The organism is Pseudomonas sp. B20 (assembly GCF_020515755.1).
Lineage (GTDB): Bacteria > Pseudomonadota > Gammaproteobacteria > Pseudomonadales > Pseudomonadaceae > Aquipseudomonas > Aquipseudomonas syringae.
Map to the genome: position 1 here is coordinate 1 of NZ_JAHPJG010000029.1, position 57,273 is coordinate 57,273.

Consider the following 57,273-nt stretch of genomic DNA (forward strand, 5'->3'; position numbering starts at 1 on the left):
CCAGCGTGGGAATGCCTTGCGTGACGCTCTGCGTCACAGGTCTGAGTCGCGCCGCCGGTTCAGGATCGGACGCAGGGCGTGGAGCTATGAATGGCTCCCCCTCAATTCCCGCCGACGGCGAAGTTGGGCAGGCTCTGCACCGGCGTGGCGAATTCATAGGGGATCGAGATCAGTTCATTGCCCGAGTTGCGCTGTACGACGAAGTGCAGATGCGGGCCGGTGCTGTTGCCGGTGTTGCCCGACCGCGCCAGCGCTGTTCCGACACTCACCCGCTGACCTTCCCTGACACTCACCGAGCCGCGCATCAGATGCAGGTAGACGCCCATGGTGCCGTCGTCATGCAGGATGCGCACAAAGTTGCCTGACGCATTCGAGCCCCGCCCTGACTGGCTGTTTTCGATCTTCACCACCGTACCGCCGCGCGCGGCAATGATCGGCGTTCCCTCGGGCATGGCGATGTCCATTGCATAGCGCCCCTTGACGCCGTAATGGCTGTATCTGCCATTCGGGCCCTGAGTCAGGCGAAACGGTCCACCAATCCACGGCAGCGGGTATTTGTAGGCCTGCACCGAGCCTCTGGGATCACCCAGGGTTGAACTCAGCACCGAGGCGTAGTTCATCGGCTTGCTGCCCACCTTGGGGCTCAAGACCACCACGCGCTGGTTGCTGCGCGCAGGGATCGTACGGCGCAGCGTCGCTGACGAGCCAGATACCCCCAGCACGTTGGTCACACTGGAAAGCTTGAGTTCGACTTCAACCGGAGCGTACAGATCGTTGCGCACATACAGGCTGTGTACGCCCTTTTCCCGCCTGACACTCAAATGCACCTGGCCGTCGATACGCTCGACCATGCGGTCGCGAAACACCATGACCGATGCGCCGGGCGTCGGCCGGTCCGAGAAGGACACCACGCCATCGGCATCGGTGAACTTATAAATCGTGACAGCCCCGGCCGACTGCACAGTCAACGTCAGGGCAAACAGGATAAGCAGGCGTTCAAGCATCGGAGAGGGTCGGGTTCAAGGGCACTGGGTGCCAAGCCTAGCAGCCTTGCAGGCAGAAGAGGACGCAAGGGTATCAATCGGACATGAATGAAGCGTCAAGGAAGGCACGCCAGAGGCCCGGTACGCGGTGTCGTATGACACCGCGCAAGGCTGACTCGGTCAGGAGGCCTGATAAGGCTTGAGGTACGTCACGGAAAAATGCGCCTCGGGAAAGTCGAGTTTCAAGCGGGGCAAAACGAATCCGCCACAAGAGCGGCAGGTTTCCATCACGGTGAACACCTTGATATGCGTCAGTCTGGTAGACGCCATATCTTCCTTGAAGATCGTCGCAATCAGCCTTTCAGAATCGAGGTGACGCCCGAATTTCCTGACCACCAGATGATCGACGTCCCTGATGACCGGCAAACTGGTAAACCCCGGATCAGGCTGACGCCCGGCCATGCGGGCCCTTGCATCACGGTAGATCACCCCGTCGATGACCCGCTCGGTTTGCTCGGCGACATCCGGCTGCAGCTTCAGGTCCCGGGCTTTTTTGCCTCCGGAAAGCGCGTAGTAGACGATCCGCTCGCCCGACTCGGTGTAAGCCTGCAGGAAAGACAGATTGGCGCCCCTGACCTGCTTCATTATTCGTTTGGGTGCATTGGGCATCACGATAGTTTCCAGGTTCAACCTCTCCCATTTGATCGGAGAACCCTGTGTCGGCAGCAGGTGATTGAGCACTTCGACAATATGCTGCTGTTCCGGCAGGCTTCGCTGGGTGATTTTTTTGAAATCCGGAATGCTGTTCCTGGCCAGCTCAACGAATTTCTTCTGAATATCCTCGCCAGACATGATATTCGCGGCAAATCGCAGGAGATCATTCGGCTTCTGATTAGCCATGCACCACTGCACATAGTCGTCGTAGTTCTTGACGGGTTCTGCCCAGGACACAAGCCATTCGTCGCGCGTGGAATCGTCCAGCAGGTCAAACAGCAGACGTGCAATATTTTCCTGGTCCTGCTCGGCATCGGGAAGCTCACGAACCAGTCGATACTGTTCGGAAACTCTGATGTACTCGTTGATCTGCGCCACATCGGTCACACGGGAAAACTTCAACTCGAGCCCACTCCCGGTGATGGCAGCCTTGTAGAAAACGCCCGTATCCGGCTCGATATAAATCCAGGGCACGCTCTCCGTATCCAGCCGGATACCGCGCAGGGTTCGGGCATCTGCGATGCCCGATGCGATAGGCCCGAGCTCGATGACAGGTATATGCACATATATCCAGAAGGCGTCTTGCAACGGGAAATTTTCCGGCAGCCCCAAAAGTCCTTTCTCCGTCAGCGCACCAGAAAACTCTGACAAGTAAACTGGCGTCTCGGGCAACGCAAAGAGCGCTCGCTCGGCTTCGGAAAGCGCTACGACCCCTTTTCCCGCAGGTGCTTGCGTCGAGGTGGAGGCGGAGGGTTCAGCGGGATCAGCCCATTTGCAGAACTTGCCTTCGTTGACGAAGACATCGATGTCCGGAATCGTGGAGTCGGCACCCAGCGACAGTCGGGCCAGGCCGAATTCGCGGGCGTCCATCGCATTACTCGGATATTTGCCAGTGCGTGTGGGGGACGTAGAGCCTTCGCTTATCGGCTCTGGCGCAGGCGTTATCAGCTTCACACCGTGGCTGCAGGGAGCCTGTATCAGGTTACGTCGAACCCGACAGACCGCTTCGGTTTCCTGCAACGAAGCGGAACGTCGAGAAAGCCTCTCGACCGCCAACGTGCGCAGCGCCGCATCGTGGGCGTGGGTGTCGAGGTGGTAGATCCGCTCATCCACGAGGATATCGAATACCCCCTCCTCCCTCTCGATGGTCTGCACCTTACAGCCTTCGACGATTCGTATCTCACAGGCCCCCTCACCGACCGGGATAACCGGCGCGATGGCCGGGTAATGCTCGGGGCCTATACGCTCCTGCGCTGAAAAAACTGAAAACTCCGTTAGATTGTTCTGCGACAGGGGCGTCAGTCTTTTCCCGAATACTGCGTCGGATCGCGGATCGCAAAGCCTGAAGTCCGGCTGTTGTGCGGTACCGACATCGCGTACAGCCACATCGCGTCTGCCATCGACCATCACGACCCTGTCCACAGACTCCACATTCACTGGCAGTGGCGTTGCCACGCTGTCGGCGAGTCGATACATGCCTTTGTCCAGACCGAAGACGGTATCGAGCAGTGACTGAGATGAAAACACGGTGCGTAGCGACGGCACCTCCTCCAGCAGTGCAGACCAGCCACGCACGCCCAGTTTCAATCCACACCGCCCCAGGTCTCGCACGGCGAACACGGCACTCTGCTCTGCCAGGCCGCCGATCAATGTGCTGACTGCCTTACCGGTGAGTCTGGCGACTGACGCGACACTCATTTCGCCAGCCCGCAGGATGATTCGAGCCGTCGAGCCGGCGAACTGTCCAAGCGGAATCAGCGCGAAAGCCAGATCCGTCACGCAGTCGAGGATCACGCTGCCAGACCGATCACCGCTGGCCAGGTCCTTGATGCAGCCATAAAAAGGAATGATCAGCCGCGCAGCCATGTCAGCGAACTCGCGCTCCCTGGCCCAGATTTTTTCCCATTCCGTCTCATGCAGATGCAGCGCCTTGCTTTGCTCGAGAAACCGTTCAAGCAAATGTGCTGCGGCCTTGTTCGCCAGATGTTCCAAAGCGCTTTGCTGATCGGCATTGGCCTGGAAGATCAAGTCGCCGGAGGGCACCAGCGTTCCTGGCTGCGGTCGGTGATAAGCGATCGCGGAGCGTGAAACGGTGCCGTTGAGGTAAGCGTCGCTGTCCATTGGCCATAAGGGCGTAACGCTGGCTTTTTCGATACGCCGCTGGTGAGCCTGTTTGCGGCTGAGCGCTTCGGTAATCGGAATAGTGCCCGACCACGTGACACCCTCGACCTCATAGGTGAAGGCTTGATGCACCTCACCGGCTACACCGGCTGCCGGTATCAGCTCGAAAAAACGCTCGTTCACCGAATGACCGTGAAAGTCGCTGCGGTGGTCGCCTTGCTGGCATCGAATGAAGAGCCCCTGCGTGCCCTCTTGTGCGCCGAATCGCACCCGACTGACCTCGCAGGTCGAGTTCAACAGGGTATTTCGATGCTGCGCCTGCATTTCGGACAACAGTCGCCTGATGATGCTGGCTTGTGCACTGACCAGCGATTGCTGAAACCGATCAAAAGCACTGGCGTAGGCATCGGGAATCGTAGGCTGCCCCTCGATATACACCTCGCCCATCATCAGCAGCTCGACAACCGTCGCTTGCGGCTTGCCAGCGGCTATCACACGATCCAGGGAGTAGGATGCTGCCACCGTAAACCCGTGCGCCTGCAATATTGGCCAGTGATCGATCTTGATGCCCTGATCCCACAGCCGCTGATCGACGCCTGCTTTCTCCAGCATCTGGTGCGCCAGCTTCTTTCGGTCCGCAGGCTTTATTCCCAGCAGGCTGTTCAACTCCTCCGCATGCAACGCCTGCTGAGTATTCAGAAACGCCAGCGCCTGACTGATCTGCCCGGCGGTTGCCTGATGCACATCGTCAGTGCCGGACCCTTGAATAACGCCCTGCGCAGTGGCGTAGCGCAAGGCCGGGACCACCAGCGTGCGCGCCCACAAGGAATGAATCCGGGCATCGCTCGACTGAGCCAGACCCGCACTGACCCTGACCAGCTCATCATAAGGTGCGATTTGCGACAGACCTGGCGTCAGCGCCTCGACCAGCGCAACGCTGTGAATCAGCGCCACACTTTGCAACGAGCGCCCGTATTGAAGATGATCGGGGACACTCGCCACCAGAAGCTCAGGCATCACCTCGCGTAAAAACAGGTAACACAGCATGTCGAGGGTGCTGGAACGCGCCTGCGGATAGTGCGCACGAATCAACTGACGAACCCTGTCGTAAAGCTGGACATGGCTGTATTCACACACCCAGCCGCGGTGCAGGGCAACGTCCAGCGGCTCGCCATCGAGCTGCACAGTCGCCGCAACCCGATCAGCGATCACTCGCCCGGCGAGCGCCTGCGTAATGCGCGGCGACGCCTGTTCTCCAGGCCGCCCTCCGTACCAGTCCATGTAACCCAGCAGCGGTGCGAAGAGCGATTTGAACTGTGCGGTCTGGCTCAAGGCAGACCAGGTGTCGTGGGGGCTGAACCGCAGATAGCTTTCCGTGGCATCAAGCTCGCACAGCAGCTCGATACCTGATTGTTGAAACAGGTAATCGAGATGCCGCACCGTGCTCCAGACCTCAAGCGCCGGGACATCCACATCAAGGCTATGAGCGCTGGGCAGCGACTTGTCCGGCTCGCTGCTTGAATGCAACGCCGGCATCAGCATCAGGGCAGCAAGCGCTATCAGCGACTCGAATGATAATCCTGAATGCTCGGACCTGAGGCTGATCGCCAGAGAAAGCGTGCGCATGCCCGGTACCAGGGTGGCGTCGCGGATAGCGGCGTCCAGCCAGCGTGCGTTACCGGGATTGACCACATGGGCCGCGAGCCGGCGCAGATACTCGCCACGGGTAGCCAACGACATCGCCGTCGAAGGATCGACCTGCAGGTCACTGTCGGGCCATTCATTGGCGGGTATCGCCGCGAGTCTGAGCGCTACCGAGGCCTGTATGTCGGGCTTGGCCAGCCGCTCATCGAGCGAACTGAGCAGTGCGTTATCGCGGTATTCGCCATCCGGTGTCAGCCCGACAAGGGCCTCGCAGAACAGACGCAAGGCAGAGCGCCTGGTCACGACAGATGCGGGGTGGGCAGTTGCAGTGCCTGGGGTTGATTGCAGCGGGTTGAGCGTCATTGGGGGTTTTTCCAGTAGGTATTTGCATTTTCATGCGACTGGAAAAACTAAATAGAACCCTGCGCTACCGCGAAAGAAGCACATCTGTATCGAACAGGCAGGAAACAACGTCGCTGACTGTAAGCTGCACGCCAACGCAGCGTCGGCATGCCATTCAGATCAGCGGCAGGTGGAGGTCAGGCACCCGGGATGAAGTGCTTCTGCGCCGTACCACGAGCGATCAGACGCGACAGGTAATCGAGCTTCTGCGCGTCGTGATCGACAAAACGGAAGGTCACTTGCAGCCATTCGCTGTCGGGCTTCTGCTCGAACGCGGCGACGGAGTGCAGATAGCCGTTCAGGCGTGCAACTTCGTTGTCCTCGCCCTGCTCAAGGTCCAGCACCGCGCTGTCGAGTACCTGGGGCAGGTTTTCGCTGACGCGAATCACCAGTGTGGCGTCTTTCAGGGTAAGGGCCTTGATCACACACGACTGAGTGCCGTTGGGCAGGCGCAACTGGCCCTGGCCGCGACCGGTCGGCTCTGCCGATCTGACGGGTGCAGGGGCTGGCCTTGGGGCTGCGGCAGCGGCTGCAACAGGCCCGGCACGAACCACTTCGGCCTTGCCACCGGTCAATGCACTCAGTGAGTCATTGAGCGGCGAGTTCATGCGCGCCGGAGCTGTGGACATGACGGCGTCGAGCTTGCCGACTTTTGCCAGCGCTTTCTTGACCTTGGTCAGCAGCTGTTCATTGGTGAACGGCTTGCCGACAAAATCGGTCACACCGGCCTGAATGGCCTGCACGACGTTCTCCTTGTCGCCACGGCTGGTCACCATGATGAACGGAACGGTTCTCAGGTAATTGTCCTGCTCACGGCACCATGTCAACAGCTCAAGGCCGGACATTTCTGGCATTTCCCAGTCGCACAGAATCAGGTCGAAGACCTCTTTGCCCAGCAACGTCTGAGCCTTGCGACCATTGACCGCGTCCTCGGTATGAATCCCGGGGAAATAATTGCGCAGCCCTTTCTTGACCAAGTCGCGAATGAAAGTCGCGTCATCCACCACCAATACACTGACCTTACTCATCGACGCTCCTGCGGGCGTGTTCACCTGGAGGCGAACTGCGGTATGCCAACACGCCCTTTGTTTCGGCAAGCATAGCGTTGACTGGTAGCCAACTGCCATATTGATTGACTGCGCCGCGACATTTAATCCGCAGGCGACGGAAAATACTGATCTGCGCAACGAAAAACGCCCAGCGCGTGCTGGGCGTTTTTCTCGCAGGCAATCTTACTTATCGTCAGCGTTGCCCGGAACATTAGCGGTTTCGCTCGATATACCCTGCACTTCTTCCTTCATGCGCTTGAGGCCCATGTGCCGCACGTCGGTCCCGCGCACCAGATAGATCACCAGCTCGGAAATGTTGCGTGCATGGTCGCCGATTCGCTCCAGAGAGCGCAGCACCCAGATGACGTCCAGTACCCGGGAGATCGAGCGTGGATCTTCCATCATGTAGGTCGCCAGCTCGCGCAGGGCCGTCTTGTACTCGCGGTCGATGGTCTTGTCGTACTGCGCAACCGACAGGGCCAGCTCGGCGTCGAAACGGGCGAACGAGTCCAGCGCATCGCGTACCATGTTGCGCACCTGATCGCCGATATGACGCACTTCGACGTAGCCGCGCGGTGCCTCGCCCTCTTCGCAGAGCTTGATGGCACGGCGCGCGATCTTGGTCGCTTCATCACCAATGCGTTCCAGGTCGATCACCGACTTGGAAATGCTGATGATCAGGCGCAGGTCGGACGCTGCAGGCTGGCGACGCGCCAGAATGCGCAGGCACTCTTCGTCGATGCTGCGCTCCATCTGATTGATCCGGTCGTCGACCTCGCGAACACGCTGGGCAAGACCGGAGTCGGCCTCGATCAGCGCCGTGACCGAATCGTTCACCTGCTTCTCGACCAGGCCACCCATTTCGAGCAAATGGCTGCGAACGTCTTCGAGTTCAGCGTTGAACTGTTGGGAAATGTGATGCGTATGGCTGTCTTTGTGGATCATGCTGGGTGTCCTTGGAACGTCCGGTTAATTGCGAAAACGCAGCGGTGGTTCAGGGCTGACGAAGCACGTACTACCCGTAACGACCGGTGATGTAGTCTTCTGTCTGTTTTTTTGCCGGGTTGGTGAACAGGGTATCCGTATCACCGAACTCGACAAGTTTGCCCATGTACATAAACGCGGTGTAGTCCGACACCCGAGCCGCCTGCTGCATGTTGTGGGTAACGATCACAATGGTGTATTTCGATTTCAGTTCGTAGATCAGTTCTTCGACTTTGAGGGTCGAAATCGGATCGAGTGCCGAACAGGGTTCGTCGAGCAGCAGGACTTCCGGCTCCACGGCGATCGTTCGGGCAATGACCAGACGCTGCTGCTGCCCCCCGGATAAACCCAATGCCGACTCATGCAGTCGATCCTTGACTTCATCCCAGAGCGCAGCGGCTTTCAGCGCCCACTCGACAGCTTCATCGAGCACGCGCTTCTTGTTGATCCCCTGAATGCGCAGCCCGTAGACCACGTTTTCATAAATTGTCTTGGGGAACGGATTGGGCTTCTGAAACACCATGCCGACGCGGCGACGCAACTCGGCGACTTCCTCGCCCTTGGTGTAGATGTTGTGCCCGTACAGGTTGATCGCGCCCTCGACCCGGCAACCATCGACCAGGTCGTTCATGCGGTTGAAGCAGCGCAACAACGTCGATTTGCCACACCCGGACGGACCGATGAACGAGGTCACCTTCTGCTTCGGGATATTCAGGGCAATGTCGAACAGCGCCTGCTTGTCGCCATAGAACAGATTCAGGCCCGGCACTTCGATGGCCACGCTCTCGTCGGCCAGATCCAGGCGTTGCTTGTGACGCCTCAGGGCCGACATGTTCATGCCACTCGTCGGGCTTTCATGCTGCATGGATTGCTCCTGTGCGAACGGTTCGCTTCATCGAACGGCCGCGTTTGCCAAAGGGCGAATTCGGGATCAATTGTCGAGCGCCTTGTACTTTTCCCGCAAATGATTACGGATGCTCACCGCTGACAGATTGAGCAAGGCGATGACCAGTACCAGCAGCAGCGCGGTGGCATACACCAGCGGGCGTGCGGCCTCGACGTTGGGGCTCTGGAAGCCGACGTCATAAATGTGGAAACCCAGGTGCATGATCTTCTGATCGAGATGCAGATAAGGATAGTTGCCGTCCAGCGGCAGCGACGGCGCCAGCTTGACGACGCCCACCAGCATCAAAGGCGCAACCTCGCCGGCGGCACGCGCCACCGCGAGGATCAGCCCGGTCATCATCGCCGGGCTGGCCATTGGCAGTACGATTTTCCACAGCGTCTCGGCCTTGGTTGCACCCAGTGCCAGCGAACCTTCACGCAGGGTCAGCGGAATGCGCGCCAGGCCTTCTTCCGTCGCCACAATCACCACCGGCACGGCGAGCAGTGCCAGCGTCAGCGAAGCCCATAACAGGCCCGGCGTACCGAACGTCGGAGCCGGCAGCGCTTCAGGAAAGAACAGCCGATCCACCGAGCCGCCCAGCACATAGACGAAGAACCCCAGACCGAACACGCCGTAGACAATCGCAGGCACACCGGCGAGGTTGTTCACCGCGATGCGAATCAACCGGGTAACCGGACCCTGGCGCGCGTACTCACGCAGGTAGACTGCCGCCAGCACGCCAAACGGCGTGACGATCACGGCCATGATCAGGGTCATCATCACCGTGCCGAAGATCGCCGGAAAGATACCGCCTTCGGTATTGGCTTCGCGTGGGTCGGCGCTGAGAAATTCCCACAGCTTCTCGAAGTAGAAGCCAAGCTTGGTCACCGTGCCCATCGCATTGGGCTGATAGGCACGCACCACTTTGCCCAGGCTGAGTTCGATCTCTTTGCCGTTGCCATCACGCGCGGTCAGGCTGTCGCGATCAAAGGCCTGGTGCAGCCCGTCAAGACGCGCCTCGATGACCTTGTAACGCGCATCCAGCTCGGCCCGCTCGGCAGCCATGTCCGCTTGCGCGGCGGCATCCAGTCGGCCATCGAGTTCCAGCTTGCGGGCCTGCAGACGCAGGCGCTCGATTCCGTGATTGATGGCACCAATGTCTTTCTTTTCCAGGGTATAGAGTTCGTCAGCCAGCTTTTCGACGCGCTTGATGCGCTCTTGCAGGGCCGGCCAGGCCGCGTCGCCTTCGGCCACGACCCGCCCGCCTTCCTTGACGTTGACCAGGTAGCCGTAGAAATTGCCCCACTCGCGACGCTCCAGCGCCATCAGGTCTGCAGGCCGGCTCTGCCCGGTCAGCCATTCGCCTACCACCCAGTTGAAGTCACTGGGGTTGATATCGCGATTGCCGACCTTGAACAGTTCGCGGGTCATGAACTCCGGCCCTTGATCAGGCACCGGCAGGCCCGCGCTTTTCAGGCGCGCACGAGGCACTTGCTCCTGCTCGACCCGCTCACCGACCAGAACGCTCGATTCCTGATTGGGCACCGCGTACTGCGCGCTCACCAGATCGGAGGGCCAGAAATGCCCAAGGCCACGCACGGCGATCACCGCCAACAGGCCGATGGTCATGATCACAGCGATGGATACGGCACCCGCACTCATCCAGACGCCGGGGGCGCCACTTTTGAACCAGTTCCTGAGGGAGTTCCGCTTCACCAACGCCTACCTTCCTTACAGCGACGAGTATTGCTTGCGCAGACGCTGACGAATCAGCTCTGCGAGGGTGTTCATCACGAAGGTGAACATCAACAGCACCAACGCCGCCAGAAACAGCACCCGATAATGGCTGCCGCCCACTTCCGACTCCGGCATCTCCACCGCGACGTTGGCCGCCAGCGTACGCATGCCTTCAAACAGGTTCATGTCCATGATCGGCGTATTGCCGGTCGCCATCAGCACAATCATGGTTTCCCCCACGGCACGGCCCATGCCGATCATCAAGGCGGAAAAGATGCCCGGGCTGGCGGTCAGGATCACCACCCGCGTCAGGGTCTGCCACGGCGTCGCGCCCAGTGCCAGCGAACCCAGCGTCAGACTGCGCGGCACGCTGAACACGGCGTCTTCGGCAATCGAATAAATGTTGGGGATCACCGCGAACCCCATGGCGATGCCGACCACCAGCGCATTGCGCTGATCGTAGGTGATACCCAGGTGGTCGCGAATCCAGGTGCTCATGTCCCCGGCGAAGAACCAGCTCTCCAGGTGCGGGCTCATACTCAGCGAGAACCAGCCCACCAACAGCACGACCGGAATCAGAATCGCGCCTTCCCAGCCATCGGGAATACGCAAGCGAAGCGAATCAGGCAGACGGGTCCAGAAAAAGCCCGCCAGCAAAATGCCGATCGGCGTGAGCAGCAACAGGCTGAAGATGCCGGGCAGATGCCCTTCCAGATACGGGGCCAGAAACAGTCCGGCAAAAAAGCCGAGAATCACTGTCGGCATCGCTTCCATCAATTCGATTACCGGCTTGACCTTGCGGCGCATGCCCGGGGCCATGAAGTAGGCGGTATAGATCGCGGCAGCCACGGCCAGCGGCGCGGCCAACAGCATGGCGTAGAACGCCGCTTTCAGTGTGCCGTAGGTCAACGGTGCCAGGCTCAGCTTGGGCTCGAAGTCGGAGTTGGACGCCGTGGACTGCCAGATGTACTTGGGCTCATCGTAATTCTCGTACCAGACCTTGCCCCACAGCGAACTCCAGGAGACTTCCGGGTGCGGGTTGTCCAGCGTCAGCGGCAGCAGTTTGCCAGCACTTTCAATCAGAATCCGGTTGGCGCGTGGCGATAACGCCAGAATGCCGGGCCCCTCGGCGACCTTGTCGATCAGCAGGGTGCGGTGCGCTGTGCTGTGGAATACACCCAGCTTGCCGGAAGCATCCAGAGCGATGAAGCCCTTGCGGCGCTGCTCGGCCTTGATCTGCGCGATAGGTGCGCTGCCCAGGCTGAAATCGCGGATGCGCATCAGGCGCTGCTCGCCGTCAGTGTCGCGGGCCATGAACCACTGGGACAGGCTGCCTTTCGAGTTGCCGATGATCAGCGAAATGCCGCCGACCAGTTGAGCGCTCGCCGTGATCTCGGCGTTGCCGTCTTCCAGCAATTTATAGCGGCCATTGAGGCTGCGATCGCGCAGGCTGAACACATCCGCCTGCGCCCGCCCGTTGATGACATACAACCATTGCTGGCGCGGGTCGATGTAGATCGCTTTGACCGCTGCGGACATCTGCGGCAACTCGACACGCGTCTGCTCGCGGGTCATCTCGCCGGTCATCATGTTTTCTTTCTGTTCAAGCGAGATGACATGCAACTGAGTGCCGGTCGACCCTGCCAGCTTGAGGCTGTCGCCATCCGAGCTGACGGTGACATGCTCGACCGCACGCCCGTCCTCATCCAGTACCAGAGGCGCTTCACCGTAGGGCCAGGCCACACTCGGGGTGATGGTTTTCTGATCGTTCGGGTAGGTCGTCAGGTACGAGTGTCTGAACACCAGCACCTGGCCGTTGGACAAACCCAGGGCTATCAATGGCGCGCCGGGCTGATCCTTGCCGATGGACGCAACGGACACGCCCGCGGGGAGCGGCAAGGCAATGCGCTGCAGCTCTGCGCCGTCCTCGATATTGAAGAAGACCACTTCGCCCTTGTCGGAAATGCGCATGCCGATCTGGTTCTGCTCTTCGATGGTGATCATCAGCGGCGCACCTGCGTCCTGCAGCCAGGCAGCATTCAGTGCTGGCTCGGCGGTCAGGCTGGCGCCTTTGAAGAGCGGTGCAACCACGTAGGCGAGGTAGAAGAAGATCAGCGTGATGGCCGCCAGCACGGCAAGGCCGCCGATGGCGACGTACCAGTGAGTGAGCCGGTCCTTCAACGCACGGACACGACGCTTTCGCACCATCGCGGGCGTATTGAAATCAATACGCGCTGGAGGCGAGCTCAGGTCCATCGTCGATTTGAACAGCTCATTCATGCGCACACACCGTAGACGCCTTATATGACAGAAACATTACAGCAAGGTGACACAGGAAAGCCCGCCGCCTGCGAAACCGGCGGCGGACTGTTCAATTTGTGTGCAGGCCAGTCCATTGAGCCTCACTCGCAACGCGTACGTGACTACTTTACCGCCACGCCGCTTGCGCCCTGCAGGCCAAGATCGGCCAGCGTCTTCTCCACGACACGGGCGGGCAGCGGGATGTAACCGTCCTTCATCACCACTTCCTGGCCCTGTCTCGACAGCACCAGCTTCACAAATTCGGCCTCCAGCGGCGCCAAGGGCTGGTTCGGCGCCTTGTTCACGTACACATAAAGGAAACGCGACAGTGGATAACTGCCGTTCAGGGTATTGGCTTCGCTGTCTTCGACAAACTCGCCCCCTTCCTTCTTCGCCAGCGGCACAGTCCTGACGTTGGATGTCTTGTAACCGATGCCCGAGTAACCGATGCCGTTAAGCGAATTGCTGATCGCGCTGACCACCGAAGCGGAGCCGGGCTGCTCGTTGACGTTGGCCTTGAAGTCGCCTTTGCACAGGGCTTCTTCCTTGAAGTAACCGTAAGTGCCCGACACCGAGTTACGACCGAACAACTGGATCGGTTTGCCTGCCAGATCGCCGGTTACGCCGACATCACCCCAGGTTTTCGCATCTGCCCTGGCGCCGCACAGGCGGGTCGCGGAAAAGATCGCGTCCACTTGCTGCAGGGTCAGACCCTTGATCGGGTTGTCCTTGTGCACGAAAACCGCCAGGGCATCCACCGCGACCGGGATGGCGGTCGGCTTGTAGCCATGCTTCTGCTCGAAAGCCGACAACTCGCCGTCTTTCATCTTGCGGCTCATCGGGCCCAGATTGGCCGTGCCCTCGGTCAACGCGGGTGGCGCCGTGGAGGAGCCGGCCGCTTGAATCTGGATGTTCACGCTCGGGTATTCTTTCTTGTAGGCCTCGGCCCACAGGGTCATCAGATTTGCCAGGGTATCGGAGCCGACACTGGAGAGATTGCCCGACACACCGGAGGTCTTGGTATAGGCCTTGATGGCAGGGTCGACCGCAGCCAGCGTATTGGCTGCCGTCACTCCGGCGGCAACCAAGGTCAGTGCAGTCATCAAACGCTTGAGTGTCATCCTTGCGCTCCTGGCAGGGTATGTAGGTGTCCACGAGCCTTTTTCGGCCAGTCTTATGACTACTCTATGAATTGATTATGACAATAAGATGAAAAGGCTATCGACCTGCGCAGGTAGATAGCCTTTGGCTGTAGCGGTGCCCGAGCGATTCAACAGCGGACGATGATCAGCGCTTTCGGCTCAGCAGAAACACACCGATGGCCATGCCCAGGCCGCAGAGGATCGCGACGTACCACGCAGGCCCCATCGGACTGCTCTTGAGCATGAAGGTCACGACCATCGGCGTCAGACCACCGAAAATCGCGTACGCCAGGTTGTAGGAGAACGACAGCCCCGAGAAGCGCACCACAGGGGGGAATGCCTTGACCATGACGTAAGGAACCGCGCCGATCGTACCGACGAACAGGCCCGTCACCGCATACAGCGGGAACAGCACATCCGGATGGCTGCCGAGGATGTGATAGAACGTCCAGGAACTGACCAGCAAACCTGCGCTGCCCAGCAGGAACACCCAGCCTGCGCCGAAACGGTCCGCCAGTGCGCCCGCAGCGATACAGCCCACGCTCAGGAAGACAATGGCCAGGCTGTTGGCTTTCAGCGCCGTAGCAGCCGGAAAGCCATAAATGGTTTGCAGAATGGTCGGCGTCATCAGGATCACGACGATGATGCCGGCAGACAGCAACCAGGTCATCAGCATCGACAGCGCGACGGCGCCACGATGATCGCGCAGTACCGCCTTGAGCGGCACCTCCTCGGCCAGTGCCTTGCGCAGTTGCAACTCGGCAAACACCGGCGTTTCATGCAGCAGGCGGCGCAGATACACCGACATCAGGCCGAACACGCCACCCAGCAGGAAAGGGATACGCCATGCGTAATCCGATACCTCGACCGGGGTATAGATGCTGTTGATCGCCGTGGCGACCAGCGAGCCCAGCAGGATGCCCGCTGTCAGGCCGGCGGTCAGGGTGCCGCAGGCATACCCGACACGACGTGCAGGCACATGCTCGGACACGAACACCCAGGCGCCTGGCACTTCACCGCCAATGGCGGCACCTTGAATGACGCGCATCAACAGCAGCAGAATCGGCGCCCACATGCCGATCTGCGCGTAGGTCGGCAGCAGACCCATGATCAGGGTCGGCACCGCCATCATGAAAATGCTCAGCGTGAACATTTTCTTGCGCCCCAGCAGATCGCCGAAGTGCGCCATGATAATGCCGCCCAGAGGCCTCGCCAGATAACCGGCGGCGAAAATGCCGAACGTCTGCATCATGCGCAGCCAGTCGGGCATGTCCACCGGGAAAAACAGTTTGCCGACCACCGCCGCGAAAAACACGAAAATGATGAAGTCGTAGAACTCCAGCGCACCACCCAGGGCCGACAGCGAAAGGGTTTTGTAATCGCTGCGAGTCAGAGGCCGCGCAGGCTGCGTGGAACTTGGAGGAACAGATGACATGACAAGGCTTCTCTTTGCTTGTTCTTTGAAAAGGGGCGAGCGACAGCAACGCTGGCTGCTGCGGGGTGCCGTGCAGAAGCGATTGTCGGGAGCAAAGGCGCAGATAGGCACCAAAATTGCGTGTACAGGCAGTCTTGTCACCTGTAGAGGTCCAGCAAGATAGCAAATTGCTACAAAAAACACATGGCAGAACTGCCACTGACACAAAATGAAGACCCACGGTCGTTCTATGACGCAACGCCCGATATACTCGCAAGTCGTCAACAGCCTTGGGAAGCTGTGCGAAAACGTCTGAATCAGCGGGTTTCGCAGAGTTTCCCTTTGGGCCACACCGGCGCTGAACACATAATGTTCATGCTCATGGTTTTGAATGGCACCTGTTAACCGCGACATACAATAATGAGAGTCATGGGTCAGAGGCACCCTAGGCATGATCGAGCTCGAACAAGAAGATCCAACCCCGCAAGGCGACCTTGCACTGCAAATCACCGCCCTTCCCCGCGAAACCAATGGCTTTGGCGACATCTTTGGCGGCTGGCTGGTGTCCCAGATGGACCTGGCAGGCACAGCGATGGCCAGCAAGGTCGCGGGTGGCCGTGTGGCGACCGTCGCCATCGATCGCATGGCGTTTCTGGTCCCGGTCGCGGTCGGCGAACAGCTTTCCTTCTATACCCGCACCCTGGAAGTCGGACGCACCTCGATCAAGATGATGGTCGAAGTGTGGAGCGACGACCCGCTCACCAGCGAATGGCGCAAGGTCACGGAGGCTGCATTCGTGTTCGTCGCCATAGATGCCAGCGGCCGGACGCGCTCGGTTCCCGCGCGACGGTAATTTGTCGCTCGGTCACGGATTGGCTGCCGGTTAAACTCGTCTTGCGTGAAGCGGTCTATTTTCGTCACGGTCATTGAGTGAGAACTTTGCATGCCAACATCCCCGGTTGAACCCACCGTTGAATCCATCCTTTACGATGAGCTGAACTGCTGGCGTATTTGCCACGGCGAAGCTGAGCTGCTGGTTGCGCAACAAGGCGCACACATCCTCAGCTATCAAGTAGCCGGGCAGCCGCCGCTGGTGTGGCTGAACGAAGAGGCCGTTTTCAAACGCGGCAAACCCATTCGTGCAGGCATGCCGATCTGCTGGCCGTGGTTCGGCAATCTGGAGCGCAACCCGCAAAGCGTGCAGGCCATGCGCGACAGCAGCGAGCCTGCCAAGGCGCATGGCGAAGTGCGAGCACTGGACTGGCAGTTGCTGGGTATTGGCGCAGATGGCGATGCACTGCTGGTGGAGTTCGTGCTTCCCGAGGCCGAAGGCCACTTGCCGGGCTGGCCGCACAACGTCGCCCTGAAACTGAGCATTCGTCTGGACCATGCACTGAATGTCAGTCTGGTCAGCTACAACTGCGGCACTGAACCTGTGGTGATCAGCCAGGCGCTGCACACCTATTTCGCCGTCAGCGATGTGCGTCAGGTCAGCGTCGAAGGGCTCGACGGCCTGCGTTACATCGAAACCCTGGCAAACTGGGAAGAACGCGAGCAAGCCGGCGACCTGACCTTCACAGGCGAAACCGACCGCATCTACAAGGACACGCCAGGCGTGCTCAGCATTGTCGACCCGGAGTGGCAGCGACGCATCCACATCCGCAGCACGGGCTCTAACTCAGCCATACTGTGGAACCCGTGGATCGAGAAGACCAGCAAGTTCACCGACATGGCAGCAGACGGCTGGCAGCGCATGGTCTGCGTCGAAACTGCCAACGTGCTGGACGACGTGGTCACGCTGGCACCGGACCAGATGCATGTTCTGGGTGTGAGTATCTGGAGCGAGGCGCTCTGATCAGAAATTGATCAAGCCCATCAAAGGTCCGACTCAACCACCACACGGACCTTTGACGCATCCATCGCGTACGCCGCATCGGCAAGATCGTTACTGACCTTCTCGATTTTCAGAGTGCCTTCTACCCACAATGGTGTGTAGATATCATCCAGTTTCAGCCCCTTGGGGTAACGCACCAGCACCAGCTGGTTGGGCGGCGGTGGCGGCACGTGGATGCAGGCGCCTGGGTAAGGCACGATGAAGAACAGCGTGCTGCGGCCCTTGGCGTCGGTTTCGAGAGGCACAGGGTAGCCGCCGAGACGAATCGTCTTGCCGTTCATTGCCGGGACGGTTTTGGTCGAATACATGACTGCAGGCAGACCCTTGCTCTGCTTCAGCCCACCCTTGCTGTCGAACGTGCCCATGGCTTCCGGAGAATTGTGGTCAATCTCGGGCATGGCTTCGAGGGCTTTTTGATCGGACTTGGGCATCAGCTCAAGCCAGTCGGTTTCCGGCAACTGGGCGTATGCGGGACCGCAGAGCGCGGATAACAGCAGAAGAGTCATCAACAGGAAGCGACGCATGATAAAGCTCGGCAAAGGGGTGGAAAGTTGCCGAGCATTCTAGCCCTCTGCGCACTGTAAAACAGAGGGCTGACGCATAAGCGTTATTTCTTTTTGATCATGCCGTAGATAACCAGCAGGATGATTGCACCTACCAGCGCGCCGAGGAAACCTGCACCCTCGCCTGCCTGATAGATACCCAGCGCCTGACCACCGTAAGTGGCTGCGAGCGAACCGGCGATACCCAGCACGATGGTCATGATCCAGCCCATGCTGTCGTCGCCCGGCTTCAGAAAGCGAGCCAACAGACCAACGATCAGGCCGATAAAGATGGTTCCAATGATACCCATGCCATTTCCCTCTGTATTAAGTGAATATGCCCGGGCTAATAGCAGCCCCGACCTACTGCTATCTGAGAACAGCGACAGGGAATGGTTCCGGCGAAGTGGCCAGTTTGCTTCGGGGTGGAAAATTCTTCATGAATGACGGGGCTGAACCTACCTGAACTGAGGCCAGGCGTCTCGAACAGTACTTCAACGCGAAGCATAGGCACGACAGTTAGAAACGCTCGTTCCGCACGCTCTGCGTGGGAATGCAGTTCTCGACGCTCCGCGTCGCAAAAGGACGCGGAGAGTCCTGAAACTGCGTGCAAACGCGGAGCATCAGCACGCTAGCCGTGGGCCTGATCAGCCCTTGATCAGCGCCTCTACCAGCTTCAACTGACGATCCAGCGTTGCGCGGTCAGTACTGCGGACCGTGGCGTGTCCAACCTTGCGGCCAGCCTTGAACGCCTTGCCGTAATGGTGCAGGTGGCAGTCTTCGACGGCGACGACCTTGTCCACTGCCGGCACTTCGCCAATGAAGTTGAGCATGGCGCTTTCGCCGACCTTGGCTGTGGAGCCCAGCGGCAGACCGGCAACCGCCCGCAGGTGGTTTTCGAACTGGCTGCACTCGGCGCCTTCGGTGGTCCAGTGACCGGAGTTGTGCACGCGCGGCGCGATTTCGTTGGCTTTCAGGCCACCGTCGACCTCAAAGAATTCGAATGCCAGCACGCCCACGTAATCCAGCTGCTTCAGGACGCGGCCGGCGTAGTCTTCGGCCAGTGCCTGCAAAGGATGATCAGTGCTGGCGACGGACAGACGCAGGATGCCGCTGTCATGCGTGTTGTGCACCAGCGGGTAGAACCGGGTCTCGCCATCACGCGCACGCACGGCAATCAACGACACTTCACCGGTGAACGGCACGAAGCCCTCCAGCAAGCACGGCACGCTGCCCAGCTCGGCGAATGTGTCGACCACATCGGCCGCTGAACGCAGGACCTTCTGGCCCTTGCCGTCATAACCCAGGGTGCGGGTCTTGAGCACGGCAGGCAGACCGATGCTGGCTACTGCGGCATCCAGGTCGGCCTGCGACTGGATATCGGCGAATGCCGGCGTCGGGATACCGAGGTCCTTGAACATGCTTTTTTCGAACCAGCGATCACGCGCAATGCGCAACGCTTCGGCGCTCGGATAGACCGGTACGAACTGTGACAGAAACGCCACGGTCTCGGCCGGAACGCTTTCAAATTCGAAGGTCACCAGATCGACTTCATCCGCCAACTGACGCAGATGATCCAGATCGCCGTAATCGGCACGCAGATGCTCGCCAAGTGCCGCAGCACAGGCATCCGGCGCGGGATCGAGAAAGGCGAAGTTCATGCCCAGCGGCGTACCTGCCAATGCCAACATGCGGCCCAGCTGGCCGCCACCGATTACACCGATCTTCATGGAAAAACCTCAGGCGTGGCGTGGGTCTGGATTGTCCAGGACGCTGTCTGTCTGTTCAGTGCGAAATTTCTTCAGCGCTGCGTGGAATTGCGGGTGCTTTGCGCCGAGGATGCTTGCTGAAAGCAGCGCTGCGTTGATTGCACCCGCCTTGCCGATGGCCAGGGTCGCGACCGGAATACCGGCCGGCATCTGCACGATCGACAACAGCGAATCGACACCCGAGAGCATTGAAGACTGCACCGGAACGCCCAGCACAGGCAGGTGGGTCTTGGCAGCGCACATGCCCGGCAAGTGAGCGGCACCGCCGGCACCGGCGATGATCACTTCAATGCCACGGCCTTCCGCTTCGTCGGCGTACTGGAACAGCAGATCCGGTGTGCGGTGAGCTGACACCACCTTGACTTCAAAAGGGATGCCGAGCTTTTCCAGCATATCGGCGGTGTGGCTAAGGGTGGACCAATCGGACTTGGAGCCCATGATCACGCCAACCAGTGCGCTCATCGTCGTGCCTCTCATCGGGCGCCCGCAGGCGCGTCTGAAAACAACAAGCCACGCGGGGGAACCGGCGTGGCTTGTTGTACGAATAATGACCGGTTTAACCGGCCAAAGGCCGCGCAGTATACCGCAAAGTTGCCTTTTTAAAGCACCCGCAATCATCTTCTGTCAGCGCGACGCGCAGGACGCGGCTGTCAACAGCGCGGGCGGGTTTGAAGAGCGCCGGATAGCGGGCTCCGTTCATCGATGCCTCTTACATCAAACCAGCGCCTGCCCTACTGCCTTTATCGCAATCGTCGGCTATTACGGCTTATCAGTATTTGCTTAACTGGCGCTGCGACATTGAAGTCGCCCTATCCATCCATATCTCAAGGACGAGAACGTATCAATGAAAAACACACTTAAAATCTGGCTGTTACTGGCGGCCTTTTCTTATCTGCCGTTTGCCAGCGCAGGTGGCCCGAACCTGGGGTTATTCCTGATCATGCACGACCAACTCACAAGCTATGAGCGCGCCGAACTGGCGGAAAAGTACCTGAATCCCCTGCTTGCCCAACTGGAAGAAATCACTGGGCGCAGGACAACCGTCACCTTTATCAAGGACGAACCCGGCCTGACCGACTTCGCCTATCGCGGGGACGACCTGGACAAGCTGCTATACCGGTTGTCAAAAGAGAGCATCCAGTATGCAAACGCAAAAAACCTGCCGGCACCATCGGAGCGGCATAAATATGTGCTGGTGACGTCCAATAAAATCAACGGTTCGGTACACGGCGTTACAGCAACCAACTATCACGTCGCAATGGCGTCCCTTAAAGCTTACAACACGCTGCCACACGAAGTCGGCCACCTGTTTGGTGCTGAGCATGAGGCGGCAACCGGTTTTCCATGCCAGACGACGATGTGGGAAAAATCCCATTCAACGATTATCCCCTGCTATTACTTCAGCGACGCCAACAAGCAACTGATTCGCGACTACGTCGACAACATACCCGGCGTTGAGTGAATGATCGGCCGGGCATGAATCATCATGCCCGGCCATCTTATGCTCAGCCCGCTGCCGCAGGGCTTTCAAGCTTGCGCCACAACAGGCGCACGTTGGCCTTGCGCACCAATGCGCAGCGGTACAGGCGGATCTCCAGCGGCACATGCCACTGCGGTCCGCCACACACCACCAGTTCACCGCGCGCCAGTTCGGCGCGCACACTCAGTTGTGGCACCCAGGCAATCCCCAACCCTTCAAGCGCCATGCTTTTCAGGCTGTCTGCCATGGCCGTCTCGTAGACTGTGGTGAAGCGCAGATTACGTTGGCGCAGCAACAGGTTCACCGAACGCCCCAGAAAGGCCCCGGCGCTATAGGCAAGCAGCGGCACACTGCCCTCGCCTTCCATATCGAATAACGGCCGCCCCTCGGCATCCGCGGCACAGACCGGCAACATCTCGGTATGCCCCAGATGCAGCGAGGGAAAGATTTCGGCGTCCATCTGCAGCGCGGCATCGGGATCGTAGAACGCCAGCATCAGATCACAGCCACCTTCACGCAACGCATGCACCGCGTCACCGACGTTGGTCGCCACCAGCCGGGTCGCAATGTTCAGCCCTTCGTTGCGCAACTGGGCGATCCAGCGCGGAAAGAAGCCCAGTGCCAGGGAATGCGCCGCAGCCACCTGCATGACCTCGCCCTGCCCGCCTTCCAGATGATGCAGATGGCGCACGACTTCGCCCAGTTGCTCGACCACGGTACGGGCCGTGACCAGAAACAATTGTCCGGCAGCGGTCAGCTCGATGGGTGTACGCGAGCGATTGACCAGCGTCAGCCCCAGTGCCGACTCCAGACTGCGAATACGCCGGCTGAATGCCGGCTGGGTCACGAAGCGACGCTCGGCGGCCTGAGAAAAGCTGCGGGTGGCCGCCAGGGCGCTGAAATCCTCCAGCCATTTGCTTTCCAGATTCATCAGGTCCTCCCGGACAATGGATGACGGCTTCGACAGGCCATTGCGCATGCCCAATGGCACCGATTTGCAGCGTCCCGATAGGACGCCCGTCGAAGCAGTGCGGATACATGCCCGGGCGGCGCAGCAGCAGCGATCGAAGAAAGGCACCGGTGCGACATTTTGCCCCCTTTACGCACTGAACGGAATCCAGGTCACGCCCTGATTATGCCGTTATTGCATAGGCCAGCGTTTAACAGCATTGGTCAATCGAGGGCGGCAAGCCCACTATTCGTGGCGTTCCGGCATTGTCCGTGCCTTTTGAGACTTTTTTTATCATGTCCTCGTCTGCATCATCGCGCATCGAAAAAGACCTGCTTGGTGTTCTCGAAGTACCTGCCAACGCGTATTACGGCATCCAGACCCTGCGAGCGGTGAACAACTTTCACCTCTCCGGCGTGCCGCTTTCGCACTACCCGAAACTGGTAGTCGCGCTGGCCATGGTCAAGCAGGCGGCAGCGGATGCAAACCATCAGCTCGGACACCTCAATGACGCCAAGCATGCGGCGATCAGCGAGGCCTGCGCCCGCCTGATTCGCGGCGACTTCCATGATCAGTTCGTGGTCGACATGATCCAGGGCGGCGCTGGCACGTCGACCAACATGAATGCCAACGAAGTCATCGCCAACATCGCTCTGGAAACCATGGGTTTCGAGAAAGGCGAGTACAAACACCTGCACCCCAACAACGATGTCAACATGGCGCAGTCGACCAACGACGCCTACCCCACCGCGATCCGCTTGGGTCTGCTGCTGGGTCACGACGCCCTGCTCGCCAGCCTGTCCAGCCTGATTCAGGCCTTCGCCGCCAAGGGCGAAGAATTCAACCATGTGCTGAAGATGGGCCGCACCCAGTTGCAAGACGCCGTTCCAATGACCCTGGGTCAGGAATTCCGCGCCTTCGCCACCACCCTGACGGAAGACCTCAACCGCCTGCGCAGCCTGGCGCCGGAGCTGTTGACCGAAGTGAACCTGGGCGGAACCGCCATCGGCACCGGCATCAACGCCGACCCTGGCTATCAGAAGCTGGCGGTCGATCGTCTGGCGCTCATCAGCGGCCAGCCTCTGGTGCCTGCAGCCGACCTGATCGAAGCGACCTCCGACATGGGCGCCTTCGTGCTGTTCTCGGGCATGCTCAAGCGTACTGCGGTCAAGCTGTCGAAAATCTGCAACGACCTGCGCCTGCTGTCCAGCGGCCCACGCACCGGCATCAACGAGATCAACCTGCCGGCACGCCAGCCAGGCAGCTCGATCATGCCCGGCAAGGTCAACCCGGTGATCCCGGAAGCGGTCAATCAGGTGGCTTTCGAAATCATCGGCAACGACCTGTCGCTGACCATGGCTGCCGAAGGCGGACAATTGCAGCTCAACGTGATGGAGCCGCTGATCGCCTACAAGATCTTCGACTCGATCCGCCTGCTGCAGCGCGCCATGGACATGCTGCGCGAGCACTGCATCGTCGGCATCACGGCCAACGAACAGCGCTGCCGCGAGCTGGTCGAGCATTCGATCGGTCTAGTCACCGCACTGAACCCTTACATCGGTTACGAGAACTCCACCCGTATCGCCCGCATCGCGCTGGAAACCGGCCGCGGCGTGCTGGAACTGGTGCGTGAGGAAGGTCTGCTCGACGACGCCATGCTCGACGACATCCTGCGCCCGGAAAACATGATCGCTCCGCGTCTGGCCCCCTTGAAGGCCTGACAGGAATGACCTGCGCAACCTGCTCACCAGATTGAGGGCCTAGACACCCCTCAATTTTTTGAGGGTCTGGGAGTGATTCTCCAGACCCTTTTTTTTGCCTGCAGCAAAGGGCTCCGACACTGGACCCAGAGCCTTCGGCACCCCACTTTTGCGGAGCAACCCGTGGAAGTATTCATTCATCGTCGCGAATGAAGAATCAGCCGTACAAGAAAGCGACTACAGACGTAAAAACTTTGCACCGGTATAGTGCGCCCCCTCAAAAGTAGCGAGGAATAACAAAAATGCTGGAAATGATTAACGACTTTCTCTCCGGTAAGGTACTGATCGTACTTATCGTAGGCCTGGGTAGTTACTTCACGATCCGCTCGCGTTTCGTTCAGTTTCGACACTTTTTCCACATGTTCTCGGTTTTTCGCGACAGTCTGCGCAGCAGCGCCGGCCAGTTGAGTTCGTTTCAGGCCCTGATGCTCAGCCTTGCGGGCCGCGTCGGTGCCGGTAACATTGCAGGCGTCGGCATTGCCGTCACGCTCGGCGGTCCGGGTGCCGTGTTCTGGATGTGGGTGACCGCACTGGTCGGCATGGCCAGCAGCTTCATCGAGTGTTCACTCGCTCAGCTGTACAAACGCAAGGATTCCGAAGGCCAGTTCCGTGGCGGTCCGGCGTTCTATATTCAGTACGGCCTTGGCAAGCGCTGGCTGGGCATGGTCATGGCGGTATTGCTGCTGGTGACCTTCGGTTTTGCCTTCAACGGCCTGCAATCGCACGCGGTGACCGACTCGCTGAAAAGCGCGTTCAACGTCGACACCCGCACCACCGGCATCTGCCTGGTCGTGCTGCTGGGCCTGGCCTTCGTCGGCGGCATCAAGCGTATCGCGGCTATTTCCGACCTGCTGGTTCCGGTCAAGACCCTGATCTATATCGCGGTCACCATCTACGTCATCGCCCTGCAGATCGACCACGTTCCCGGCATGCTGATGACCATCGTCAAAAGCGCCTTCGGCCTTGATCCGGTATTCGGCGGCCTGATCGGCAGCGCGATCGTGATGGGCGTCAAGCGTGGCGTCTTCGCCAACGAAGCCGGTCTGGGCAGTGCGCCCAACGTGGCTGCCGTGGCACAGGTCGAGCACCCGGTGGCACAGGGCGTGGTTCAGGCATTCAGCGTGTTCCTCGATACCTTCGTAATCTGCACCTGCACCGCCTTGCTGATTCTTCTGTCCGGTATCTACGATATCGGCTACGACGGCAACGGTATCGTTCTGGCACAGAACTCGCTGGCAGCAGTGGTCGGTGACTGGGGCAGAGTCTTCATCAGCGTAGCGCTGGCACTGTTCGTCTTCACCTCGATTCTCTACAACTACTACCTGGGCGAAAACAGCCTGCGGTTCCTGTTTGGCGAGAAGATCCAGACCATCATCATCTACCGCATCGCGGTGCTGGTACTGATCATGTGGGGTGCGGTCGTCGACCTGAAGGATGTCCTGGCGTTCGCCGACATCACCATGACCATGCTGGCGTTCGTCAACCTGATCGCCCTCGCAATGCTGTTCAAAGTCGTCAAGCGCATTTTGAATGACTACGATGCGCAACGTCGGGCCGGGGTCAAGACGCCGGTGTTCGATTCCAGCCAGTTCCCTGATCTGGACCTGGATCGCAACGCATGGCCGGCCAATCCGACCCGTCAGTCGACACAGGATGCCGAAGCGGCAGCCAAGTCTGTACCCGACGCACGATAACCACCGCGACACTACGCCGGAGAAGAGCCATGCCACATGACGCACAACAACCCGCACAACGCGTGATGGTTCTTTACACCGGCGGCACCATCGGCATGCAGGCCAGCGCCAACGGCCTGGCACCGGCCTCCGGTTTCGAGGCGCGAATGGCCGGGCAGCTGGCCGAGCATCCGGAACTGGTGGTGCCGCAGTGGCGCTTTCGCGAGATGTCGCCGCTGATCGACAGCGCCAACATGACCCCTTCCTACTGGTTGCGCCTGCGTGAGGCCGTGATCGAGGCGGTGGAAGTCGAAGGCTGCGATGCGGTGCTGGTCCTGCATGGCACCGACACCCTGGCGTACAGCGCAGCGGCGATGTGTTTCCAGTTGTTGGGGTTCAGCGCGCCGGTGCTGTTCACCGGGTCGATGCTGCCTGCCGGCGTGCAGGACAGCGATGCCTGGGAAAACGTCAACGGCGCCCTGCTGGCGCTGGGTTCGGGTCTGGTGTCAGGCGTGCAGCTGTATTTTCACGGGCAACTGATGACACCCGTGCGCTGCGCGAAAATTCGCAGCTTCGGTCGTCAGCCGTTCGCACCGCTGCAACGCTCGCGTGGCGGCCACGCGGTGGTTTCGCTCCCTGACGCACTGAACTATCGCCAGACCAAGACACTTACAGAGGTGGCGGTATTGCCGCTGTTTCCCGGTGTCGGTGCTGCCCAGCTGGACGGTCTGATCAACAGTGGTATCCGCGGTCTGGTGCTCGAATGCTTCGGCAGCGGCACGGGCCCCAGTGACGATCCGCAATTTCTGGCCAGTCTGGAGAACGCGCGAGCGCTGGGTATCTGTGTGGTCGCGATTACCCAGTGCCATGAGGGCGGTGTCGAGCTGGATGTCTACGAAGCGGGCAGCCGTCTGCGCGGTGCAGGCGTGCTCTCCGGTGGTGGCATGACCCGTGAAGCAGCGCTCGGCAAACTGCATGCGCTGCTGGGCGCAGACCTGACGACCGAGGAAGTACGGCGCCTGGTCGAACTGGACCTGTGCGGCGAGCTGCGTTAAGCGGCTGCCTCTGCTTTACCCGAGGCGTCACGCAATCGCGCGACGCCTCACCCCTTCATGAAGCCTTGCATTCCTCCTGCGCGCCCCTGAGCATCGAATCCAGATTGCGCTCGATGTTTTCGCACAACGCCGTCATCTGAATCTCATGTTCACTGGCACGGAACGGGCTCTGCAGGTCAGTACCGATCTTCTCGATCGCCAACAGCATGAAACCCACCACTGTCGACGCCAGAGGCGTGAACCAGCCAAGGGTCTCCACCAGACCAATCGGTACGATCAGGCAGAACAGCGTGATGAACAGGCGCGGAAAGGCCACGTACGGATAAGGCAACGGTGTATTGGCAATACGCTCCATGCCGCCCTGGCAATTGGAGATATCCACCATGGTCGACTCCAGACGCGCCAGACGAATGCTGTCCAGCCGCCCGGCCTGATACTCCTTGGCCAATAGCGCAGCCGACGTATTGAGCAGGTCGTTAGGGAAGTTATTGGTGTCGTGACGACGTTCGAATTCCTCGCGAGGAATCAGCATCTGAACCTCATCACCACACTTGGCGCCCTTCAGGTGCGCAGACAGGCACTTCACATACGCGACATGGCGGCGCAACAGCGTGGCCTTGACCGGGTTGATCCCGTCGTCATCCTCGACCAGCGTCAGCACTTGCCGAGCGAAGCTGCGTGAACTGTTGACCAGCGCGCCCCATAGCGTCCGGGCTTCCCACCAGCGGTTATAGGCACTTGAGTTGCGGAAGCTGGTCAGCACCACCAGCGCCGAGCCCAGCAGGGTCAACGGCATGGACGGCAAGGTGATCTTGCGCTCCAGGTAGAGCATGAAGTCGACCGTGACAATCACGTCCCAGATCAACAGCCAGAAAAGCGACCATCCTACATAGCCGATGGTCTTGCCGAGAAAACGGATTTTCGAAATGATCGTTTGCTGCAAAAGAACCACCCCATCGAAAAATAAGCGAACCGCATACGCACAGTTACCGCATGGCCTTTGAATACGAAACCGGCAGTTGGTTCGCAAGCGGCCCGCTTATCTCGGGGTTTCAGACGTTTTCAGCAGCCATTAAGAGCCACCTGAGGACGCTCGCCGGTGAAGAAAATCGGCCGCAGGCGGACACCAACGACGTTGCCGGCGTAGGCCGCTATCAGCCACAGCCAGCCGTGCAGGCTGCCGGAGGCAATGCCGCTGAAGTACGCACCGATGTTGCAGCCGTAGGCCAGGCGCGAGCCGTAGCCCAGCAGCAAGCCGCCGATGACCGCCGCCACCAGCGAGCGCGTGGGGATATCGAGGCTGGGTGCAAAACGACGTGCCAGACCTGCCGCCAGCAAGGCACCGAGCATGATGCCGATGTCCATCACACTGGTGATGTCTTCCCACACCGGAGCCGCCAGCGCCTTGGCGTTCGCAGCGCTTTGCCAGAACACCCAACTGCCGACGTCCACGCCCAGCCCGCTGGCCGCTTTCGCGCCCCACAGCGCGAACGCCGAGGTGATGCCCCACGGACGACCGGCCAACGCCAGCGTTGCGTAATTGAGCAGCGCCAGCGCGACAGCGCCCCAGACCAGAACCCACGGCCCGCGCAGCACGCGACTCAGGCCGCGATGATCCGTGACTGGCGGCGCTTCAAGCTGGCCATGACGGCGCTTTTCGAGCTTGACGGTCACCAGCGCGATCAAGCCAAACAGCGCCAGATTGACCAGCAGCGCAGGCAGCACGCCGAAGGTCTTGACCACCGACACCGCCGGGAACGAAGGCAGGGCAAACCACCAGTCGACGTGATGGGTGGCAATCAGTGAGCCGAGGATGAAAAACAGCAGCGTCACCAGCATCCGCGCATTGCCACCACCGGCAGTGAACAATGTACCGGACGCACAGCCGCCACCCAGCTGCATGCCGATGCCGAAAATGAACGCGCCGACGACGACCGAAATCCCGACCGGGGCAACCAGACCAGTGACTGGCTGGCCAAACAGCGTGCCCGCACCCAATGCCGGGAAAAACAGCACCACGGCGACCGCCAGCATGACCATTTGCGCGCGCAGGCCAGCACCGCGCCGCTCGCGGATGAACACCCGCCACGCCGAGGTGAAACCAAATGCCGCGTGATACAGCGTTACGCCCAACGCCGCGCCGACGATCCACAGCATTACCTGGCGGGTGCCGACACTGAGCAGCAAAAACTGGGCGCCCATCAGCAGCAGGAACAGCGCGGCCAGCGGCGCGCCGAACTTGCGTCCGGGTGTTGCAGTAAGAGAGTTGTTCATGGGTATCTCAAGGACAGGTAACAGAAAGCGCAGATTATACGCCTGCCAACGGGACTACTCGGACCAGACCTCGCGCAGCCTGTTCAATGCCTCGACCATCTCGTCCTCGGGCACTGCGGCAAACCCCAGCACCAGCCCGGCGCGGTTATCCACAGGCTCAGTGGAATCAGGCAGCCAGTAATCACTCAGGGCATTCATTTCGACCCCGACACCATTGGCCTTGGCAATCAGCGCCTGCTCACGCGCCACGCTGTCGACCTTGACCATGACATGCAGCCCGGCAACCACTCTGGGCATTGCCGCGCACCCCGGAATATCGGCCGGCCAGTTATCCAGCAGCACATCGCGCCGACTGAGCGCCGCGCGGCGCATGCGACGTATGTGTCGCTGGAAATGACCCGACGCAATGAATTGCGCCATGACCGCCTGAACCCCTATCTCGGTATGACGCATGTCCACGGCCTTGCGCTGGCTGAACACCGGCACCAGTGGCTCTGGCAAAACCAGGTACCCGAGGCGCAGCGCCGGAAAGGCGATTTTGCCGAACGTGCCGACGTAGAGCACGCGCGCGTTGCGGTCGAGCGCAGCCAGGGGCGCCAACGGTGAACCGCTGTAGCGATACTCACCGTCGTAATCATCCTCGACAATCCAGCCCTGGTGTTTCTCGGCCCAGGCCAGCAATTCCAGACGCCGCGCCAGGCTCATCACCACGCCGGTCGGGTATTGGTGTGAAGGCGTCACATAGGCCAGCCGGCAGTCTGCCTGCTCAAGGTCGGCACAACGCATGCCGTCGTTATCCACAGCAACCCCGTGCAATCGAGCACCTGCCAGTGCAAACGCATGACCGGCCGCCCGATACCCCGGATTCTCCACGGCAACGCCCTCGCCCGGGGCAAGAAGCAACTGTGCACAAAGGCTGATCGCATGCTGTGCGCCACTGGTGATCACAATTTGCTCAGCACTGCAATGCAGCCCACGCGATGAGCGCAGGTAGACTGCAATCAGCTCACGTAACCGCGAGTCTCCCGCCGCCGACCCATAACCGAGCTGAGCAAGGTTAGGCTTGCGCCAAAAAGCGGCATACAGCTTGCCCCACAAGGCAAAGGGGAACAGATCGAACGCTGGAACGCCTACCCGAAAGGCTCGCGGACGACCCGTCGGAGGCTCATGCAGATGATGTTTTTCGAGCAGCGCGCGTGTCGGGTTGTGGATAACTTCACAGGAGGAATCTGACAGCATTTCAGCCGCGATTGTGGACAAACCTGTGCGTAACCCTGTGGATACACCTGTGGGTAAGTTGGTGGATAGTTTTTCGCGGCTGATCCGCCGAGGCGCAGCGCCTGGTTCAGAGAGCTGCGCCACATACGTACCGTCGCCGACACGTCCCTCGATGAAACCCTCGGCATACAGCTGGTCGTAGGCCCGGATCACGCTGTTACGGGAGATGCCCAGTGAATGCGCCAAATCGCGACTGGCTGGCAGGCGCGTGCCACTGCTCAGACGCCCATCGAGGACCTGCTGGCGCAACAGGCCATAAAGCTGCTTGCTCAGACCCTGATTCGGGTCCAGCGCGATACCGGTGAGTGTGGACGGAAACGCGACACTGAGATCAGGCATGCATTGGCCCTGTTAAAACGATCAAAAATGGATCTTACATCAGACCAATGCCTTGCCTACGATCCTGTTATCAGCCAAGGACATTCCTCATGTACATCCCTGCCGCTTTCAAGAACAACGACACACCGAGCCTGCACGAGCAGATGGAGCAGACGCGCCTGGCGATTCTGGTCACGCACGGCGCAGAAGGATTGCAAGCCACCCACCTGCCACTGCTGTTGCGCCGCGATGAAGGTTCGTATGGCACGCTTTACGGGCATCTGGCCAAAGCCAATCCGCAGTGGCAGCAATTGAGCGCCGGCGCCGAAGCACTGGTGATTTTTCCTGGCGGCGATGCCTACGTGAGCCCGTCGTTCTATCCGAGCAAGAGGGAGCACGGCAAGGTCGTACCGACGTGGAATTATGTGGCCGTGCATGCTTATGGGCAGGCCGAGGTTTTTACCGATGCTGCACAATTGCATCAGTTGCTGGCTGACCTGACCCATCGCCACGAATCCGACCGGGCGCAACCCTGGTCCATTGACGATGCGCCGGCGGACTACATCGCAAAAATGCTCGGAGCGATTGTCGGGTTCGCCATTCCGGTGCAGCGGCTGCAGGGCAAACGTAAACTCAGTCAGAATCGCAGCGCTGCGGACATGGCCGGTGTGCGCGACGGCCTCGCCGCAAGCCAGGATGCAAATGACCAACACGTCGCTCGCTTGATGAGCGAAGGGAGCAACTCATGACCGATGTGCAGATTCGCCCCGTTACCGTCGACGATCATCACGCGTGGCTGCCTCTGTGGCAGGCCTATCTGCGCTTCTACAACACCGAGCTGGCCGAAGGCGTCAGCGCCATCACCTGGCAACGCCTTGTGGACGCGAACGAACCGACTCACTCGGCGCTCGCATGGCTGGGTGACGAGGCAGTGGGCATGGTGAATTTCATCTACCATCGCTCCAACTGGAGCATCAACAACGCCTGCTACCTGCAAGATCTGATCGTCGCCCCCGAACAACGCGGAACAGGCATCGGCAGGCAACTGATCGAGTTTGTCTACGCCACGGCCAAGGCAGACGGTTGCGACAAGGTGCACTGGCTGACCCACGAAACCAACGCCACGGCCATTCAGTTGTACGAGCGAATCGCCGAACGGCCCGGCCTCATACAATTTCGTAAAGCACTCTGAAACAGGAAGTGACTGATGTCCGACACCCTGCTGGACTGGCAAGCCGCTGCAATGCCCACGGCCCATACACTGACAGGCCGTTTCATTCGTCTGGAAAAACTCGATGCCGCGCGTCACGCCGATGACCTGTGGGCGGCACTCGAGGGCCCGAATGCGGACCCGAAGCTGTGGGATTATCTTCCCTACGGGCCGTTCAGCGACCGTAGCGCCTTCGATAGATGGCTGGCCGGGCATCAGGCGGCCACCGATCCGTGGTTTTACACCGTGGTCGATCAGCAGACCGATAAGGCCGAAGGCCTCATCAGCCTGATGTCGATCGTCGCTGCCCATGGGCGTATCGAGATAGGTCATGTGACCTTCAGCGCGGCCATGCAACGCACGCCCAAAGGCACCGAAGCCATTTACCTGCTGGCCAGAGAGATTTTCGCACTGGGCTATCGCCGCCTGGAGTGGAAGTGCAATGCCAACAACGCCCGCTCCAAACGCGCTGCCGAGCGATTCGGCTTCAGCTACGAAGGCACCTTCCGCCAGCACATGGTGGTCAAAGGCCAGAGCCGGGATACCGAGTGGTATTCGATGCTCGACAGCGAATGGCCTGAGCGGCAGAACGCCTTTGAACGCTGGCTGGCTGTGGATAACTTCAAAGAAGGGCAACAGATCAAGGGGCTTGAGGCGTTTCGGTGAACAAATGGGCCAGGCGACGCTGGATCAGTATGACGTCCGAATAACCACCATCGTGCGACGCAGAGCGTCGAGAACGGCATTCCCACGCTGGAGCGTGCGGAACGATAGTCGTGACCACTGGCCGCGCCTGCACAGGATAAAAAAAGGGAAGCCACGAGTGCTTCCCTGAGGTAAACCTTTGGAGGATGCGCAGGTGTCAGCTCAACCTTCGATCTCGATCAGCACTTCGCCCGGATTGACGCGGTCGCCCTTGGCGACGTGGATGGCGACGACCTTGCCTGCGACCGACGCCTGAACTTCGGTCTCCATTTTCATCGCTTCAGTGATCAGCACTGCCTGACCGGCCTTGACCACATCGCCCTCCTTGACCAGCACATCGACGATGTTGCCGGGCATGGTGGTGCTGACGTCGCCCGGTGCGTGGGCTTGCTTGCGTTTGCTGGCCCCGCCGCCGACGAATTCGTTGAGCGGCTCGAACACCACCTCTTCCGGCATGCCGTCTATGGTCAGGTAGAAGTGGCGCTTGCCCTCGGCCTTGACGCCCACACCGGTGATGTCGACCCGATAGGTTTCGCCGTGCACATCAATAACGAACTCGGTCGGTACGCCCTCACCGCCTGCCTTCGCCACGCTTCCGGCTTCGGGAATCGGCAGCAGCACTTCCGGCGCCAGTGTCCCGGCTGCACGCTCCTCGAGGAACTTGCGGCCAATGTCCGGGAACATGGCAAACGTCAGCACGTCCTCTTCGGACTTGGCCAGCGCGCCGATATCGGCCCGTAGCCTGGTCATCTCCGGCTTGAGCAGGTCGGCCGGACGAACATCGATCAGTTCTTCATTGCCGATCGCCTGACGACGCAGTTTTTCATCCACCAGACCCGGCGCCTTGCCGTAGCCGCCTTGCAGATAAAGCTTCACTTCATTGGTGATGGTTTTGTAACGCTCCCCGGCCAACACATTGAAGAACGCCTGAGTACCGACGATCTGCGAAGTCGGGGTTACCAGCGGCGGATAGCCGAGGTCTTTGCGCACGCGCGGAATTTCAGCCAGCACTTCGCTCATGCGGTTGAGTGCGCCCTGCTCCTTCAACTGATTGGCCAGGTTGGAAATCATCCCGCCAGGCACCTGATTAACCTGTACCCGCGTGTCGACTGCAGTAAATTCGCTTTCGAACTGATGGTATTTCTTACGCACCGCGTAGAAATACAGACCGATTTCCTGCAGCAGCTCCAGGTCCAGGCCGGTGTCGAACTCGCTGCCCTTGAGCGCGGCCACCATCGATTCGGTGCCCGGATGGCTGGTGCCCCAAGCAAAGCTGGAGATCGCCGTGTCGATATGGTCAGCGCCGCTTTCGATCGCCTTGAGCTGACACATGGCGGCCAGGCCGGCCGTGTCATGCGAGTGGATGAACACCGGCAACGACTGCTCGGCCTTCAGCGCCTTGACCAGCTCACCCGTGGCATAAGGCGTCAACAGGCCGGCCATGTCTTTGATCGCCACCGAGTCACAGCCCATGGCTTCCATCTGCCGGGCCTGCGCCACGAAGGCCTCGATGGTATGCACCGGGCTGGTGGTGTAAGCGATGGTGCCCTGCGCGTGTTTGCCCGCCGCTTTCACCGCCTCGATGGCGACCCGCAGGTTACGCACGTCGTTCATGGCATCGAAAATACGGAACACATCAATACCGTTGACCGCCGCCTTGGCGACGAACGCCTTGACTACGTCATCGCTGTAATGCCGATAGCCCAGCAGGTTCTGGCCACGCAGAAGCATCTGCAACCGGGTATTGGGCAAGGCCGCACGCAGCTGGCGCAGACGTTCCCACGGGTCTTCCTTGAGAAAACGCACGCAGGCATCGAAGGTAGCGCCGCCCCAGACTTCCAGCGACCAGTAGCCGACCTGGTCGAGCTTGTCGCAGATCGGCAGCATGTCTTCGGTACGCATGCGCGTCGCCAGCAACGATTGGTGAGCGTCACGCAGGATGGTATCGGTTACAAAGATCTTCTTGGTCATGGGTAGTCCTTTCGAGCTGCAAGTTGTCAGCTGCAAGCTTCAAGTAAGAGCGACTCGGCTTTTACTTGCAGCTTGTAGCTTGAAACTTGCAGCTGCTTATTCATAAGCCTGCATGGGCGGCAATGGCGGCGGCGATGGCCAGGGCCAGCTCTTCGGGTTTGCGTTTGATCGAATAATTGGTCAGCTCGGGGTGGCTCTCGACAAAGCTGGTGTTGAACTCACCGCTGCGAAACTCCGGGTTGCGGAGGATTTCCTGGTAATAGGCAGCCGTGGTCTTGACCCCTTGCAGGCGCATGTCATCGAGCGCACGCAGGCCGCGGTCCATGGCCTCTTCCCAGGTCAACGCCCAGACAATCAGCTTCAGGCACATCGAGTCATAGAACGGCGGAATGGTGTAGCCGGTATAAATCGCTGTGTCGGTGCGCACGCCAGGCCCACCGGGCGCGTAATAACGAGTGATCTTGCCGAAGCTGGGCAGGAAGTTGTTCTTCGGGTCCTCGGCGTTGATCCGGAACTGCAGGGCAAAACCGCGATGGATGATGTCTTCCTGCTTGACCGACAACGGCAGACCGGAGGCGATACGGATCTGCTCGCGAACGATATCAATGCCGGTGATTTCTTCGGTGATCGTGTGCTCGACCTGCACCCGGGTGTTCATCTCCATGAAGTACACCTCGCCCTCGGCGAGCAGAAACTCCACGGTGCCAGCGTTCTCGTAACCGACTGCCTTGGCCGCACGTACCGACAGATCGCCGATGTAGGCGCGCTGTTCGGGGGTCAACTGCGGGCTGGGAGCGATTTCGATGAGCTTCTGGTTGCGTCGCTGAATCGAACAGTCGCGCTCGAACAGATGCACCACGTTGCCGAAACTGTCGCCCAAAATCTGCGCTTCAATGTGCTTGGGATTGACGATGCACTTCTCAAGAAAGACTTCTGCCGAGCCGAAGGCCTTGGTCGCTTCGGAAATCACGCGCGGGAAGGCCTGCTCGAGTTCTTCGCGGCTGTTGCAGCGACGGATACCCCGTCCCCCGCCCCCGGAGGTGGCCTTGAGCATCACCGGGTAACCGATACGCTCGCCCTCGGCCAGCGCCTCGTCGATATCTGCCACGTTGCCTTCGGTGCCGGGCGTGACCGGCACACCGGCCTTGACCATGCTGCGCCGGGCCTCGGTCTTGTCCCCCATGCGGCGAATCACTTCTGCGGAGGGACCGATGAATTTGATCCCTCGCTCGGCACAGATATCGGCCAGTTCGGCATTCTCGGAAAGAAAGCCATAACCGGGATGCAGCGCATCGCAGCCGGTTTCCACTGCCAGATTCACCAATTTACGCGGGTTCAGGTAACCCGCCAGAGGTTCGGCACCAATGCTGTAGGCTTCGTCGGCACGTTTGACATGCAAGGCATGCCGGTCCGCTTCGGAAAAGATCGCCACCGAGCGAATGCCCATCTCGGCGCATGCACGCACGATGCGAACGGCAATCTCCCCGCGGTTGGCGATCAGAATTTTTGTTATCACTGGCGTTTCCCTCGACCCACACTTGTAACCGTGTATGTGACTGAATGTCGCAGGGCCACCCTATGCCCAATCGAGGATTAACAAAAATGAGTAAAAGTTGGGAGGTGCATAAGTAAAAGCTTATAGTTGGCGCTTCAGTCGGATCGCGGAGCCGTTATAAATGCGTAAGTCATTGATGCGTATGACATTGCGTCAGCTGCGCATTTTCAATGAAGTGTGCGACCTGCGCTCATACAGCCGCGCGGCCGAAGAGATGTCGCTGACACAACCCGCTGTCAGCCTGCAGATTCGCCAGCTCGAAGAGCTGATCGGCCAGCCGCTGTTCGAATACGTCAGCAAAAAGCTCTACCTGACCGAAGCGGCGCAAGCACTGCAGCAGGCCAGCCGGGATATTTTCGGGCGCCTGGAAAGCCTCGACATGCAGCTTTCCGACATGCAGGGCTCGCTGCAAGGCCAGTTGAAGCTGGCCGTCGAGTCGAGCTGCAAGTACTTCATCCCTCACCTGTTCGCCGCCTTCAAGCGCCAGCACCCGGAAGTCAGCCTGAGCCTGATGGTGGTCAATCGCGCGCAAGTCATCAGACGCCTGGCGGATAACCGCGATGATCTAGTGGTGATGTCGGCAGTGCCACTGGACATGGGCCTGGAGTTCTTGCCGTTCCTGAATAACCCGATTGTCGCCGTAGCGCCGCCTGACCATCCGCTGAGCAGCCGCGCGACGCTGAACCTGCAAGATCTGGAGCCATGGCCGTTGCTGACCCGGGAAACAGGATCGGGCACGCGTCGGGCCTGCGAGGAGTTTTTCAAGGAGAAGCGCGTGCACTTCACGCAGACGCTGGAAGTGTCCTCCAGCGAAGCACAACGTGAATGCGTGGTAGCCGGGCTGGGCCTGGCGATGCTGACCCGACACGCAGTCTGCCAGGAACTCGCCACAGGCGCCCTGGTTGAGCTGCCCGTGGCGGAGTTGCCACTGTATCGAAGCTGGTGCGTGGCTCAGGCCGGGGACAAACGCCTTTCACCCGTGGCACATGCGTTTCTTGCGTTCATCCGCACCGAACGTGCGCAGATCAGCCAGCTTGTCGAGCGTTTCGACGGTCGACCGCGGGCAACTTGATCGTCTGCCAGACGGCGTTATCCATGCCATCCATGTAGTCACACAACTCCTGATTGAGCTGACGTGCCTCGCTGTAGCTTTCAATTGCCCGACGAAACTCCATGCGACGCTGATCTTCCTGCTGACGGCGGGTTTTCACGGTGCTGGTAGGTAAATCATCGTAATGCCGAGCCATGTCCTGTCTCCCAATACGTTTTGTGGGAGCACCAGAATGGAGCGGGGCAATGACAATCAGGCGGCGGACACATGACAGCTTGGTTAAATTTTGAAACGTGACGGCCTGCCTGGACATGCGGGAAATATATATTTACCGCATCAACGTCGCCCCCTTCATGGAAACTGGCCCCGCAGGACGCAATTCATTCAATCAATGAAGTTATGGCAAGGAGCCAAACAATGACTATCGAAAGCAAAAACTGGCAGGCCCGCGACAGCCGCGTCAGCACTCTTCAAGTCTTCGGGACCGTAACCGTTCCTCAGACAAATTCGGTTCCAGTGCTCGTCAAAAGCGCCAGGCCAGCAGCCTTCAACCATCTGAGTCTGGATCTGATGGTCGAAACCCAGGGCATTGGCTTGCAGGTACTGACCGAGAAAGCAGTTGCTTATACCCAGCCAAGTGGCGCTGACATCACGGGTATCAGCATCTACTACAAGGACGAGTTGCTGGCGTCCATCGATACCGTAGAAGTTCCGATGTTCGCTGCTGAATAACGTAGCCTCTATGGACGCCTGCCAAGTGCCACAGGGTGTTTGGCGGGCGTTTTGACGCCGCCGTTCAAATACAAACCGGTGTCAGTCTTCGTGGGTCTTGATCGACTTCGGCGACAGGCGCAAGCCGCGCAGGCTGCGTTTGACGCTCTTGAGGTGGTTGACCAGACCGGGGCCGCGCGCCATGGCGACGCCCATTGCCAGCACATCAATGACCACCAGGTGTGCGATGCGCGAGGTCAGCGGCGTGTAGATTTCGGTGTCTTCGTGCACGTCGATGGCCAGGTTGACCGAAGACAGCTCGGCAAGTGGCGTCTGGCTGGGGCACAGCGTGATCAGCGTCGCGCCGCTCTCGCGAACCAGATTGGCGGTGATCAGCAAATCCTTCGAACGGCCTGACTGCGAAATGCACACCGCGACATCCGTCGGCTTGAGCGTGACAGCTGACATCGCCTGCATGTGCGGATCGGAATACGCCGCAGCGGTCAGCAGCAAACGAAAGAACTTGTGCTGCGCATCGGCGGCTACTGCGCCGGACGCGCCAAACCCGTAGAACTCGACCCGGTTGGCGCCGGCCATGGCCGTAACTGCCAGCTGCAAAGAATGGGGGTCGAGGTTTTCGCGCACTTCCATGAGCGTGTGCAGCGTAGTGTCGAAGATCTTCAGGCTGTAGTCGGCGACCGAATCGTCTTCGTGAATCGCGAACTGCCCAAAACTTGCGCCCGCTGCAAGGCTCTGCGCCAGCTTGAGCTTGAGGTCCTGAAACCCGGTGCAGCCGATGGCGCGACAGAAACGCACGATGGTCGGCTCGCTGATACCGACGCTGTGCGCCAGGTCTGCCATGGAACTGTGCATCACGGCCGCAGGGTCGAGCAGCACATGGTCGGCTACCTTGAGCTCCGATTTGCGCAGCAAATTACGTGACTGGGCGATGTGTTGCAGCAGATTCAAGGGGCAGACTCGGCAAAAGAAGAGATGGGCTGGTTGTAGCTTTCTTGTAGTTATACTACATGACCCGCCAGCCGCCCAGTTAAACGAAGCTGGAACGTGCCGTGCGGGCGTTATCTGCGGCAATTGTGGGAATAATCCTACATTAGGCCCATTCGCCAGTCAGACCCTGCCTGTTCACCCATAAAGGTAGACGCAACGCATTCGCGCCCGACAACAGGCGACGACCGGTCGTCAGCGCCTCCGCTATTTTTATTGGCTGACGCAAAGCATGGTTTGCCCGTCATCGCGCGGCACCCTAGAATGCGCTGATGCGCGATGATCTCTCTCTTCTTCTGAATTCCCTCAACGATGCCCAACGTCAGGCCGTAGCCGCCTCTCTGGGTCGTCAGTTGGTCCTGGCTGGTGCTGGCTCCGGCAAAACCCGTGTGCTGGTGCATCGCATCGCATGGCTGATGCAGGTCGAGCAAGCCTCCCCGCACTCGGTCCTGTCGGTGACGTTCACCAACAAGGCGGCTGCCGAAATGCGCCACCGTATCGAGCAGCTGATGGGCATCAGCCCGGCTGGCATGTGGGTGGGCACCTTCCACGGCCTGGCCCATCGCCTGCTGCGTGCGCACTGGCAGGAAGCCGGGCTGGTACAGACCTTCCAGATTCTCGACAGCGATGACCAGCAGCGTCTGGTAAAGCGCGTGATGCGCGAGCTGGGTCTGGACGAACAACGCTGGCCTGCACGTCAGGCCCAGTGGTTCATCAATGGTCAGAAAGACGAAGGCCTGCGCCCGAAACATATTCAGGCCAGCGGCGATCTGTTCCTGACCACCATGAAAAGCGTCTACGAAGCTTATGAGATCGCCTGCCAGCGGGCCGGCGTCATCGACTTCTCCGAACTGCTGCTGCGCGCACTCGACCTGTGGCGCGATAACCCGGGCTTGCTGGCGCATTATCAGCGCCGCTTCCGCCACGTTCTGGTGGACGAGTTCCAGGACACCAACGCCGTGCAGTACGCCTGGCTGCGCCTGCTCGCCCAGGGGGGCGACAGCCTGATGGTGGTCGGCGACGACGATCAGTCCATTTACGGCTGGCGCGGCGCGAAGATCGAGAACATCCACCAGTATTCCTCGGACTTCCCGGACACCGAAGTCATCCGCCTGGAGCAGAACTACCGCTCCACGGCGAGCATCCTCAAGGCCGCCAACGGCTTGATCATCAATAACAGTGGTCGCCTGGGCAAGGAATTGTGGACCGACGTCGGCGATGGCGAGCTGATCAATCTGTACGCCGCGTTCAACGAGCACGATGAAGCGCGTTACGTGGTCGAGACCATCGAGAGCGCGCTGAAAACCGGTATTTCGCGCAACGACATCGCCATTCTGTACCGCTCCAACGCCCAGTCGCGGGTGCTTGAAGAAGCCCTGCTGCGTGAGCGTATTCCGTACCGCATTTACGGCGGACAGCGCTTCTTCGAACGTGCCGAAATCAAGAACGCGATGGCCTACATGCGCTTGCTGGAAGGCCGTGGCAACGATGCGGCACTGGAGCGGGTGATCAACGTTCCGGCGCGCGGCATCGGTGAAAAGACCGTCGAAGCGATTCGCGAGCATGCGCGTCATGCCGATGTGTCCATGTGGGAAGCCATGCGCCTGCTGGTTGCCAACAAGGGCCTGACCGGACGCGCCGCCACGGCCTTGGGCGGGTTCATCGAGCTGATCGAGAACCTCGCGGCCAAGGTCATGGAAATGCCGCTGCACCTGATGACCCAGACGGTGATCGAACAGTCCGGGCTGATTACCTATCATGAGCAGGAAAAAGGCGAGAAAGGTCAGGCGCGGGTAGAAAACCTTGAGGAACTGGTCAGCGCTGCCCGTGCTTTCGAGAATCACGAAAGCGAAGAAGACCTGACGCCACTGGCAGCGTTTTTGGGGCATGCCTCGCTGGAAGCGGGCGACACCCAGGCACAGGAGCATGAAGACAGCATTCAGCTGATGACCCTGCACAGCGCCAAGGGCCTGGAATTCCCGCACGTGTTCCTGGTGGGCATGGAGGAAGGGCTGTTCCCGCACAAGATGAGTCTGGAAGAACCGGGCCGTCTTGAAGAGGAACGGCGCCTGGCCTATGTCGGCATCACCCGGGCCATGAAACAGTTGGTGATGACCTACGCCGAAACGCGGCGTCTGTACGGCAGCGAAACCTACAACAAGGTCTCGCGTTTCGTACGCGAAATCCCGCCGGCGCTGATTCAGGAAGTCCGGCTGTCCAACAGCGTCAACCGTCCGTTCGGCGGCACGCCGAAATTCAACAGCAGCAGCCTGTTCAACGGCACCGGCATTCCGGAAACCGAGTTCACCATGGGCCAGCGCGTCCAGCATGCGGTATTCGGCGAAGGCGTGATCCTCAACTTCGAAGGCGCTGGCGCCCAGGCCCGGGTGCAGGTCAACTTCCCCGAGGGCAGCAAGTGGCTGATGATGGGCTACGCGAAGCTGGTACCGTTGTAGGCCGGTCGATCATTGTCCATACGTCCCTGACTATCGTTCCCACGCCGTAGCGTGAGGAACGATAATCCTCGTACACATCTTACGAAGCGCGTAGAAAAGTCCTACGCTGTTTATGTAAAAGTCCGAAACACTAACGCGCTGGTCATGTCGCCATCCGCTGTGCAACATGGCGCGCGTGCAATCACAAAACGGGAATACCCTTATGCAACGTTTTCTAAGCATCGCGATGGCGCTGTGCATCGGGCTCACCATGAGCCTGGATGTGAACGCCGCGCGCTTCGGTGGCGGCAAGAGCATGGGCTCGGCGCCTACGCATCAGACACGTCAGGCCGCGCCTTCCACACCTGCGGCAGCGCCTAACGCTGCGGGTCGTCCTGCCGCTGCGGCAAGCGGTGCTTCGCGCTGGCTGGGCCCATTGGCCGGTATTGCTGCCGGTGGCCTGCTCGCGTCGATGTTCATGGGTGACGGCTTCAACGGCCTGCAACTGTTCGACATCCTGATCATGGGCCTCATTGCCTTTCTGATCTTCCGCTTCATCGCGCGTCGTCGTCAGCAGCAACAGCCGAAAATGGCCGCTGCCGGTGCGCCGCCGTACCAGCGCGAAACCAGCCAGCCTGCGCAGAACCCGATCTTCGGCAGCTCTTCCCCGGCCTCCGCTGCGCCAGTGATCAATGCACCTGCCTGGTTCAATGAACAGCGCTTCCTGGACGCTGCTCGCGGCCACTTCCAGTCGCTGCAGCAGCACTGGGACGCCAACGAGATGGACAAGATCGCCGAGTTCGTCACCCCGCAAATGCTGCAGTTCCTGAAAAAGGAACGTGCGGACCTGGGCGACGGCTTCCAGTCGACCTTCATCGAAAACCTTCAGGTCCAGCTGGACGGTGTGGATGATCGGGCCGACAAGACCATCGCCACGCTGACGTTCTCGGGCGTGTCCAAGACGTCGCGTTTCGACCAGGGCGAAGTGTTCAGCGAAAGCTGGAACATGGAACGTCCGCAAGGCGATAACCAGCCTTGGCTGGTGGCAGGAATTCGCCAGAACGGTTGAACCAGAACCCGTTCTCGCGTTCAGAACCCCGGACATATCCGGGGTTCTTTGTTTATCCGTTCGGATAGTTATTTTGAGAAAGGCTTTACGCTACTGTATAACCCGCGCCATCAAGTGAGAGGATCTGTGTCGTGGAAGAAGTCATTGAACAACTGCGTGAAGCAAATGAACCGGTGCCGGTTCCGCTTGAGCTGCCTGACGAAGACCAACTGGTCGAGATCGAGGAACAGCTGTTCATCAACATTCCGTTTGTCTTCAAGGAATTTCTCCTGACAGTCAGCGATGTGGTGTACGGCAGCCTTGAACCCGTCACCGTGACCGACCCGCAGTCGCACACTTACCTGCCAGACGTGGCCGCCACGGCCTGGGATCTGGGCGTGCCACGCGAGCTGATCCCGATCTGTCAGGACGGTGACGACTACTACTGCGTCGAGGAAGACGGCACTGTATTGCTGTGGTCCGCCGAGGAAGAACTGGTCACCGAAGACAGCTGGGAATCGGTCTGGCACTGGGCTCGGGATGTCTGGCTGGAAAGCTGAGACACCCCTGCTGCGCAGTATTCAAGAATCTCCGGGCCTCAGTGCCCGGAGTTCTCTTGATGGTTACCCAGTGTTTCCAGTAACGCAATCTGCATCCGGGTATGCACACGGATCAGCCAGCGCCACAGCAATGCAGCGACCAGCGCAGCAACCAGAGCAACCACCACCAGCAGTTCGTTGGCCGGCAGAATGCTTGCCGACAGCGCCGCCAGCATCACGAAAATCACCATCAGCGATAACAGTGGAATCACCTCGGCCACGACCTTGCGCACGCGCACGGTATGACGGCCCGCCATCTCGGGCTTCACGCCCATCTCGGCCAGCAGCATCGACAGTGCCTTGAGCTTGCGATACGCGGCAATCAGAAACGGTAGTGACAGCAGCAGCGCCGCGCCGCAGATCCAGGCTTTCTGGTGGCTGACATCGCCTACCCATTCGCTCATGTAGCCACCAAGACGCTCGGCAAAATAGCCACCGCTGAAAAAGATCGCCATCACCAGCGCCAGGTTGACGCCGACCTGCAAGAGAATCCGCCTGATCATCCCGACCAGCACTGCACTCTGGCCTTGCGGCTGAATGCTGCGCAGCCACTCGCCGTACATGCCGAACACCCGTGCAACGCGCCGGGGAATGATCGCCGCCAGCTTGAGCGACAACGGGTCTGCGCCGCGAATCAGGTACGGTGTCAGCAGGGTGGTGATGGCGGATACGGCGACTGCCACCGGGTACAGAAAGTCGCTGGTGACCTGCAGGGTCATGCCCAACGCTGCGATGATGAAGGAAAACTCGCCAATCTGTGACAGTCCCATGCCCACGCGCAGCGAGGTACGGCCATCGTTGCCTGCGATAAAGGCGCCCAGGCCGCAGGACAACATCTTGCCCAGCACCACGGCAACGGTAATGACGGCGATCGGCCAGGCGTATTGCAGCAGGATGCCCGGATCAATCATCAAACCGATGGCCACGAAAAAGATCGCGCTGAACATGTCGCGAACCGGCTCGATCAGGCGCTCGATCTTCAGCAACTCACGCGACTCGGCCATGATCGCGCCGATCAGGAAGGCGCCCAGGACCATGCTGTATTCCAGCTTGACCACCAGCAGACAGAAGCCGAAACACAGGCCCAGCACAGTGATCAGCAGCATCTCGTTGCTTTCGAATCTGGCGACATAGGACAGCAGTCGAGGCACCACAAGGATGCCGATCACCAGCGCCACGATCATGAACAGCGACAGCTTGCCGACGGTGGAGAACACTTCCCCGGAACTGACCGAGCCGCTGACGGCGATGCCGGACAACAGCGCGATGATGCCGATACCGAGAATGTCCTCCACGATCAACACGCCGAAGATCAACTGGGCAAAGCGCTGGTTCTTCATCTTCAGGTCGTTGAGCGCCTTGACGATGATGGTGGTGGAGGAGATCGCCAGAATCGCGCCGAGAAACAGCGAGTCCATGGTTTTCCAGCCAAAGAACTGCCCGATCTCGTAACCGATCCAGATCATCAGGGCAATTTCCAGAAAGGCCGCGATGAACGCCGTGGCACCGACCTTGAACAGCTTGCGCAGGCTGAACTCCAGCCCGAGGCAGAACATCAGGAAGATCACCCCCAGTTCGGCCAGAATTTTGATGGTGTCTTCGTCGTGGATCAGACTGAATGGCGGGGTGTGCGGACCGATGATGAACCCGGCAACGATATAGCCCAGTACGACCGGCTGCCGGAGGCGATGGAACAGAATGGTCACCACACCGGCCACCAGCATGATCACTGCCAGATCCTGAATGAAATTGATGGCATGCATGATGGCGAAGCTCCTTGTGATGATGACGTTGCAAGCCGATATCGCCGTGCCCTTCAGGGCGACAGCTATCCTTTTCGTCACTAAAATCCGATAAAGACGTAGGAAAAAACCCGATCCACAGGTTTTTGCAGGTTAACACCGCCCCCTTCGACATAAAGGCGGTGCAATATATGGAAACAGATAGTTATGACGCGTGACGGCCGCCTGCTGGCCAGCGTCCCGATAACTGTCGCAAGCCCCTTGAGCGCCAGCATAGGCGCCCCTTGAACACCTTGACCGTGTGAGTACGCTATGGAACCCGGAAACGCCCAGCTGTCGATGACTGTATTGATGACCCCGGACATGGCCAACTTCTCTGGCAACGTACACGGCGGCACGCTGCTCAAGTACCTGGACGAAGTGGCCTACGCATGTGCCAGCCGCTACGCCGGACGCTACGTGGTGACGCTGTCGGTAGACCAGGTGATTTTCCGTGAGCCGGTGCATGTCGGTGAACTGGTGACCTTTCTCGCCTCGGTCAATTACACCGGCAACACCTCCATGGAGGTGGGCATCAAGGTGGTCACCGAAAATATCCGCGAGCGCTCGGTACGTCATTCCAACAGCTGCTTCTTCACCATGGTTGCCGTGGACGACAATCGCAAGCCCGCCAGCGTCCCGCCCCTGGAGCCCGAATCGGCCGATGCCAAGCGACGTTTCATCCAGGCGCAGCAACGCCGCCAGATTCGTCAGGAACTAGAAAAGCGTTATCAGGACATCAAGGAAGAAGCGTTGTAATTACCAGGCTCGGGCATCGATGCCCGAGCCTTTGATAGCAGATCTATTACAAACGCACGGCTTCGAACTTTACCCGTGGGTGCGCGATGCGATCCTGAGCGCGCACCAGTTCCAGCTCATAGCTGCCACAGGCCTGGGTTTCCAGCAGCACCTCGTGGACGGCGGCCGCAGCGAACTCGAACGCTGCAACCAGATCGTCGCCGAGCAGCACACGCGACAGAAACAACCCGGAGGTCAGATCACCCACGCCGACCGGCTGACGCGGAAATGCCAATAACGGGCGGCGCAGATGCCAGCTGGCCTCGGCAGTGACCAGCAGCATTTCAAAACCATCGGCGGCCTTGCCGGGGTAATCGAGGTGTTTCACCACAATCGCCTTGGGACCACGCGCCAGCAAGGCCCGCGCCATCGCCAGGCAGTCGTGCAGTGATTCGGGCTTGCGCCCCGAGAAGCTGTCCAGCTCCAGTTGATTGGGGCACATGAAGTCCGCCATGGCCGCCGCTTCCTGCAGCAGGAAATCACTGACTTCGGGCGCAACGATGCAGCCTTTTTCAGGATGGCCCATCACCGGGTCGCAGAGGTACAGCGCTTTCGGATTGGCCGCCTTGATGCGTGCCACGCCCGTGAGAATCGCCCTGCCCTGCGCCGCACTGCCCAGATACCCCGACAGCACCGCATCGCAGTTGCCCAGCTCGCCGATGGCGGCAATCCCGTCGATCAGCGCAGGAATCTGCTGCGGAGCCAGCACTTCGCCGGTCCACTGCTTATATTGCGTGTGGTTGGAGAACTGGACCGTGTTGAGCGGCCAGACGTTGACCCCGATACGCTGCATCGGGAACACCGCTGCGCTGTTGCCGGCGTGGCCGAATACCACATGGGACTGGATAGCGAGCAAATGAGGCGTACGTTTCATGGGGGGCGGAATCCTGAACACGATGCAAATGCAATAATGAGAAATATAAGTCGCGCAGTATGGCTGTAAATCACTCAGGACAGTTAAGCTGACGACTCCTACGCTGGAGCACTCCGTCATGCTGACCCTGGGAAACATCTTCGTGCTGATGCTGTTCGCGAGCGCCGCGGCCTGGTGGTGGCACGCCCATGGTCTGCGCGAAAAGGCGCTGGCACGCGTCAAGCAGCACTGCGAACGCCTTGAGCTGCAACTGCTGGATGACGCGGTGGCGCTGCGCCGCCTGACCTTCGCCCGCGACGCTCAGGGCCGCAAACGCCTGGCCCGCGTGTATGGCTTCGAGTTCACGGTGACCGGCGAGCAACGTCACCCTGGCACGATCACGATGTTCGGCGCGCACACTGCGCAAATCGAACTGGCACCCTACCCGTTTGAAATCAAAACACCACCGCCCAGCGCTGAAGTTATTCAGATGAGCGAATGGCGTCAATCGCATCAGAAATGGAAGCAGTAGCCGCGCACGCCTCTTGTTGCCGCGATTCAGCGCTCATGTCCATGCGTAAGCCCGACTGACCATCGTGCCAATGCTCCGCGTTGGCATGCCGTCCCGGACGCTCTGCGTCCTGCCCTCAGCTATCAACTGACACCTGTCACGCCAGACACTCCAGCATCTGCGCCTGCAACTTATCCACATCCTGCGCAGTGGAAAAGATCAACTCCAGGCGTGAGTCCTGACGCCATTCGCTGATTTGCCAGGCCAGCGGAGCCCCGTCGACCACGTTGCCGGAATACCAGCCGCCCTCGCTGTGGATAACCATCTTCGCCCGCCGCCAATCAAGGCTTTCCAGCCAGTGCAGGATGCGCTGCAGATCGAAGCGCTGCGAGGGATGCCAGCGCCAACCGATGCTCCAGCCTTCAGCACTCACCTGACTCAGACAGATCGGCACCTTCGGGTCGGTCCATAGCGCGGGCAAGTGGCCGACGCCGTTGGGCAGCATCAGCTTATCCACAGCCTGTTTATCCACAGCGGTGCCGCTGGCAAACCCCGGCACACGGCTCAGGGGCAGCTCGCCGTGTCGGGTCCAGATCAAGGCGTGCGGCAGCAACTGTTCGGTCAATGCCTGGCGAGCCACGTCATCCAGCTGCTCGGACTTGTTCATGACCACCAGCCCGGCATGCGCCAGGGCTTCCTGCTGAGTACCCGGCAACGGTTGTCCGGCGAGCATTGCCTGCGCGTCCAGCACCACCACGCCGGGCTGGACATCCAGCACGCCGCGCCAAGGCGCTTCGCGCAATTGCGTCATCAGTTGCGCGGGATGGCCCAGACCCGAAGGCTCGATCAACAGACGGTCCGGCCGCGCCTTGCGCAACAAACGCCCCAGGCCGATCTGGAATGGCACGCCATTGACGCAACACAGGCAGCCGCCAGCCACTTCGCCAAGTGCGATACCATCGGCATCCGTAGTCAGCAACGCGGCGTCCAGGCCGATCTGCCCGAACTCGTTGATCAATATGGCCCAGCGCTCATGGGCAGGTTTCTGCGCCAGCAGGCGCTTGATCAGGCTGGTCTTGCCGGCGCCCAGCGGGCCACCGATGACATGCGTCGGTATGTTCTGCAGCATGAGATCACTTTTGGCGAATGCGTTGTTCATTGAAGAGCAAGGAAGGATAACGATGCAAGTAATGCGGCTGTCTGCCGGCCTGGCGTTGATGCTGCTGACAGTGTCTTCCAGCTCGGCGTGGGCCGAAGCGTGTCTGGTCCACAGCCAGGCCGAAAGGCTCGACGTGAAGGTCTGCCAGGAAAATATCAACATCCCGGCAAACCTGTTTCACGACAGCTTCTGCCAGCCGCAGCTCGCCGGGCAGAAGACCGAGACCACCTATTCGCAACAGTGCCCGGCAGGCGCGTTCGGCGTCTGCCGCAATGCGCAGGTTGCCAATATGCCGTATCGCGAGCACATCCACTATTACGGCGTCGCCGGTGACGCGCTGTACCTCAAGCCCTTTTGCGAAGGCCAGAGCAAGGGGCAGTGGATAACGCCTGACTGAGCATCACGCCAGCCAGTCCAGCGTCAGAATCAACCTGCGCTCGTTGCGCAGCAATTGCGGCGAGCGATGGATCAGGCCGAAACCCTCATTGCCGTGCCAGCGCTCGCCCTTGAGCAGCGCCACTTCACCACTGTTGATCTGCTGGATATGGGCAGCATCCGTCGGCTCGGCGTCCAGACGCCCCAGTTGTTTGCGGTCCATCACCCCTTCATGCAGCCATTGACTGCCAACCCCGCCGTAAGTGGTGATAAGACGCACCGGCACGTGGTCGACATGGAAGCGCGGGCACATGGCCTTGTCGAGCACCCGCAGGCGCAGACCAACGCATTCGGCACCTAGCAGACAGGCATAGGCGCCGACCAGCCAGGAAACGTCGGCAATGAATCCCTGATAGCCCAGCAGGTCGGAATAGCCCGATGCAAGCGCGCTCAGGTCAGGCTCGACCTCGCCGCCCTGCACCTCCAGGGTCATGGACTCGGCTAAAGGCTCACCCATCGACAGCAGCAAGGCACCGAAGTCTTCTATGTGCGCAGGCAGTTGACGCTGCCAGAGCGCCAGGTTGACGCCGTCCTGCAGAATATCGCCCAACACATCGGGTGTATCGCCCTGCGCCTGTCGGACTGCGGTTTCAGGTTTAAAACGATAAGCCAGCATCAGGCAGCCACCTCTTCATGCCAATCGCCAAACGGATCGGCCAGCGCACGCCAACGCTCGACGCCCGCCTCCATCTCCGCATCAGTGAGCAGGCAGTTGTCCAGCTCGGCGGTCAGCCGCGCAAAATCAATGTTCTGGCCGATGAACACCAGCTCCTGCCGACAGTCGCCGGTTTCAGTCGTCCAGTTCTCCAGAATGGACTTGACGCTCTCCTTGTCCTCGGGCCAGCTGTCGCGGTTCACGAAACGCCACCAGCGCCCGGCAAAGCCATGGCGCATCAAGCCGCCTGCCTGCGACCAGCTGCCCGCATCCTTGTATTTACTGGCCAGCCAGAAGAAGCCTTTGGAGCGCAGCAGCTTGCCGTTGCTCCAGGGACGATTGATGAAATCGAAAAAGCGCTCCGGATGGAACGGTCGACGAGCACGATAGGCGGTTGATGCAATGCCATACTCTTCGGTTTCCGGCATGTGTTCGCCGCGCATTTCCTTGAGCCAGCCCGGTGCCTGGGAAGCGCGCTGGAAGTCAAAGCGCCCGGTGTTGAGAATCGTCGCCAACGGCACCTGGCCCATCACCATCGGTACGATCTCGGCCTCCGGGTTGAGGCGCTTGAGGATCGCCATCAGCTCTTCACGCTCACTGGAGCTGATCAGGTCGATCTTGCTGAGCAGGATGACGTCGGCAAACTCGATCTGCTCGATCAGCAGGTCGGTAATCGAGCGATCATCGTCTTCACCCATGGTTTCACCGCGTGTGGACAAGCCGTCTGCCGCTTCATAATCGAGCAGGAAGTTCACGCCATCGACCACGGTGACCATGGTGTCCAGGCGCGCCAGGTCCATCAGGCTTTTGCCGGCCTCGTCGCGGAAGGTGAAGGTTTCAGCCACGGGCAACGGCTCGGAGATGCCTGTGGATTCGATCAATAAGTAATCAAAACGACCGTCCTGAGCCAGACGGCTGACCTCTTCGAGCAGATCCTCGCGCAGGGTGCAGCAAATGCAGCCATTGCTCATCTCGATCAGCTTTTCTTCGGCACGGTTCAGTCTGACATCACGCTGAACTTCGCTGCCGTCGATGTTGATCTCGCTCATGTCATTGACGATCACCGCAACCCGCAGGTTTTCGCGGTTGCGCAGCACATAATTGAGTAAAGTGCTTTTTCCGGCCCCGAGAAAACCGGACAGGACGGTAACGGGTAGAAGATTTGCCATCAGGATTCTCCAGGCAGCTGCAAGGTTTGAACCTTGTTCATGTCGGCTGCGACGAATCCCTCTGGCAGCCAACTCTAATCACAATAGGATGTTATAGTATAACAACCATAAATAGCTATGGCCTTGCTGAAGGGATCTTCATGAGAAGGGTTTCGACAGGCTTGATGGCGATGCTGATCAGCGCGCATTTGCTGGCTGCATCACCAAGACCCTCCGCCGATCTCGCCACCTGCACGCGCAGTGCGACGCTGCTGGCGTGCAACGATGTGCACGGCAATAGCTACAGCGTGGCCACCGCCGGATCAACGACCTGGTTGAAGGGTTACGAGGTACTCGACAAGCGCCGCTGGGCGCAGACCAACAGTCGCTATGGCCAGTTGACGTTTTTTACCGGGCTGGCGTCTGATGGCGAGGCTTGGGTAGGCACTGTGCAGCGTGTGGGCTGGACGACAATCACTCGGGTATCCAGCTCAAGCGGCACGCGCAGCAAGATCACCTGCAGCCGCTTGAACGGCTGCCGCTGAGCCGGTCAGACCGGCCGTTCCTGCTTCTGCGCCTGCAGCCAGGCCATGTGCGAGTCCACTGGCGGGTTACGCTGGAAATAGCGCTGCAGGCCATCGAACAGACCATCGGCAACGGCTTGTTGATGACGCGCAGTAACCAGACGCTGGCTGTCGCGGCTGTTGGAGATGAAGCCGGTTTCAACCAGAATCGACGGTACATCCGGTGATTTGAGAACGGCGAACCCGGCCTGTTCAACACGCTTCTGATGCAGCGTGGTGATGCCTTCGAGACTGCCCAGCACGGTGTGGCCCAATTGCAGACTGGCTGCAATGGTGGCATTCATCGACATGTCGAGAATCACCCCGGCAAGCATCGGGTCCTTGTCCTTCAGATTGAGCAGCGACGTGGCACCCAGCAGGTCCGCGCCGTTTTCCCGCTGAGCCATGAAGCGCGCCGTTGCCGACGTTGCACCGCCTTCGGAAAGAGCGAACACCGACGCACCCGATGCCGTCAGACGAGGCGCAGCATCGGCGTGCACGGAAATGAACATGTCGGCGTTTGACTTGTGCGCGAACTCGACGCGCTTGCGCAGCGGTACGAAAAAGTCATCGTTGCGCACCAGACGTACATCGAAGCCCTTCTCGCGCTTCAAGCGTCTGGCCAGCAACTGAGCGATGGACAGCACCACATCTTTTTCGCGCTCACCCCGCGAACCCACGGCGCCAGGATCCTTGCCGCCATGGCCGGCATCGACTACCACCATGATGTCGCGTCCGGTGTGCGCCTTGCTGGTCGGGATCGGCACAGGCACCGGCGGCGGCAACTCAGCCATCTGCACAGGCGCATGGGCCGTGGAACTCATGTCCAGCACCAGCCGATGCCCCTGCCCGCCTTCCGGGCCGAGCAGGAAACTGTTGAGCTGTACCGGTGCGGTGAGGTCCAGCACGATGCGTGTGTCGTCACCCTGGCCGTAGTGCCCGGAACGAATCGATTTTATGACGGTACGGTCCAGCGCCAACTGACTGAAGTCGCCGGTCAGCCGCGAACCGCTGACGTCGATGATCAGGCGGTCGGGGGCTGTCAGGGTGAAGGTCTTGTATTGCACCGGGCCGCTCAGATCGAGGACCAGTCGCAGCTTGTCGTTGGTACGCCAAAGGCGGGCGTTACGAATCTGCGTGGCGAAGGCACCCAACGGCAACGTCAGGGCCGCGCTGGCCAGCAGCATGTTGAGCAACACTTGGCGTCGGTGCATGGAACGTCTCAAAGAGCAAATTGAGCATCCCGGCTCACGAAGGGTTCATCCACATCATTAGTAACAATATAACATGCAGTTACGGACGAAAGATGAGGCCCTTCATGAAGATTAAGTCATCTGAAACGCTGTCAGAGGCGACAAAAAATCATCACCTCTGCGCAGCGTGTTCCACGTGGAACATAACTCCATGAATTTGATCAGGTACGCGGGGCGACGTTGCCACATTGTGGCCCCAGCCACACGGCGCGGGTGTCCATGCTGCCGTTCTGTTGCTGACCGGTGGCATTGAATGTACCCACAACATTGGTGGTGAACTCGCGATCACTCAGGAACTGCGCCTGCCCTGTACCCTTGGCTTTCGGGCAGCTGAACTGGAAATTCCAGGTCTTGCCGTTGCGCGCAGTAATCTTTTGCGTACATCCGGAGGCCGGGTCAGTCAGCGGAATGTCGTCCGACTGCACCTGCGCCTGAGTCAGGCAAGCCCTCACACCTTTGCCGCCCAAGGTGACGCCTTGCTTTTTCATCATCTGTTCCATCATCGCACGCTGCTCGGGCGGCAGATTCTGCAGTTGCCCCAGCATCAACTGCATGTCCGGCAGCTGCTGCCCGTCCACTTTCATATTGCTGGACGTCAGCTCCCACAACCCCGGTTGCAGCATCTGCGCCTGAGCCAAAGGAGCCGCCAGACAAAACATCCAAGCCAACATGCGTTTGTTCATTTCAAGATTCCTGATCGGGCATTGCGGATGAAAACGAGACTGGAATAATCCAGCCAAAAGATAAACCTTAGACGGCACACATGTCGCCCAGTTGCACCCGGAATTAAATAGCGACATTCCCGTTCAGCTGTGGTCTGTTAGGCAGCAAAGGCGAGGAGCATTGTTCCACATGGATTATCACGACCCGTACTTTTTCGGTTACGTCCTGGGTTTCATTCATTTACTCGGTACAGGCGCCGCCATCCATGCATTGCTGACGGTGCGGACTTCCCAAGGCGCAATTGCCTGGGCGATGCCGCTGTTGTTCATTCCCTATTTCACCCTGCTGCCTTATCTGGTGTTCGGCCGAAGCTCATTCGACGCGTACATCAAGGCGCGCCGCCAGGCCAACCAGGAAATGCGGATCGCGATCGGCAGCCTCAACTGGCGCCCATGGATGGAAGAAGCTGTGGCTGCGCGTCGATCAGATGCCTATGCGGCACTGCGTGCGATGCCCAAGCTGGGCAACATGCCGGCGCTGGCCAACAACAAGGTCAAGTTGCTGATCAATGGCGAGGAAACCTTCGGGGCCATTTTTCAGGCCATCCGTGAAGCGAAAAAGACCATCCTGATTCAGTTCTTCATCATTCATGACGACAAACTCGGGCGCGAGCTGCAATCGCTGCTGCTGGAAAAAGCCGCCGAAGGCGTGGCGATCTTTGTACTTTACGACCGCATCGGCAGCCACGCTCTGCCAGGTGCCTATATCGATAAGCTGCGCGACGGTGGCGTGCAGATAAAAGCCTTCGCCACACGCGGCGGCTGGCTCAATCGCTTTCAGATCAACTTCCGCAACCACCGCAAGATCGTCGTCGTCGATGGCCTGAAAGGCTATATAGGCGGTCATAACGTGGGTGATGAATACATGGGCCTGAAGCCACCGCTGGCCCCATGGCGCGATACTCATGTGCAAGTCATCGGCCCGGTGGTCGCCTGCTTGCAGGAGTCGTTCGCCGAAGACTGGTTCTGGGCCACCCGCGAACTACCACCGCTCAGCCTGCCTGATGAATTTCCCGAAGACGGTGTGCTTTGCCAGTTGCTGACCAGTGGCCCGGCTGATGCGCAGGAGACCTGCTCGCTGTTCTTCGTGGAAGCCATCCACGCGGCCGAAGAACGCGTGTGGATCACCAGCCCCTACTTCATCCCTGACGAAGCCGTCACCGCTGCGCTGACCCTGGCAGTGTTGCGCGGCGTGGACGTGCGCCTGCTGCTGCCGTCGCGCCCCGACCATTACGTGGTGTATGCCGCTTCAAGTCTGTACGCCTTCGATGCTGTGCGTGCCGGAGTGCGGGTATTCCGCTACGAACCGGGCTTCCTGCATCAGAAGGTCGTCCTGGTCGACAACGAGATTACCGCCATCGGCAGCGCCAACCTCGACAACCGCTCGTTCCGCCTTAACTTCGAACTGATGCTGCTGACGGTCGACAGCGACTTCTCCAGCCAGGTGGAATCCATGCTCACCGCCGACTTCAACCTCGCCCGCGAAATCTCCGTGCAGGAAAGCCACGAGACGCGACGCCTGCATCAACTGGGTATGCGCGTGGCGCGGCTGATTTCACCGATTCTGTGAGACCTGTGCTCGCTACGCTGCTTGCCTTGAGGGGCTAAACGGGACGTCACCCATAAATATCCTCACGCGTCAGTGGCAGCCCGGTCTTGCCGTCGGCGAAGGGTTTTACGGCGAGTATCTGGTGCAGGTTGATCCAGCCTTTGGTGAATCCATAGGCACAGCCTGCGAGGTATAGCCGCCAGATCCGCAGGGTCTGTTGGGGTACGATTCGCGCGGCTTCGTCGAGCCGGGCTTCCAGTCGTGCGCTCCAGTGCTCGAGGGTTTTCGCGTAGTGCGGGCGCAGGCTTTCGACGTCGACCACTTCAAGCCCGGCTTCGCTGATCTGGGCGCTGATCATGGCCAGGTGCGGCAGCTCGCCATTGGGGAAAACATAGCGGTCGATGAACTCGCCGGCACCACGCCCGACAGGACGACCGTCGGTGTGCCGGGCGGTGATGCCGTGATTCATCACCAGGCCGCCCTCCTTCACCGCGCCGAACAGGCGTTGCGCGTACAACGGCAGGTTGGCATGCCCGACGTGCTCGAACATGCCGACACTGACCACCTTGTCGAAGCGCGCATCCTGCGGCAGGTCACGGTAATCGAGCAGTTGCAGGTCGACCTTGTCCTGCAGACCTTCGGCTTGAACCCGCTCGCGAGCCAGTGCCAATTGTTGCTGGCTCAGGGTGATGCCAAAGACCTTCACGCCGTATTCGCGAGCAGCAAAACGCGCCAGCCCGCCCCAGCCGCAGCCGACGTCCAACAGGTACTCACCGCGCTGGAGCCGCAACTTGCGGCACAGGTGGTGGAATTTATCCTGCTGCGCCTGCTCCAGCGATTCGTCGCCGGTCTTGAAATACGCGCAGGAGTAGACCATCTCCCTGTCCAGCCAGAGCTGGTAGAAGTCGTTGGAAACATCGTAGTGGTAGGCAATCGACGCCGCATCAGTGTCCTTGTCATGCTCGACCCGGACCGGATTGCCAGCGCTGTCGTCATCGTCCACCAGCGCGTGGGTCAGTTCATCGCAGACCCGGACCACTTCGCTGATTGAGCCCTCCAGCTCCAGCCGTCCCTCCACGAACGCGCTGCCGAGCAGGCCCAGGCTGGGGTGGCTGAAGTCGGAGACCAGTTGCGGATCCTTGACGACTATCGTGACGCTGGGCGAAGGCCCGAGGTCCATCTGATGACCGTCCCAGAGCCGCAGCCGCAACGGCAGATGAAGGTTCTGCAAGGTCGTTGGACGTTGTGTAAGCATTTCAAAATCACCCCCTTATCCAGAAACTCAAAAAAGAGTAATCCAGCAAAGGCCCCGCAAAAGGGCCTGAAAAGGCATTGGCGACGGCAAAACTGCTATGAATCAACTGCGGGGGAACAGCCTTGTGCCCTCTGATTCGAGCCGAGAGTCAGCCTGAATTTGGATCACGCAATGAAACATAGCGCTTAATCTGTAACAGAATTAGTCAAAGCTCAAGCCGTTTGACGCACTGATCATCAGCGCAGGCGTGAGACCTGATGCTGCACACCCGCGTCGTCGAGCTTGAGCAATGGCTCCTGAAAGCGCAGCAAACGTCCGGCGTTGCCCAATACCAACAGGGTGCTTAGATTGTGCAGGATAGCTGCGACCATCGCACCCGCAGCACCAAGCAGACCAAAGGCGGCCAGTGCCACGATCGCCAGTGTCCAGCCCAGCCCGATGATGACGTTGACCTGCAGGGTCTGACGACACTGGCGGCTGAGTCGCACGCAGGTGCCGAGGCGGCGCAGGTCGCTGCCGATCAGCACGATGTCGGCGGACGCCAGCGCGATATCCGCGCCACCCGCGCCCATCGCCACGCCGACCACGCCCGCCTTCAAAGCCAGCGAATCGTTGACCCCGTCGCCCACCACCATCGGCCGGAACCCGCTGGCAATCTCACCCATGACGCGATTGAGTTTGTCTTCAGGCAGCGCCTGCGCCTGCACGTCAGCGATGCCGATATCGTGCGCCAGGTTGTCGGCCACGCTCTGCCGATCACCGGTCAACAGCAATTGCCGCCCCAGGCCCAGGCCGCGCAACTCAAACAGTGCCGCCTGGGCTTCGGGTTTGACACTGTCGGCCAGCAGCAGCCAGGCGAGAAAAACACCGTCCAGCGACAGCCCGGCCAGCGGGCCGTCATGTGCAGGGACGGCAGGCGTGACGATGCCCATCTGTGCGAATAACTCCGGGCGGCCCAATGCTGCATCGCCCTGCTCCGTCGACGCCACCACCCCCAGACCTTGGCGCTCGCGGGTGTCGGTCAGCGGCAACAGTCGGGCGTTGTCCACCAGCCCGGCCAAAGCCCGGCTCACCGGGTGGCTGCTGGCCGACCCGAGGCTCGCGGCCAGCGCCAGCAATTGCGGATGCTGTGGACCGTCGGCCTGCACAGATTGCAGCCGCAGACGACCGTAGGTCAGGGTGCCAGTCTTGTCCACAACCAGTGAGTTGAGGTCAGCCAGTTCTTCAAGAAACGCCGAACTGCGGATCAGGATGCCGTGCCGTGCCGCGACCGCAATACCTGCGATGGCGGTGGCCGGGGCCGAAAGCACCAGCGCACAGGGACAGGCCGCAACCAGCACTGCCAGCATCGCCTGCGCATCCTGAGTGATAAACCAGGTCAGCGCCGCGATCAGCAAGACCAGCACCATGTAACTGCCTGCGTAGCGCTCCAGCAGACGCGTGATAGGCGGCTTGGAACGCTCTGCGCTCTGCATCAGCGCGATGACCTTGCCCAGCGTGGACTGATCGCCGATGCGGGTCACTTCAATGCGCAGCAGGCCGTCCAGATTGATGGCGCCACCGAACACCTCGACCCCGACGATGGCTTCCAGCGGGACCGATTCGCCGGTGATCGACGACGTATCCAGACTGGCTTGCCCGGACAGCACCCGACCGTCCGCCGGAACGCGGTCGCCCGCCCGCACCTCCACCTGATCGCCGGCTTTCAGCGTCGCGTTGTCGACCTCGCGCACACTGCCGTCGGCGCTCAGCAAACGCGCCTGGCTGCGGGTCAGGCGTCCCAGCGCTTCGATGGCCTCCTGCGAGCCGATCACGCTGCGCTCTTCCAGCACGTGACCGAAGATCATGATGATCGGCAGCAACGCGGCGGTCATCAGGTCACCGGTGGCCCAGGCACCGAGCATCGCCAGCGCGATCAACTGGTCGGTGATG

At 59.9% G+C, this 57,273-nt stretch carries 49 protein-coding genes (1 of these 49 only partly in view); 19 read left to right on the forward strand and 30 right to left on the reverse strand.

What is annotated here, in order from left to right:
- Positions 1–101: 101 nt before the first annotated feature.
- From LIX91_RS23355 to LIX91_RS23395, 9 genes are all read right to left on the reverse strand, one after another.
- Positions 102–1,004 (reverse strand): peptidoglycan DD-metalloendopeptidase family protein, encoded by a 903-nt coding sequence (locus LIX91_RS23355; RefSeq protein WP_046237626.1) that lies wholly within the window; start codon positions 1,002–1,004, stop codon positions 102–104.
- A gap of 159 nt (positions 1,005–1,163) precedes the next feature.
- Positions 1,164–5,825 (reverse strand): deaminase domain-containing protein, encoded by a 4,662-nt coding sequence (locus LIX91_RS23360; RefSeq protein ID WP_317135441.1) that lies wholly within the window; start codon positions 5,823–5,825, stop codon positions 1,164–1,166.
- 176 nt (positions 5,826–6,001) lie between these two features.
- A complete protein-coding gene (locus tag LIX91_RS23365; RefSeq protein WP_103696189.1) occupies positions 6,002–6,892 on the reverse strand; it encodes a response regulator in 891 nt (296 codons plus the stop codon).
- Positions 6,893–7,096: 204 nt separating this feature from the next.
- Positions 7,097–7,858: a phosphate signaling complex protein PhoU gene (gene phoU, locus LIX91_RS23370; protein WP_003340338.1), complete on the reverse strand. Its 762-nt coding sequence runs from the start codon at positions 7,856–7,858 to the stop codon at positions 7,097–7,099.
- Positions 7,859–7,928: 70 nt separating this feature from the next.
- A complete protein-coding gene (pstB, locus tag LIX91_RS23375; RefSeq protein ID WP_003401255.1) occupies positions 7,929–8,762 on the reverse strand; it encodes a phosphate ABC transporter ATP-binding protein PstB in 834 nt (277 codons plus the stop codon).
- A 66-nt stretch (positions 8,763–8,828) separates the two neighbouring features.
- Positions 8,829–10,445 carry a phosphate ABC transporter permease PstA gene (gene pstA, locus LIX91_RS23380; protein WP_226489281.1) on the reverse strand — a complete coding sequence of 539 codons (1,617 nt, stop codon included), beginning with the start codon at positions 10,443–10,445 and terminating at the stop codon, positions 8,829–8,831.
- A 69-nt stretch (positions 10,446–10,514) separates the two neighbouring features.
- A complete protein-coding gene (locus tag LIX91_RS23385) occupies positions 10,515–12,800 on the reverse strand; it encodes an ABC transporter permease subunit (protein WP_201418856.1) in 2,286 nt (761 codons plus the stop codon).
- Positions 12,801–12,943: 143 nt separating this feature from the next.
- Entirely contained in the window at positions 12,944–13,942 is a 999-nt protein-coding gene (locus LIX91_RS23390; protein WP_046237621.1) for a phosphate ABC transporter substrate-binding protein PstS, read from the reverse strand.
- Positions 13,943–14,108: 166 nt separating this feature from the next.
- Positions 14,109–15,398 (reverse strand): MFS transporter, encoded by a 1,290-nt coding sequence (locus LIX91_RS23395; RefSeq protein ID WP_024649907.1) that lies wholly within the window; start codon positions 15,396–15,398, stop codon positions 14,109–14,111.
- A 430-nt stretch (positions 15,399–15,828) separates the two neighbouring features.
- Between LIX91_RS23395 and LIX91_RS23400 the strand changes: the two genes are divergently transcribed.
- Together LIX91_RS23400 and LIX91_RS23405 are read left to right on the forward strand one after the other, a co-directional pair.
- Entirely contained in the window at positions 15,829–16,230 is a 402-nt protein-coding gene (locus LIX91_RS23400) for an acyl-CoA thioesterase (protein WP_003316086.1), read from the forward strand.
- A gap of 90 nt (positions 16,231–16,320) precedes the next feature.
- Positions 16,321–17,232, forward strand: a complete 912-nt coding sequence (locus LIX91_RS23405; protein WP_100073175.1) for a D-hexose-6-phosphate mutarotase — start codon at positions 16,321–16,323, stop codon at positions 17,230–17,232.
- A 20-nt stretch (positions 17,233–17,252) separates the two neighbouring features.
- Here LIX91_RS23405 and LIX91_RS23410 read toward each other — a convergent pair whose 3' ends face one another.
- The 4 genes from LIX91_RS23410 to purE all read right to left on the reverse strand — a co-directional run bounded on the left by LIX91_RS23410 (position 17,253) and on the right by purE (position 20,044).
- Positions 17,253–17,795, reverse strand: a complete 543-nt coding sequence (locus LIX91_RS23410) for a DUF3299 domain-containing protein (protein WP_003367971.1) — start codon at positions 17,793–17,795, stop codon at positions 17,253–17,255.
- Positions 17,796–17,878: 83 nt separating this feature from the next.
- A complete protein-coding gene (locus tag LIX91_RS23415) occupies positions 17,879–18,124 on the reverse strand; it encodes a GlsB/YeaQ/YmgE family stress response membrane protein (protein WP_002555896.1) in 246 nt (81 codons plus the stop codon).
- A 336-nt stretch (positions 18,125–18,460) separates the two neighbouring features.
- Positions 18,461–19,543, reverse strand: coding sequence for a 5-(carboxyamino)imidazole ribonucleotide synthase (locus LIX91_RS23420; RefSeq protein WP_226489258.1), 1,083 nt, complete (start codon positions 19,541–19,543; stop codon positions 18,461–18,463).
- 9 nt (positions 19,544–19,552) lie between these two features.
- The gene (gene purE / locus LIX91_RS23425) at positions 19,553–20,044 is read right to left on the reverse strand and encodes a 5-(carboxyamino)imidazole ribonucleotide mutase (RefSeq protein WP_003340324.1); all 492 of its coding nucleotides are present in this window, start codon (positions 20,042–20,044) and stop codon (positions 19,553–19,555) included.
- Positions 20,045–20,426: 382 nt separating this feature from the next.
- Here purE and LIX91_RS23430 point away from each other — a divergent pair, with 382 nt between their 5' ends.
- Complete coding sequence (locus tag LIX91_RS23430) at positions 20,427–21,044, forward strand: reprolysin-like metallopeptidase (protein ID WP_103696187.1); 618 nt, start codon at positions 20,427–20,429, stop codon at positions 21,042–21,044.
- Positions 21,045–21,087: 43 nt separating this feature from the next.
- Here LIX91_RS23430 and LIX91_RS23435 read toward each other — a convergent pair whose 3' ends face one another.
- Positions 21,088–21,993: a LysR substrate-binding domain-containing protein gene (locus tag LIX91_RS23435; protein WP_046237616.1), complete on the reverse strand. Its 906-nt coding sequence runs from the start codon at positions 21,991–21,993 to the stop codon at positions 21,088–21,090.
- A gap of 314 nt (positions 21,994–22,307) precedes the next feature.
- On the opposite strand from LIX91_RS23435, the gene aspA reads away from it, so the two are divergent.
- From aspA to LIX91_RS23450, 3 genes are all read left to right on the forward strand, one after another.
- Entirely contained in the window at positions 22,308–23,732 is a 1,425-nt protein-coding gene (gene aspA, locus LIX91_RS23440; protein ID WP_046237615.1) for an aspartate ammonia-lyase, read from the forward strand.
- A gap of 281 nt (positions 23,733–24,013) precedes the next feature.
- Positions 24,014–25,465: an alanine/glycine:cation symporter family protein gene (locus tag LIX91_RS23445; protein WP_226489259.1), complete on the forward strand. Its 1,452-nt coding sequence runs from the start codon at positions 24,014–24,016 to the stop codon at positions 25,463–25,465.
- A gap of 29 nt (positions 25,466–25,494) precedes the next feature.
- A complete protein-coding gene (locus LIX91_RS23450; protein WP_046237613.1) occupies positions 25,495–26,499 on the forward strand; it encodes an asparaginase in 1,005 nt (334 codons plus the stop codon).
- Between the two features lie 55 nt (positions 26,500–26,554).
- On the opposite strand, the gene LIX91_RS23455 is transcribed toward LIX91_RS23450, so the two are convergent.
- The 3 genes from LIX91_RS23455 to LIX91_RS23465 all read right to left on the reverse strand — a co-directional run bounded on the left by LIX91_RS23455 (position 26,555) and on the right by LIX91_RS23465 (position 30,390).
- Entirely contained in the window at positions 26,555–27,442 is an 888-nt protein-coding gene (locus LIX91_RS23455; protein WP_003316074.1) for a bestrophin family protein, read from the reverse strand.
- A gap of 119 nt (positions 27,443–27,561) precedes the next feature.
- Complete coding sequence (locus tag LIX91_RS23460; RefSeq protein WP_226489260.1) at positions 27,562–28,773, reverse strand: YeeE/YedE family protein; 1,212 nt, start codon at positions 28,771–28,773, stop codon at positions 27,562–27,564.
- A 54-nt stretch (positions 28,774–28,827) separates the two neighbouring features.
- Entirely contained in the window at positions 28,828–30,390 is a 1,563-nt protein-coding gene (locus tag LIX91_RS23465; RefSeq protein ID WP_226489261.1) for a PLP-dependent aminotransferase family protein, read from the reverse strand.
- A gap of 89 nt (positions 30,391–30,479) precedes the next feature.
- Here LIX91_RS23465 and LIX91_RS23470 point away from each other — a divergent pair, with 89 nt between their 5' ends.
- From LIX91_RS23470 to LIX91_RS23480, 3 genes are read left to right on the forward strand one after another with little or no spacing between them, the layout of a single operon-like run.
- On the forward strand, positions 30,480–31,118 hold the full coding sequence (locus tag LIX91_RS23470) for an FMN-binding negative transcriptional regulator (RefSeq protein ID WP_226489262.1): 639 nt from the start codon (positions 30,480–30,482) through the stop codon (positions 31,116–31,118).
- Positions 31,115–31,561: a GNAT family N-acetyltransferase gene (locus LIX91_RS23475; protein WP_226489263.1), complete on the forward strand. Its 447-nt coding sequence runs from the start codon at positions 31,115–31,117 to the stop codon at positions 31,559–31,561. Before LIX91_RS23470 ends, LIX91_RS23475 begins: the two co-directional genes overlap by 4 nt.
- Positions 31,562–31,576: 15 nt before the next feature.
- The gene (locus LIX91_RS23480; protein WP_226489264.1) at positions 31,577–32,245 is read left to right on the forward strand and encodes a GNAT family N-acetyltransferase; all 669 of its coding nucleotides are present in this window, start codon (positions 31,577–31,579) and stop codon (positions 32,243–32,245) included.
- A 201-nt stretch (positions 32,246–32,446) separates the two neighbouring features.
- Here LIX91_RS23480 and oadA read toward each other — a convergent pair whose 3' ends face one another.
- The gene (gene oadA, locus LIX91_RS23485; RefSeq protein ID WP_226489265.1) at positions 32,447–34,255 is read right to left on the reverse strand and encodes a sodium-extruding oxaloacetate decarboxylase subunit alpha; all 1,809 of its coding nucleotides are present in this window, start codon (positions 34,253–34,255) and stop codon (positions 32,447–32,449) included.
- 100 nt (positions 34,256–34,355) lie between these two features.
- Positions 34,356–35,771: an acetyl-CoA carboxylase biotin carboxylase subunit gene (locus LIX91_RS23490; RefSeq protein WP_226489266.1), complete on the reverse strand. Its 1,416-nt coding sequence runs from the start codon at positions 35,769–35,771 to the stop codon at positions 34,356–34,358.
- A gap of 160 nt (positions 35,772–35,931) precedes the next feature.
- On the opposite strand from LIX91_RS23490, the gene LIX91_RS23495 reads away from it, so the two are divergent.
- A complete protein-coding gene (locus LIX91_RS23495) occupies positions 35,932–36,882 on the forward strand; it encodes a LysR family transcriptional regulator (RefSeq protein WP_103696178.1) in 951 nt (316 codons plus the stop codon).
- Here LIX91_RS23495 and LIX91_RS23500 read toward each other — a convergent pair.
- Positions 36,836–37,021, reverse strand: a complete 186-nt coding sequence (locus tag LIX91_RS23500) for a PA3496 family putative envelope integrity protein (protein WP_003316061.1) — start codon at positions 37,019–37,021, stop codon at positions 36,836–36,838. The two genes, LIX91_RS23495 and LIX91_RS23500, sit on opposite strands and share 47 nt — an antisense overlap.
- 257 nt (positions 37,022–37,278) lie before the next feature.
- Between LIX91_RS23500 and LIX91_RS23505 the strand changes: the two genes are divergently transcribed.
- A complete protein-coding gene (locus tag LIX91_RS23505) occupies positions 37,279–37,593 on the forward strand; it encodes a hypothetical protein (protein WP_046237606.1) in 315 nt (104 codons plus the stop codon).
- Between the two features lie 81 nt (positions 37,594–37,674).
- Here LIX91_RS23505 and hexR read toward each other — a convergent pair whose 3' ends face one another.
- Positions 37,675–38,541, reverse strand: a complete 867-nt coding sequence (gene hexR / locus LIX91_RS23510) for a transcriptional regulator HexR (protein WP_046237605.1) — start codon at positions 38,539–38,541, stop codon at positions 37,675–37,677.
- 308 nt (positions 38,542–38,849) lie between these two features.
- Here hexR and uvrD point away from each other — a divergent pair, with 308 nt between their 5' ends.
- The 3 genes from uvrD to LIX91_RS23525 all read left to right on the forward strand — a co-directional run bounded on the left by uvrD (position 38,850) and on the right by LIX91_RS23525 (position 42,620).
- On the forward strand, positions 38,850–41,033 hold the full coding sequence (gene uvrD, locus LIX91_RS23515) for a DNA helicase II (RefSeq protein WP_003367943.1): 2,184 nt from the start codon (positions 38,850–38,852) through the stop codon (positions 41,031–41,033).
- Positions 41,034–41,235: 202 nt separating this feature from the next.
- Positions 41,236–42,081 carry a Tim44 domain-containing protein gene (locus LIX91_RS23520; RefSeq protein ID WP_046236540.1) on the forward strand — a complete coding sequence of 282 codons (846 nt, stop codon included), beginning with the start codon at positions 41,236–41,238 and terminating at the stop codon, positions 42,079–42,081.
- Positions 42,082–42,212: 131 nt separating this feature from the next.
- Entirely contained in the window at positions 42,213–42,620 is a 408-nt protein-coding gene (locus LIX91_RS23525) for an SMI1/KNR4 family protein (RefSeq protein ID WP_003316056.1), read from the forward strand.
- A gap of 38 nt (positions 42,621–42,658) precedes the next feature.
- Here LIX91_RS23525 and LIX91_RS23530 read toward each other — a convergent pair whose 3' ends face one another.
- The gene (locus LIX91_RS23530; protein ID WP_226489267.1) at positions 42,659–44,422 is read right to left on the reverse strand and encodes a cation:proton antiporter; all 1,764 of its coding nucleotides are present in this window, start codon (positions 44,420–44,422) and stop codon (positions 42,659–42,661) included.
- 291 nt (positions 44,423–44,713) lie between these two features.
- On the opposite strand from LIX91_RS23530, the gene LIX91_RS23535 reads away from it, so the two are divergent.
- Positions 44,714–45,199 carry an acyl-CoA thioesterase gene (locus tag LIX91_RS23535; RefSeq protein ID WP_003316052.1) on the forward strand — a complete coding sequence of 162 codons (486 nt, stop codon included), beginning with the start codon at positions 44,714–44,716 and terminating at the stop codon, positions 45,197–45,199.
- A gap of 46 nt (positions 45,200–45,245) precedes the next feature.
- Here the strand turns inward: LIX91_RS23535 and pdxY are convergent, their stop codons facing one another.
- Positions 45,246–46,112 carry a pyridoxal kinase PdxY gene (gene pdxY, locus LIX91_RS23540; RefSeq protein WP_003340274.1) on the reverse strand — a complete coding sequence of 289 codons (867 nt, stop codon included), beginning with the start codon at positions 46,110–46,112 and terminating at the stop codon, positions 45,246–45,248.
- A 118-nt stretch (positions 46,113–46,230) separates the two neighbouring features.
- On the opposite strand from pdxY, the gene LIX91_RS23545 reads away from it, so the two are divergent.
- Positions 46,231–46,623 (forward strand): DUF3301 domain-containing protein, encoded by a 393-nt coding sequence (locus LIX91_RS23545; protein ID WP_003316050.1) that lies wholly within the window; start codon positions 46,231–46,233, stop codon positions 46,621–46,623.
- Positions 46,624–46,759: 136 nt separating this feature from the next.
- Here LIX91_RS23545 and LIX91_RS23550 read toward each other — a convergent pair whose 3' ends face one another.
- On the reverse strand, positions 46,760–47,731 hold the full coding sequence (locus tag LIX91_RS23550) for a CobW family GTP-binding protein (RefSeq protein WP_226489268.1): 972 nt from the start codon (positions 47,729–47,731) through the stop codon (positions 46,760–46,762).
- A 52-nt stretch (positions 47,732–47,783) separates the two neighbouring features.
- Between LIX91_RS23550 and LIX91_RS23555 the strand changes: the two genes are divergently transcribed.
- Entirely contained in the window at positions 47,784–48,158 is a 375-nt protein-coding gene (locus LIX91_RS23555; protein ID WP_226489269.1) for an NADH:ubiquinone oxidoreductase, read from the forward strand.
- 3 nt (positions 48,159–48,161) lie between these two features.
- Here LIX91_RS23555 and LIX91_RS23560 read toward each other — a convergent pair whose 3' ends face one another.
- Positions 48,162–48,812: a DUF1826 domain-containing protein gene (locus LIX91_RS23560; RefSeq protein WP_024660269.1), complete on the reverse strand. Its 651-nt coding sequence runs from the start codon at positions 48,810–48,812 to the stop codon at positions 48,162–48,164.
- On the reverse strand, positions 48,812–50,020 hold the full coding sequence (gene zigA / locus LIX91_RS23565) for a zinc metallochaperone GTPase ZigA (RefSeq protein WP_226489270.1): 1,209 nt from the start codon (positions 50,018–50,020) through the stop codon (positions 48,812–48,814). The genes LIX91_RS23560 and zigA overlap by 1 nt, the downstream gene beginning before the upstream one ends.
- 140 nt (positions 50,021–50,160) lie before the next feature.
- Between zigA and LIX91_RS23570 the strand changes: the two genes are divergently transcribed.
- Positions 50,161–50,544: a glutamine synthetase gene (locus LIX91_RS23570; RefSeq protein WP_226489271.1), complete on the forward strand. Its 384-nt coding sequence runs from the start codon at positions 50,161–50,163 to the stop codon at positions 50,542–50,544.
- A gap of 5 nt (positions 50,545–50,549) precedes the next feature.
- Here LIX91_RS23570 and LIX91_RS23575 read toward each other — a convergent pair whose 3' ends face one another.
- Together LIX91_RS23575 and LIX91_RS23580 are read right to left on the reverse strand one after the other, a co-directional pair.
- Complete coding sequence (locus LIX91_RS23575) at positions 50,550–51,776, reverse strand: N-acetylmuramoyl-L-alanine amidase (RefSeq protein WP_226489272.1); 1,227 nt, start codon at positions 51,774–51,776, stop codon at positions 50,550–50,552.
- A gap of 200 nt (positions 51,777–51,976) precedes the next feature.
- Entirely contained in the window at positions 51,977–52,498 is a 522-nt protein-coding gene (locus LIX91_RS23580; RefSeq protein WP_003316040.1) for a DUF3617 domain-containing protein, read from the reverse strand.
- A gap of 169 nt (positions 52,499–52,667) precedes the next feature.
- Here LIX91_RS23580 and cls point away from each other — a divergent pair, with 169 nt between their 5' ends.
- Positions 52,668–54,107: a cardiolipin synthase gene (gene cls / locus LIX91_RS23585; RefSeq protein ID WP_100073155.1), complete on the forward strand. Its 1,440-nt coding sequence runs from the start codon at positions 52,668–52,670 to the stop codon at positions 54,105–54,107.
- A 46-nt stretch (positions 54,108–54,153) separates the two neighbouring features.
- On the opposite strand, the gene cfaB is transcribed toward cls, so the two are convergent.
- Positions 54,154–55,341, reverse strand: a complete 1,188-nt coding sequence (gene cfaB / locus LIX91_RS23590) for a C17 cyclopropane fatty acid synthase CfaB (RefSeq protein ID WP_226489273.1) — start codon at positions 55,339–55,341, stop codon at positions 54,154–54,156.
- Between the two features lie 236 nt (positions 55,342–55,577).
- Positions 55,578–57,273, reverse strand: partial view of a heavy metal translocating P-type ATPase gene (locus LIX91_RS23595; protein ID WP_226489274.1) — the 3' portion only. Its footprint extends 269 nt past the window's final position; the window shows 1,696 of its 1,965 coding nt (coding positions 270–1,965); the start codon falls outside the window, past its right edge; the stop codon is at positions 55,578–55,580.

What these genes read in the sequence shown, in the direction of transcription:
- LIX91_RS23555 (WP_226489269.1), top strand. Translation starts at nt 47,784, where the DNA reads ATGCAAGTAATGCGGCTGTCTGCCGGCCTGGCGTTGATGCTGCTGACA.
- LIX91_RS23545 (WP_003316050.1), top strand. Translation starts at nt 46,231, where the DNA reads ATGCTGACCCTGGGAAACATCTTCGTGCTGATGCTGTTCGCGAGCGCC.
- LIX91_RS23420 (WP_226489258.1), bottom strand. Translation starts at nt 19,543, where the DNA reads ATGAAGATCGGTGTAATCGGTGGCGGCCAGCTGGGCCGCATGTTGGCA.
- LIX91_RS23550 (WP_226489268.1), bottom strand. Translation starts at nt 47,731, where the DNA reads ATGCTGCAGAACATACCGACGCATGTCATCGGTGGCCCGCTGGGCGCC.
- cls (WP_100073155.1), top strand. Translation starts at nt 52,668, where the DNA reads ATGGATTATCACGACCCGTACTTTTTCGGTTACGTCCTGGGTTTCATT.
- LIX91_RS23535 (WP_003316052.1), top strand. Translation starts at nt 44,714, where the DNA reads ATGGAACCCGGAAACGCCCAGCTGTCGATGACTGTATTGATGACCCCG.
- LIX91_RS23505 (WP_046237606.1), top strand. Translation starts at nt 37,279, where the DNA reads ATGACTATCGAAAGCAAAAACTGGCAGGCCCGCGACAGCCGCGTCAGC.
- uvrD (WP_003367943.1), top strand. Translation starts at nt 38,850, where the DNA reads ATGCGCGATGATCTCTCTCTTCTTCTGAATTCCCTCAACGATGCCCAA.
- LIX91_RS23360 (WP_317135441.1), bottom strand. Translation starts at nt 5,825, where the DNA reads ATGACGCTCAACCCGCTGCAATCAACCCCAGGCACTGCAACTGCCCAC.
- LIX91_RS23460 (WP_226489260.1), bottom strand. Translation starts at nt 28,773, where the DNA reads ATGAACAACTCTCTTACTGCAACACCCGGACGCAAGTTCGGCGCGCCG.
- LIX91_RS23580 (WP_003316040.1), bottom strand. Translation starts at nt 52,498, where the DNA reads ATGAACAAACGCATGTTGGCTTGGATGTTTTGTCTGGCGGCTCCTTTG.
- LIX91_RS23430 (WP_103696187.1), top strand. Translation starts at nt 20,427, where the DNA reads ATGAAAAACACACTTAAAATCTGGCTGTTACTGGCGGCCTTTTCTTAT.
- phoU (WP_003340338.1), bottom strand. Translation starts at nt 7,858, where the DNA reads ATGATCCACAAAGACAGCCATACGCATCACATTTCCCAACAGTTCAAC.
- LIX91_RS23365 (WP_103696189.1), bottom strand. Translation starts at nt 6,892, where the DNA reads ATGAGTAAGGTCAGTGTATTGGTGGTGGATGACGCGACTTTCATTCGC.
- LIX91_RS23480 (WP_226489264.1), top strand. Translation starts at nt 31,577, where the DNA reads ATGTCCGACACCCTGCTGGACTGGCAAGCCGCTGCAATGCCCACGGCC.
- LIX91_RS23435 (WP_046237616.1), bottom strand. Translation starts at nt 21,993, where the DNA reads ATGAATCTGGAAAGCAAATGGCTGGAGGATTTCAGCGCCCTGGCGGCC.
- LIX91_RS23390 (WP_046237621.1), bottom strand. Translation starts at nt 13,942, where the DNA reads ATGACACTCAAGCGTTTGATGACTGCACTGACCTTGGTTGCCGCCGGA.
- LIX91_RS23560 (WP_024660269.1), bottom strand. Translation starts at nt 48,812, where the DNA reads ATGCTGGCTTATCGTTTTAAACCTGAAACCGCAGTCCGACAGGCGCAG.
- pstA (WP_226489281.1), bottom strand. Translation starts at nt 10,445, where the DNA reads ATGAGTGCGGGTGCCGTATCCATCGCTGTGATCATGACCATCGGCCTG.
- pdxY (WP_003340274.1), bottom strand. Translation starts at nt 46,112, where the DNA reads ATGAAACGTACGCCTCATTTGCTCGCTATCCAGTCCCATGTGGTATTC.
- LIX91_RS23385 (WP_201418856.1), bottom strand. Translation starts at nt 12,800, where the DNA reads ATGAATGAGCTGTTCAAATCGACGATGGACCTGAGCTCGCCTCCAGCG.
- cfaB (WP_226489273.1), bottom strand. Translation starts at nt 55,341, where the DNA reads ATGCTTACACAACGTCCAACGACCTTGCAGAACCTTCATCTGCCGTTG.
- LIX91_RS23465 (WP_226489261.1), bottom strand. Translation starts at nt 30,390, where the DNA reads ATGCCTGATCTCAGTGTCGCGTTTCCGTCCACACTCACCGGTATCGCG.
- purE (WP_003340324.1), bottom strand. Translation starts at nt 20,044, where the DNA reads ATGAGCGCACTGGTTGGCGTGATCATGGGCTCCAAGTCCGATTGGTCC.
- LIX91_RS23495 (WP_103696178.1), top strand. Translation starts at nt 35,932, where the DNA reads ATGCGTAAGTCATTGATGCGTATGACATTGCGTCAGCTGCGCATTTTC.
- aspA (WP_046237615.1), top strand. Translation starts at nt 22,308, where the DNA reads ATGTCCTCGTCTGCATCATCGCGCATCGAAAAAGACCTGCTTGGTGTT.
- LIX91_RS23475 (WP_226489263.1), top strand. Translation starts at nt 31,115, where the DNA reads ATGACCGATGTGCAGATTCGCCCCGTTACCGTCGACGATCATCACGCG.
- LIX91_RS23405 (WP_100073175.1), top strand. Translation starts at nt 16,321, where the DNA reads ATGCCAACATCCCCGGTTGAACCCACCGTTGAATCCATCCTTTACGAT.
- pstB (WP_003401255.1), bottom strand. Translation starts at nt 8,762, where the DNA reads ATGCAGCATGAAAGCCCGACGAGTGGCATGAACATGTCGGCCCTGAGG.
- LIX91_RS23355 (WP_046237626.1), bottom strand. Translation starts at nt 1,004, where the DNA reads ATGCTTGAACGCCTGCTTATCCTGTTTGCCCTGACGTTGACTGTGCAG.
- zigA (WP_226489270.1), bottom strand. Translation starts at nt 50,020, where the DNA reads ATGGCAAATCTTCTACCCGTTACCGTCCTGTCCGGTTTTCTCGGGGCC.
- LIX91_RS23395 (WP_024649907.1), bottom strand. Translation starts at nt 15,398, where the DNA reads ATGTCATCTGTTCCTCCAAGTTCCACGCAGCCTGCGCGGCCTCTGACT.
- LIX91_RS23400 (WP_003316086.1), top strand. Translation starts at nt 15,829, where the DNA reads ATGATCGAGCTCGAACAAGAAGATCCAACCCCGCAAGGCGACCTTGCA.
- LIX91_RS23570 (WP_226489271.1), top strand. Translation starts at nt 50,161, where the DNA reads ATGAGAAGGGTTTCGACAGGCTTGATGGCGATGCTGATCAGCGCGCAT.
- LIX91_RS23530 (WP_226489267.1), bottom strand. Translation starts at nt 44,422, where the DNA reads ATGCATGCCATCAATTTCATTCAGGATCTGGCAGTGATCATGCTGGTG.
- oadA (WP_226489265.1), bottom strand. Translation starts at nt 34,255, where the DNA reads ATGACCAAGAAGATCTTTGTAACCGATACCATCCTGCGTGACGCTCAC.
- LIX91_RS23575 (WP_226489272.1), bottom strand. Translation starts at nt 51,776, where the DNA reads ATGCACCGACGCCAAGTGTTGCTCAACATGCTGCTGGCCAGCGCGGCC.
- LIX91_RS23520 (WP_046236540.1), top strand. Translation starts at nt 41,236, where the DNA reads ATGCAACGTTTTCTAAGCATCGCGATGGCGCTGTGCATCGGGCTCACC.
- LIX91_RS23410 (WP_003367971.1), bottom strand. Translation starts at nt 17,795, where the DNA reads ATGCGTCGCTTCCTGTTGATGACTCTTCTGCTGTTATCCGCGCTCTGC.
- LIX91_RS23450 (WP_046237613.1), top strand. Translation starts at nt 25,495, where the DNA reads ATGCCACATGACGCACAACAACCCGCACAACGCGTGATGGTTCTTTAC.
- LIX91_RS23470 (WP_226489262.1), top strand. Translation starts at nt 30,480, where the DNA reads ATGTACATCCCTGCCGCTTTCAAGAACAACGACACACCGAGCCTGCAC.
- LIX91_RS23445 (WP_226489259.1), top strand. Translation starts at nt 24,014, where the DNA reads ATGCTGGAAATGATTAACGACTTTCTCTCCGGTAAGGTACTGATCGTA.
- LIX91_RS23415 (WP_002555896.1), bottom strand. Translation starts at nt 18,124, where the DNA reads ATGGGTATCATTGGAACCATCTTTATCGGCCTGATCGTTGGTCTGTTG.